Origin of the sequence: Psychroserpens sp. AS72 (assembly GCF_038900375.1) — a bacterium.
Lineage (GTDB): Bacteria > Bacteroidota > Bacteroidia > Flavobacteriales > Flavobacteriaceae > Psychroserpens.
Genome location: NZ_JBBMRC010000007.1, coordinates 1 through 57671 on the forward strand (window position 1 = coordinate 1; position 57671 = coordinate 57671).

The window sequence follows — 57671 nt, forward strand, 5'->3', positions numbered from 1 at the left end:
AAGTTAGCAAAGTCATAATTTGAAGTGACTTGACCAGTAAAATCAGTATCACATGAATCTACAGCACAAGCTTCAAGCGCAGCAATATTTGCAGTATTCCAAGCATCAGCAAGTGTTTCATTATTAGTATCTGTACATTCTAGAGTTGTGTTTTCTACAGTACATCCAGTTACATCTGGAGCGATGGTATCAACAACTGAAATTGCTTGAATTTCTGAAATTGTATTACCACAATCATCAGTAGCTGTCCAAGTTCTAGTAATAGTTTCAGTAGATCCACATGCTGCAACTGTTTCATCATTGAATGTTACAATAACATTTCCGCAGGTATCAGTAGCAGTAGCCGTTCCAGTAGCTGAAGGATCTGTACTTTCTGTACATTCAACATCAATATCTGAAGGGATACTTAGTGTAGGAGCTTCATCGTCTTCAACTGTAATTGTTTGAATTTCTGAAGTTGAGTTTCCACATTCATCGACAGCAGTCCAAGTTCTAGAAATGACTTGAGTATTTCCACAATCTGCAACAGTTGAATCTGAATAGCTTATAGTTGCATTTCCGCAGTTATCTGTAGCAGTAGCAACTCCAGTATTTGGTGGATTAGTATCTTCACCACACTCTCTAATTTTATTAGTAGGTATTGTAATTACTGGAGGAGTTGTGTCTTCAACAGTAATAATTTGTTCTTGAGACGTTGTGTTATCACAAGCATCAGTAGCAGTCCAAGTTCTAGTAATGGTCTCAGTATTTCCACATGCAGCCACAGAAGAATCGACAAAAGTTACTGTAACAGTTCCACATGTATCCGTTGCAGTTGCAGTTCCAGTTGCTGAAGGAACTGTACTAGTTGAACATTCAATTGTAGCATCAGCAGGAACTGTTAATGTTGGAGGAGTTGTGTCCACAACAGTTATTGTTTGTGTATCTGATGTTTGATTGCCACATTCATCTGTAGCAGTCCAAGTTCTAGTAATAGTTTCTGTGTTTCCGCAAGAATTTATTGAATTATCTTCAAAAGTAATAGTTACATTTCCGCAGTTATCAGTTCCTGTAGCATTACCAGTATCTGAAGGCGCAGTACTTTCGGTACATTGAATTGTAGTGTCAGCAGGAACATTTAAGGTTGGATTGGTTGTATCTATGACTGTAATAACTTGAGTATGTATTGTTTCATTATTACAATCATCTGTAGCAGTCCATGTACGTGTTAATGTATATTCATTATCACATTCTGTATTAGTTCTAGTTTGTTCATAGTTAACTGATATAGTTCCACAACTCACAGTAGCTGTAAGTGTTGGAGCATCAGGAACATCATCACATTGCACTGTTTCATTTTGTGGTAATGCTTCATTAAATTCAGGATTATTTGGGTTTCCAATTGTAATTACCTGAACGTAAGGTGGACTAGTTCTTCCACAAGAATCGGTAAAAGTCCATGAATTTGTATAAGTTCCAGAACTTGGGCAATTTGGATCAGATACAAAATTTCCAGTAGTTTTAGTATAAGTAAAGTCGCATTTATCTGTTTCAGGTTCTAATGATAAAGCATTATCAAGTGCACTTTGGTCATTACAATCAATATTTCTATCTAAATCATTTGGTGGATTAGACCAAGTTGCTTCAGCTGGCATATTTACCGTAATTACTGAAGGATCTTGTACACCAATATTACATTCGTCTAATGTAGCCGAACTAAATGTCGTTTGTTTAATAGGATTAAGAACTCCATTGTATGTTGCAGTAAACTGTAATTCGAATGTTCGATCACAATTTTCTTCCAAGAAATAACATTCATCTTTTACTACTATATTTAAACCGATATTTATTGATGGACTTCCAACATTAACTAAACCGTCTATAAAATTAAATTTTAGTTCTCGAGTGGTTGTATTAAAGTTATATGTAATTCCATTAAGTAATGAACTTGTACCTAAAAATTCTACTTGAGGAGGAAGAATGGTTGAAATTTCTAAATTAACAGCATTATCATTACCTAAATTTAGTATGTCGAAATCAAATCCTAAATTTTCACCAGCATCAGTTGGGTTAGCACCAGAATTTAAAACCATTTCAATTGGGTTAAGATCTGGAGCCCAAACGTCTACAGATAATCCTAATAAGTATAATCCGTAAGTTTCTTGATTAGACGTAAGTCTTATAGTTGCAGAAGTTTGGTTATTCCCAATAACTGTATTGAATGGATATCCATTATCTAATGAAAATACTGCAGCATCAAAACCTAATGTATTGGTACTTGCAGGATTTCTATCTGTAAAATTAGAATTACCTACCGTTATTCTACTATTGAAAAAATTATTAGAACCTCTTTCAGGTGCTGAAATGTCTACAAAATTGTTAATTACATTCTTTATTTGAAGTTTATCACCACTTAAATCTCTATCACCTTCTAAAGAACCGATCACAATTTTAGCGCTAACTGGTCCGATTGGTATTGTTTGAAAACCATTAAAGTTTATATCAAAATCATTATCGATACCTGAATCACCATCTCTTACGTGTGCATAACCATCAAAAATACTAACATTTTTTGAAGGTAATTTTGGACTTTCATAAATAAAAACAACTTGCCATCCGCCAGAAGTTCCAGTATTACCACTAGGATGTGAGGTAAGACTACCTATTTTAGCTTCTACATTGGCAACTTGATATTTTCCATATGGATTTGGTACACCTAAAACCGCATTGGTGATATCTTTAATACATATGTATGGATCATTACTAAAGTGTGTATCTCTTCCTCTAAAAATAACTTCATCTGCAGTTAGAGTGGTATAGTTAGTTTGTCCAGGCAACATTAGTTTTACATCATTGTAATTCCAGTTGGATTGATTTTCAGAATTGGCATCCGAAGTTGGTTCTTTATCAGCAGCAGCCCAATATAAATATGCTTTTTTAATACTTAAACATGTTAATGATGGCTCAGGATTAGAAAAATTAGCACTACTAGAGTTGAATGTACTGCTTCCTATACCAGTATTACCATCAATGTCAACATAGACATTGTCTGTAAAATCATGGTTTCCACTGCTACCTGTATAATTTTCAGTTGCTGTTCTAGAAAGCATGTTATTTGCTATAATAGTAACATCACCCTTAATTGTTTGGTTAAAACGTGGCGTAAAAATCTCTTTTACTTGAGCAAATGAAGCAAAGCTTAGAAGCAAGGCAAGCCCAAAAAAGACTTTGTAAAATATGGGGAATTGAGTAGCGTTTTTCATACACCCGAAAGTTTAGTTTTTTATAGTAGGATTAATTAAAATCTTTTGGATCTGGTATCAACGACTCAATAATAATAGCATTGCTCACGGCATTACCATTACTTGAAATAGCCTTAATTTCAGTGCAATTCCACGAATTAAGTTTTGCATTTAGTGGTCTAGAAATTTTGACATATACTTCAATTGATTCTCCAGGTTTAAGATTTAGTTGATCAGCTTGTGTAGCTTTATACTTATTCATAATTTGATGTGAAAGATCGATTTGACTAGATTTTTCATCAACACATTGTTTATTTATCGCCGAGATTGAAAACGACATTTTTATATTTCCTGTATTTGTAACTCCTAATAAATAGAGGTGTTCCTTTTCAGAATTCGGTTTATCTGTCCCTTTAAGAATTGATAGCTTTAAATCTTGCCCATAAGATGACAGGATAGTAAGCAGAACAAAAACTAGTGTTATAATTGCTTTCATAGTTAAAAATTGATTAACAAATTTTATGGTCGCTTTGCGATGTTGTATTTTTCTTTGGTTAAATAAATTGCTTATCAATTAAACATGTTTTGCCTAATTTTATAATCAAGATATTTTGAGGGAAGAACAATGGTAAACAATACCATTGAAATGGATTTATTAATATATTTTTGACTTGGGGTTATTATATAAATTAACTTTACAAATGAACTGATTACTAATAGGTTTGACAAATTTTAATGTTAAAGGGAGCAAAATACTCGTTAAAACGGAATTATACAACATTTTATCGATAAAAAATGCATTTAAACGAATAAAAAATGAAAACACTTGTACTAGTTAGGCATGCAAAATCTTCTTGGGAGCACAATGTTGGCGATAAAAAACGACCATTGAAAAAGAGAGGAAAGAACGATGCTACTTTGGTTTCTATTGCTTTTAAAAATAGAGAGTTAGTGCTAGATAAAGTATATTCTAGTCCTGCAAATCGAGCTTTGTCAACTTGTAAGATTTTTATAAATAATTTAAATTTTGATAACAGTAAATTGGCAATTGTAGATGAGTTATATGATTTTGGAGGAGAACAAGTCATTAATTTTTTAAAAACGATTGATGTAAATTATCAAAATATTATGATTTTTGGTCATAATCATGCATTCACATCTATTTGCAATATATTTGGCAATTCATTTATTGATAATCTTCCAACTAGTGGTTTAGTAGTTATAGATTTTGATATAAAAACATGGGAAGAAATCAATAAAGGAAACACAAGATTTACAATTTTTCCAAGAGATTTAAAATAATGACAAAAGATAAAAATAGTTATATAAATAGAGAGTTAAGCTGGCTTCAATTTAATGATAGAGTATTACAAGAGGCTGCAGATGAAAGTGTACCTTTAATTGAGCGTTTTCGTTTTTTAGGAATTTTTTCTAATAATTTAGATGAATTTTTTAAAGTGCGATATGCTACTGTAAAACGAATTGATGAAGCTGGAAAAGGAGGGAAGAGTGAATTAGGTATTAAGGCTTCAGAACTCTTAGAAATCATCACGCAAGTTGTTATTAAACAGCAGAGTACAAGTTTAGATATCTTAGCAAATATTGGTCAAAAGTTAGAAAATGAAGGTGTTTTCATTGTTAATGAAACAAATATTAATAAAGAGCATCACGATTTTATAAAAAACTATTTTATCCAGCACGTTAGTCCTGCTTTAGTAACTATAATACTAAATGATTCTTTGGAGTTACCAGTACTTAAAGATATTTCTGCGTATTTGGCAGTTAAGATGGAGCTTGAAAATGGTCATAAACAATATGCTCTAATTGAGATTCCAAAATCTATGGATCGTTTTATTGTACTTCCATCTATTGAAGGTAAAAGTTACATTATAATCTTAGATGATATACTTAGGTATTGTTTAGATGATATTTTTAACATTTTTAATTATACTAGTATCAGCGCTAATATGATTAAAATAACAAGAGATGGAGAGTTAGATTTTGATAGTGATTTGAGTAAGAGTTTTATAGAAAAACTATCAGATAGTGTAAAAGACAGACAAATAGGAGATCCTGTTCGCTTTGTATATGATAAAACTATAGAAGAAGAAACTTTAGCCTATCTCATGGCTAAAATGGGTATAGAAACTAAAGACAGTGTTATTCCAGGAGGTCGTTACCATAATCGTAGAGACTATATGGATTTTCCTAGTCTAGGAAGAACAGATTTACTGTACAAAAAAATAAAACCTCTTCAAATTAAAGGGCTAAGTATTCAAAACAGTATTTTTAGTTCTATAGCAAAAAAAGATTATTTGCTTAATACACCTTATCAAACGTTCTCTTATGTTGTAAAGTTTTTACGTGAAGCAGCTCTTGACCCTCAAGTGAATTCTATTAAAATTACTATTTATAGGCTAGCTCAAATTTCGCATATTGCGAGTTCATTAATTAATGCTGCTAAAAACGGTAAAAAAGTTACTGTAGTTATCGAGCTGAGAGCACGTTTTGATGAGCAAGCAAATATAGATTACGCTGAACAAATGCAAGATGAAGGTGTTAATCTATTATTTGGAGTTGCAGGCTTAAAAGTTCATAGTAAAATATGTGTCATTGAACGTGAGGAAGGAAATTCTACAAAACGTTACGGATTTATAAGCACAGGTAATTTCAATGAATCTACTGCAAAAGTATATACTGATTTTACATTATTTACTGCAAATCAAAAAGTTTTAAAAGATATTAATAAGGTTTTTAACTTCTTTGAAACTAATTATCGCATATATCGATATAAACATATAATAACATCTCCTCATTACACGAAGTCAAAATTATTTGCGCTTATTGATAATGAAATACAGAATGTAAAAAAAGGAAAACCTGCATATATTAAGCTGAAATTAAACAGTATCTCCAGTTACAAAATGGTAGATAAATTATATGAAGCTAGTAGAGCTGGTGTCAAAATTCAAATGATAGTACGAGGCATTTGTTGTTTAGTTCCTGGTGTTAAAGGAATGAGTGAAAATATAGAAGTTATTAGTATTATAGATAAATTTTTAGAACATACGAGACTGTATGTGTTTTGCAATGATAATGATACAAAGGTTTATATTTCTTCGGCAGATTGGATGACTCGTAATATTGAGAATAGAGTTGAAGTAAGTTGCCCTATTTATCAAGAAGATATTAAAAAAGAATTACTAGATGTTTTTGATATTTGCTGGAGCGATAATGTAAAGGCGAGAATTGTAGATAGTTCTCAAAGTAATCAATACCGTAGAAATAGTAAAGATAAAGTAAGGGCTCAATTTGCGCTCTATGATTATTTTAAAGAAAAATTAAATTCATAGTATGTTAAGCATTAAAAAATATGCGGCAATTGATATTGGGTCCAATGCTGTTAGACTTTTAATTTCAAGTATTATAGAGCAAAAAGGTCAGCCAGTAAAGTTTAAGAAAACATCTTTAGTACGTGTACCTATTAGACTTGGTGCAGATGTGTTTTTGACTGGAGAAATTTCCGAAGGAAATAAGAATCGGATGCTTGATACCATGTTTGCGTTTAAATTATTGATGAAATCTCATAAAGTGGTTACCTACAAAGCTTGTGCTACATCTGCAATGCGAGAAGCAGATAATGGCATTGAATTATCCAAACTTATTTCAAAAAAAGCGAAAATAGATATAGATATTATTGGAGGTGAAGAAGAAGCTGCAATTATTGCTGCAACAGATTTACACTCCTATATCAAACCAGATAAAACATATCTTTATGTAGATGTAGGTGGTGGTAGTACCGAGTTTACTGTGATTCATCTTGGTAAAACTGTTGCATCAAAATCGTTTAAAATAGGAACTGTTAGATTGCTTAACGATATCGTTAAAAAAGAAACGTGGCAAGAACTAGAAATTTGGATTAAAGCTAATACTAAAGGATATGATGTACTAGACTTAATAGGTTCTGGTGGTAACATTAATAAAATTTTTAAAATTTCTGGTAAAGCCATTGGTAAGCCATTGACATATTTCTATTTAACTTCGTATTATAATAAACTTCAAACGTATTCATATGAAGAACGTATTACTGAGCTTGAACTTAATCCAGATCGTGCAGATGTGATTATACCTGCAACTAGAATTTATTTATCGGCAATGAAATGGAGTGGAGCTAAAGATATTTATGTTCCTAAAATTGGTTTAGCAGACGGAATCATAAAAAGTGTTTACTTTAAAACAGTATCAAGTATAGATCTCTAAAGAATTGATTATTACATGTGTTTTAAGCCTTGAAAATCAATAATTATTTTTTATTTTTAAATTTCATCCTATATTAGCAGTCTCAAATCTTTGCTAATAGCTAGCATAATTTTGAATTCATTCTCTTAAAAAAGAGAAACCTAATTTAAATATTAAACTAATGAAATCAATTTTACTTACCCTATTATTTATCACTGTTACAACATTGTCATTCTCTCAAGAAGTGAGCTATGGTATTAGAGGTGGTTTAAATGTCTCAAATTTAGATTTTGATCCAGATGCAACATTTAATAACCAACACAGAAATGGTTTTGCCTTTGGAGGATTCGTTGATTATGGTGTTTCAGACAATTTTTCTGTTCAATTAGAAATTCAATATTCTGCTGAAGGTGGAAAAGCAGATGAGTTAAGAGCAGACTATATTCAAATGCCAATTATGGCACGTTTTGGATTAAGTGATAAATTTACTGTAGGTATAGGACCAATGGCAAGTTTAAAAACATGGAAAGATAATGATGGATTTGCTACATTCACTTTTTCTGGAGTTGGAGGAGTTGAATACATGATTAATGATGAATTATTCGTTGATGCACGTGTTCACTACGGTTTAAGTAATATTCTTGATGATGATTTAACAGATGTAGAAGCTCAAAACACGACGTTTCAATTTGGATTTGGTATTAGAATCTAATTACTTTATTATATAAAATATAAAAGCTTCAGTGTTATACTGAAGCTTTTTTTATGCATTTTATTTTTTTCAGCGGAAATATTATTCCTTGATAAATTTAACTGTTTCAAACACGTTCTCGTCTGTTGACACTTTTAAGACGTACAATCCAGACTGTAATTGATTAACATTAATTGAATTAGAGTCTAATACACCATTTGTAACCCGTTGACCAGTAATAGAAAATATCTCGTAGTTAGAGCCTAATACGTTTAGTGATGTTGATATATCTAAACGATTTGAAACAGGATTTTTAAACAAGGATATTTCCGAATTATAAAACTCGTTGTCGTCAATAGATAAAGCTTGTCTGCCATAGAAAGCTTGATTTCCATTTATTAGGTTAGTGACAACTAAAGTGGCATCATCACCAGTGCCTGTGATTTCGTAGTCTAACTCTGTAGATCCACTATTTACTGTACTTAGTACTTGAGTAAAATAATAATTCTCAAAGAGCTCCTCTTCTGTAGTATTGCACATTCCCAAGGTTGCTGAAATAAATTCAGCATTAAAGGTCTGTTGTGGATTAAAATAATAATCACTTTGAAACCCATTACATACGCCAGAACCAAATAATGTGAAACCTAACAAATCACCAGGCATTGTGCTAAAAAAAATATCTGGAGTACTTCCACTTGGATTATTAATTTGGTTTCCATCTACGACCATATTATATAAATACCATTGACCAATCATATTTGCAGGAGGCGATTGTTCACCAAATATTAGTACTTCTCCTATGGTATTGGTTAAAACTAGTGTATTACCGTCGTCTTGAAGTTCGTAGCTAAAAATCGCATCAATTTCATTGCTAAGAACAGAAAAATAAGTTGGCTCGTAAAAATTATCTTCACTACAATCTATAAAGGTTTGATTAAAAATGAAAATATTAAATTCATTTTCATTAGAGGAATACATATTATGATCTGCGAAAAAATCATTACAACCTCCCGATCCAAAAACACCCATGCTTATTGTCCCATTATCAAATGGAGATATCTCTAGGGTTGTATTATCAATTGGAGAAGGATAAATTACTCCATCTGCTGTTTCAGTACTGTAAGAATACCAAGTTTTAAAAATAGTTATAGTTGGAACCGTTTTGCCGTAAATGATGTAATCTCCATTTGGGTTTAAAATTGTTAGTATTTGATCATTCCCAGTTCCCTCAATAGTATAAGTAAAACCTATGGGAACTCCTTGTATATCTGGTGTAATGATAGAGCTATACTTGTAATAATATGCACCATAGGCATCAGAATTATTACACGAATCAGATTGACCCAATTCAAGAATATTTAAAGTTACAGAGTCAATGATTTCATATTGTCCAAAATAAAAATTACATGGCGAATCACCATTAAATTCATTATAATCTTCAAACCCAGTAGCTGTTTCAGAAAAATCTATAGATAATTCACCAATGTAATTGTCGTGCTGTACACCATCTGTGTTTATAGATTGAACGTACCATTCTCCTATGAGTAAATTACTTTGAGCAAACGTCAAATTAAAAGAAAACAATAAAACAAGAAGTAAGTAAAACTGTTTCACGAGTTAGTAGATTTTATACTAAGATAAAAAATCATCCATGAATAGTTTCACTTTTACTCAAATTTTTCATGATTTCTGCCTCAAAATCAAGAAGTTGTTGCCATTTCTCATCAACTTCTTCACGTTCTCCATATTGTCTAGCAAAACCTAAAAACATGGTATAATGATTGGCTTCACTAACCATTAAATTTCTATAAAACTCTGCGAGTTCTTTGTCTTTTAATTCTTCAGAGAGTAATCTAAAACGTTCGCAACTTCTTGCTTCAATAAGTGCAGCATAAAGCAATCTGTGTACGAGTTGCGTTGTTCTACTACCTCCTTTTGGGAAAAATTTAATGAGTTGAATCACATATTCATCTTTACGATCACGACCTAAAACCCAACCTTTGGCTATGATTCTATCATGTACCATTTTAAAATGACTTATTTCTTCTTTAACGAGTGCTGTCATTTCAGTCACTAATTCTGTATATTCTGGAAAGCTTACAATCAATGAAATGGCAGTACTCGTTGCTTTTTGCTCACAGTACGCATGATCTGTGAGAATCTCTTCAATATTTTTTTCTACGATATTAACCCATCGTGGATCTGTTGGTAATTTTAATCCTAACATAATTAACTACGGTCTTCAATCAATGTTAAACGCTCGTTTCCTGTTTTGTCAATGAGGATTTCGTATAATTTAAATCCATTATTCTTTGGATTGATAACAGAAATACCTAATGATAATGTTGACGTATTTGATGCTTCTTGGTTGACCCAAACGTGTTCTAATGTGGCATTATTCCAAAATTCAGAAGACTCAAAACCTCTAAATTTTTCTACGGAAATGTGCCTGTCATAAATAATCTTATCTTCTACAGCAACAACGATATCAGATTCAAAAACACGATGAAATTCAGACGTTTTATTTGAGTTTTTAACAGTCTGTTTTATGAGTATTTCCTGATCCATGATAGCATAATTTTTTATGCTCACTTTAAACGTTTTAGAAATTATAGAATCAGTTTTTATTTCAGTATAACTTTCAGGTTTGTAATCTCTTAAGTCTATTAATGTCTGGTTATTGTTGAACTCTAAAACAGCATCGTTTATGCGATCAATTTTACTTTTTCTACCTTCACAAGACGTTAAAACGAATAGTAGAATTATTGGAATAAAAAGAACTGTTTTTTTCATGTTAAATGGGTTTAGATATCTAAGCCAAAAGTTTGTCTTAGCAATTCAATATTTGGGTTTTTCTCTTTTAGTTTTTCGTATTTATCTTCTGCAGTAAACGCATATTTTTTTGCAATTTCTTCGTTGACAGTAATCACTAATTTTAAATCAAAATTTTTGAGTGATTTCTTAATAAATTCCATTAATGGATATTGTGCTCGCTCTAATTCGATTTTTAAAGTTTCATTTGGATAGGCGAGATGAATATCTATACCTTTAAGTTTTGGTGTATCCATTTCTAAAATGGAAGCCATGATTTTCTCTCCTTTTTTATGAAGTTGCTTGATGTAGGTATTCCATGCGTTGTGAAACTGCTCTTCGGTAAATGCTTCAGTAGGTAAATCATCAACATCAATGACAACTTCCATTTGTCTAATTTGATGTTCTTTTTTAGCTCTAATACTTTTTAATGATAAACCAGATGTGCGTTGATCTTTCTTTAAATCTAGTACAGGTCGAGGTTTTTCGGCTGTAACAGGATTATCAACAGTTTTTTTATCGTTTTCTGAATTGTTTTTTTCGCTCGTGCTGAGCGTAGTCGATGTATCAGAATCTTGAGTTGGTTTCTCTTTTTTAATTGTAACAGGAATAGGAGTAATTCCTTTAGCTTTGAAGTAAGATGCTGGAATTATGTAATATTTGCTATTTTTTTTTTCTCCATCAAAAGTGATAGAGGCAAGCTGCATGAGACAAAGTTCGACCAGAAGTCGCTGGTTTTTACTGCCTTTATATTTTAAATCACAATCATTTGCGAGTGCAATACCTTTTAAAAGAAAGTCTTGTGGAGCTATTTTAGACTGTTTTAGATATTTAGCTTTTGTGTCTTCTCCAACTTCAAGAAGCTCGATAGTTTTTTCATTTTTACAGACTAATAAATCTCTAAAATGAGATGCTAGTCCTGCGATGTAATGATGACCATCAAATCCTTTTGATAGTGTCGTATTAAATTGTACGAGTAATTCTGGAATTTTATTCTCCAATATATAATCTGTACTGGTAAAATAAGTTTCGTAATCGAGAACGTTTAAATTTTCGGTAACAGATTGCCTAGTCAGCTCTTTTCCGGAGAAACTTACCACACGATCAAATATAGAAAGTGCGTCACGCATAGCTCCATCTGCTTTTTGAGCAATAATGTGCAAAGCATCATCTTCGGCATTGACACCTTGTTCTTTAGCAATATATTTTAAATACTCTTTAGCATCTTTTACAGTGATACGTTTAAAATCAAAAATCTGGCAACGTGATAAAATGGTTGGGATGATTTTATGTTTCTCTGTAGTAGCTAATATGAAAATACAGTGTTTTGGTGGTTCTTCTAGGGTTTTAAGAAACGCATTAAAAGCTGCTGAAGATAACATATGTACCTCATCAATAATATAAACCTTGTATTTACCAACTTGTGGAGGAATACGAACTTGGTCTGTTAAACTTCTAATATCATCAACAGAGTTGTTAGATGCTGCATCTAATTCAAAAATGTTGAAAGCAAAATCTTCATCACCTGTTTCACTACCATCACTATTAATCATTTTTGCCAAAATACGAGCACAAGTTGTTTTACCAACACCACGTGGACCAGTAAATAAAAGGGCTTGGGCTAAATGATTGTTTTCAATAGCATTCAATAAAGTATTGGTAATAGCTTGCTGCCCAACAACATCCTTGAATGTTTCGGGTCTATATTTACGAGCTGATACTACGAAGTGTTCCAAATTTACTTTACTTTTTTGAGCGAATAACAAAGTTAAACATTCAGTATAAAAATAGGAATTATGTTGCTAAGATTTAAATGGAGTTATTAACAATTATTAGGTGTTGAGTTTTAGAATTTCCGATATTTCTACATCGCTCAATACTAGAAAAAAAATTAATGATTATTCATAAATTGAGAATTAGGATTTAGAAATTTGATTATCGTATTTTTGCCAGTAAGTAAATCGCCTTATCGCTGTTTCGATTTATCGAGATGGAGGAAAGTCCGAACACCATAGTGCAATCATAGTGGCTAACAGCCATCCATCGTAAGGTGAGGAAAAGTGCAACAGAAAGTATGTACAGGTTATGCTGTAGTGAAACCAGGTAAACTCTATGTGGTGCAATGTCATGTAAACTAGTGCTTGAGCGTACACGCGCGATACTAGAGGGTAGGCAGCTAAAGTTTGCTGGTAACAGTAAACGTAGATAAATGATAAGGGTCAAAACGTTATGTTTTGATACAGGATTCGGCTTATAGATTTACTTACTCATAAAAAACCCTTTACAATTTGTAAAGGGTTTTTGTTTAAATATACAATGTGTTTATTTTTTAGGAGGTGTTAGTGTGTAACCTTGAGATGTAGCAACATTAAGTATATCGTAATAATAACGTATAAATACAATTTTTCCACCTTCAACTATAGAGGCAGTGTGATAAGGAACTATTATTTGTTTTTTAGTTTTTTTATCTGTTATAGTATTAGTTCCCCAAGATAAAATCCATTCACCTTCATTCCAATTGTTTTCAACTTTTACAGGTAAATACAAGTCTGAACTAATAGAGTGGGTAAATTGATCTGTGCTTTGTTTAAAATAGGCTTTATGTTGTGTAGCATTTAAAGAGTCTAAACCACCTCCTAAGCCATAAATCATAGCCTTTTCATGTAGTTGCTCATTCATTGTGGCGACATCACCTTTTTGTAATGCTCTTGTATAATCTTGTAAAACTGCGATTGCAGTTTTTGCATTTGCAAATTCTAAAGTAACTACAACGTCACTGTCACTGTTTTGTGCGTTTAGGGTTAACCCTAATAAAAGCATAAATACTAATACTAATGATTTTTTTAATGTTCTCATAATTGTTTGATTTTGGTTAATATAATTGTTGTTTAATAGCCATTATTAACACATATCAAAAGTAGGAACTAGAAAGAAGCTTGTTTATAGGTACATTTATGAGTAAAAACTCAGAGTTGTAGTTATATAAATTTAGGTATAAATTTTAATTAGGATTTATACTACAAATAAAGGTGCTCTTACTTGTTTTTAATAGAGGAGATGTACGGTAAATTGAAATCAAGTAGATTTACTCGAAAAAACTAAACATGTTGCCACCATAACTTCTTGAGTGCGTGTAGTGGTCTAAGTGAGATAAATCGGTATGTTTTGAGTGTTCAACAATTAATATTCCGTCGGTTTCTAATAATGTATTCTGAAATACTAACTGCGGAATTTTAGCAAATTCTTTCGTAGGAAAATCGTAAGGAGGATCTGCAAAAATAATAGTATGTTGTTGTTGCGATCGTTCTAAAAATTTGAAGACATCACTTTTTATAGTTGTAATCGACATTTCAAAACTCTCTGCAGTTTCATTAATGAATTTGATGCAACCATAATTTTCGTCTACAGCTGTTATACTTTCTGTACCACGAGAGGCAAACTCGTAACTGATATTACCTGTTCCAGAAAACAAGTCTAAAACAGATATATCATCAAAATAATATTGATTGTTAAGAATATTAAACAGTGACTCCTTAGCCATATCTGTAGTTGGCCTGACTGGTAATTTTTTTGGTGCAGTTATTCTACGACCTTTATATTTGCCTGATACTATACGCATTAGCTAAAGCTGTTTAATAATATATAATCACTATGATTGTTATCTAACTCCGTTTTAAAATCAAAACCATAATTTGGTTTTAAGAACTCTACAAATCTAATATACTTATAAAGGATGTTGTAAAGTGGATCATCTAAGTTAATTTTCCCAGTTAGTACTATTTTAATTGTTTCTGGATTTAATTTTAATTGTTCCATAGTAAATAACACATAGTAAATGAAATCTTCTTTAGAAGAGTATTCAAATGTATTATAAAAAAGGAGTTGTTTGTTTTCTATACTTATGATTTCAAATGTGTTATCATTTACATTGATACAAAAGTTAGTTTCTGTGTTATGAGTTGATTGTTGCAATAAAGTTTCAATCATCACAGTAGAAGCGTGTTTGTAATCAAAGCTACCAAAGGTTTCAAAAATATAATTATTGATATTTATAAGTGGTACATAAACATTAGAGCTATCTACTGTTACTAAGTTGTCGAAGCTTATAAAATCTGTTTTTAAAATCTTTGCGTTGAATTTTAAATAGTCTGCCATATTATTTTCATCAAATAGATCATTAGGCACAAGACAAGATAATTCGTTTTGATAAATACAAGTTACAGAGTCGAATGATTGTTGAAATTCAGGATGAGAATTGATAGTGCTTTTGAGTTCATTAAGTAATTCATAAGGCGTTGCCTTCTTTTCTAAATGTACATGTTTAATGAACTCAACAACATTGCTAGAACGATTTAGGATACAAAAAGAAAGTCCACTCAAACGAATTTGAATGGACATTGCTTTTATACTATTTTGTGCCAATATTTTAGTTATTAGTACTTAAGTTTTTTGGCCAATTACCTTTAGTATCTGCTTCTTGCATTGAGCCTACTTGTAATTTAGAACCTCTAACACCATCTACAGACATAACTTCTTTCTCTTTAGCCACTAAGTTTTTATCTTGATCAAATAAAATCACTTCTTTATCAACAGATGCTTCAAAAACAGGGATGTTAGACTCAGATAAAACTCCAGCGTCTAATTGTACTTTAGAACCTTCTGGACCAATGCCTTTTGGTAGGTTCATCATCGTTTTGTAACGTGTGTCTGCACCAAATAAAGAATCTTTTACAGAAACGAAACCTAACGTGTCTATTAATACTAGAGACTTTGTCATAGTTACACCACCAAAACGTTTTGTTAATTCTTCATCAACAACAGTAGTGTCTCTTCGTTGTGTAATTGTAAATTTTCCTGTTTCAATAAAATTAACAAGTTTTCCAAAATCACTTGTAAATTGACCTTTTACAGTTTTATGAGCTAATTCTGCATCTCTAATGTCTTTAAGCTGAACAATAACTTTTTTATAGCGCTCATCTTTTAGTTTATTGAATTTTATTTCTCCATATACCGAGTCAAACGTTAAGTAACCTAGAAATATAATTAAAGCCCATAATATTATATTGAGTACTGGTTTTAATTTTTTAGGTACAAATTTATCGATTAGCCAAACGATACCAATTGTTAGTGCAATTAGGCCAACAACTACAAGAATTACTTTTAACATAGTTAGTGTTTTTTTATTTTGTTAAGGAGTTACACAAATCTACAATTTTTTTTTAATCGTTAAAACATTGTAGATATAAATTCAATCAAAGGTGAAAGATATAAAATAACTTTCATATTCTAAGAACTCATTTAAACTTTTTGAGTTTTAGCGAAAATTAGATATTCTGTACTGTATTCGCATCATTTTATGTTTCAATAGTATAGCTCTGCATAAGTGAATAATAGCGAATACTCAATACCATAATTTTTTTAGTAAATGATAAAAGCGTAAATGAGTTTTTACACAAAATATGTTTAAGTAGTAACTAAAACGTTTCGGCTTTATACCTTATATTGCATTTCAATTTGTACATCAAATCTTTAAATGACTGCATCAGAATTTTATAAACTATTAATACAAAAGTTTCCTTTTAAACCTACACTAAAGCAAACCATTGCCTTAGAGCAATTATCAAACTTTGTTTTTGATGATTCTTCTAATGCTTTATATCTTTTAAAAGGATTTGCAGGAACTGGAAAAACAAGTATTACAGGTACGTTAGTAACTAATTTATGGCACACTAAAAAAAGCGCAGTTTTATTGGCACCAACAGGTCGTGCTGCAAAAGTGATCTCAAATTACTCAAAAAAGGAAGCCTTTACTATTCATAAAAAGATTTATTTTCCGAAGAAAGATAGAGGAGGAGGTGTGAAATTTGTTTTGCAACCTAACAAGCATCGCAATACCATATTTATTGTTGATGAAGCATCTATGATACCAGATACACCTTCAGATCCTAAAAATTTTGAAAGCACATCCTTATTAGAAGATTTAATGAGCTATGTGTATTCTGGTCATAATTGTAAATTGCTTCTTATAGGTGATAAAGCACAGTTGCCTCCTGTGAAATCAGATTTATCTCCAGCTTTAGATCAAAGACAACTAGAACTAAATTATAATAAAAACGTCATCAGTATAGAGCTTGATGAAGTCGTAAGACAAAGTCAGGATTCCGGAATTTTAAGTAACGCAACCAGAATTAGAGAAGTCATAGAAAATGATTTTTATGAGTCTTTTACGTTTAACCTTAATGGTTTTAAAGACATCGTTAGACTAATAGATGGTCATGAAGTTATGGATGCGATCAATGATTCTTATGGAGCAAACGGTCACGAAGACACTGCCATTATCGTAAGAAGTAATAAACGTGCTAATCTTTATAATCAGCAAATACGAAACCGAATCCTATTTAATGAGAACGAACTGACAGTTGGCGACTTTTTAATGGTCGTTAAAAATAATTACTTCTGGATAAAGCCAACCACAGAAGCTGGTTTCATTGCAAATGGTGATATCATTCAAGTCTTAGAGATTTTCTCAATTACTACCTTGTATGATTTTCGCTTTGCGGAAGTCAAAGTTCAAATGGTTGATTATCCAAAAATGCAACCTTTTGAAACCGTTTTATTGTTAGATACGATAGAAGCAGAAACACCTTCACTTACTTATGAAGACAGTAATCGTTTGTATCAAGAAGTTCAAAAAGATTATGAAGATGAAACATCTAACTATAAAAAATTCTTGAAAATTAAGGGTAATAAGCATTTTAACGCCTTACAAGTTAAGTTTTCATATGCCATAACTTGTCATAAATCACAAGGTGGACAATGGAATACCATTTTTGTTGAACAACCGTATCTACCAAACGGAATAGATAAAGATTACATGAGATGGTTATATACTGCTGCTACGAGAGCTAAAGAAAAATTGTATCTTATTGGCTTTAAAGATGAGTTTTTTGAAGAAGATTGACAATGAGTTTTCAGTCATAGTCTCAGTTTCCAGTTGAAAATAAGATCATAATTATATTTTTTTATTCGGAAATATGACAACTTCAAAATGGCTCGTTTGAACTCTATTTTTAACCTGTTATAATCCCGAAAGCTATCGGGACCGAAGAACGTATTATATATGACAACAGAAACCATCATCAGTATATTTTTAGGCATAGGTTTATCAGCATCTGTTGGTTTTCGAGTTTTCGTACCATTATTTGCGCTTAGTCTTGCAGCATATTTTAATCTCTGGGAACTCAATGAGTCTTGGCAATGGATTGGAAGTTTAACAGCAGTAGTTACTCTAGGTGTTGCAACGCTTGTAGAAATATTTGGGTATTATATTCCATATGTAGATAATATGTTAGATTCTATTGCAATACCATTAGCAACCATAGCAGGAACTGCAGTTATGGTGTCTACCGTTGCCGACTTAAGTCCAGCAATAACTTGGGCATTAGCCATCATAGCAGGAGGAGGAACTGCAGCTGCAGTTGCAGGAAGTTCTGGTGTAACGCGTTTGGCTTCTACAGCAACCACAGGTGGTTTAGCAAATCCTGTAGTATCTACTTTAGAGACAGGTAGTTCTATCGTAATGACTATTGTGTCTCTGTTTATACCTGTTTTAGCATTTGTATTCGTTTTAGTCATTTTGTATATCGTTTTTAGAATGTATAAAAAGTTTAAGCGAAGTAAGACTTAAATGGTATTAAATTTCTATTTTTGATACTCCACAAATTTTAATCACATGAAAATAATTTCAATGATTCCTGCACGCTACAGTGCTTCTCGTTTTCCAGCTAAGCTTATGCAAGATTTAGAAGGGAAAACAGTTATTTTAAGAACTTATGAAGCGACTGTTGCAACACAATTATTTGATGAAGTTTATGTGGTAACAGATAGCAAAATTATTTTTGATGAGATTACCTCAAATGGAGGTAAAGCTATTATGAGTAAAAAAGAACATCAATCTGGTAGTGACCGTATTGCAGAAGCAGTTGCAGATTTAGATGTTGATATTGTCGTAAATGTGCAAGGTGATGAACCTTTTACAGAAAGAGAGAGTTTAGAAAAAGTATTAAAAGCTTTTAAAGAAGATCATAATAAAGAGATAGATTTAGCCTCTTTGATGGTAGAAATTCATGATTGGGATGAAATTAATAATCCAAATACAGTAAAAGTCATTGTTGATCAAAACAGTTTTGCGTTATATTTTTCTCGTAGTCCTATTCCGTTTCCAAGAGATAAGGAAGCTGGAGCTCGTTATTTTAAACATAAAGGTATTTATGCATTTAGAAAAGAAGCGTTGTTAGATTTTTATAAATTACCAATGCAATTTATTGAAGCTACTGAGAAAATTGAGTGTATTAGATATTTAGAATATGGTAAACGAATCAAAATGGTAGAAACGACCATAGAAGGCGTTGAAATTGATACACCTGAAGATTTAGAACGCGCTAAAAAACTCTGGAAATAATTGAATACAAACTATCAAAATATAAAAGTCATCGGTTTTGATGCAGACGATACACTTTGGGTGAACGAGACTTATTTTCGTGAAGCAGAATTGGAATTCGCTAAATTAATGGCACCATATGAAACTGCTAATAAAATAGATCAAGAACTGTTTAAAAAGGAAATCGAAAACTTACCTTTATATGGTTACGGAATTAAAGGTTTTGTTTTATCTATGGTTGAAATGGCTGTTGAGATTTCAAATCATCAAGTGTCTAATAAAACAATTACCAAAATTTTAAATATTGGTAAATATATGCTTGATGCTCCTGTAGAATTGCTAGATGATATTGAAATTACATTAAAAACACTATCTAAAGATTACCGATTAATCGTTTTAACAAAAGGCGACTTATTAGATCAAGAACGAAAACTAGAGAAGTCTAATTTAACATCATATTTTCATCATATTGAAGTAATGAGTGATAAGCAAGAAGCGAATTACTCTAAGGTATTAAATCATTTAGATATTGAGCCGTCTGAGTTTTTGATGATTGGAAATTCTTTAAAATCAGATATTTTGCCACTAGTCAATATTGGTGCAAAAGCAATTCACATCCCATTTCATACTACTTGGTTGCATGAGCAAGTAGGTGAGAAAGAGATAGGAAACAAAGCCTATAAAACGATAACGCGTTTATCAGAATTAAATGAGATTTTGAATTAGTGGAAGTTATCGATATAAATACATGGAAACGTAAGCAACATTACGATCATTTTAAAACATTAAAAGATCCGTATTTTGCTGTGACTTTTCCTGTTGACGTCAGTATAGCTTATAAAAAAGCAAAGGCAAAAAATGTGTCTTTCTTCGGAAAGTACTTGCACGATTGCATGAAAGCGATAAATGATGTAGATGAATTAAAATTAAGAATAAAAGATGATCAGGTTGTTAAATTTGATACCATTAATGCTTCAGCAACGTTAATGCGATCAAATCAAACATTTGGGTTTTCATATATAGAATTTGATGATGAATTAGACCAGTTTTTGAGTCATCTCATTTCAGAAAAAAATAGAATTGAAACCACAGGAGCACTATTTCCTTTGCGAAATGATTTGATGTGTATTCATTGTTCTGCAATGCCTTGGGTTAATTTCTCTGGTCATAAAGAACCTGTTTCTGGAGTATTAGATTCGGTGCCTAAATTAGCTTTTAGTAAAATTGTTAAAGAAAATGATGGAAAAATGATGATGAATGTATCTATAAACGTAAACCACGCATTAGTTGATGGTTACCATATTGGATTATTTGCTGAAAAATTCCAACATTATTTAAATAAATAAAGATAAATCCAACTATGTTTTTATTTTTGTTAAAGAAGACGAATAAATGAGTTATAAAAATTATCCAATGGTGTCCAGAGTCGTTTTTGGACGAGGCAGTTTTAATCAGCTAGGAGATATCATTGCACCTAAACGATTAAATAGAAAAGCTCCATTTATATTTTTGGTAGATGACGTGTTTAAAGGAAACCCTTTAATAACATCTAGACTATCATTAGCTTATGAAGATCAATTACTTTATGTGTCTTCTAAAGAAGAGCCAAAAACATCACAAGTTGATGAGCTTGTTGAGCAAATTATACTAAACCATAAAGATAGACCATCTGGTATTATTGGTATTGGAGGAGGTACAGTTATGGATCTCGCTAAAGCTGTTGCAATTATGATTACCAATGAAGGCGAAGCTAAAGATTATCAAGGTTGGGATTTGGTTAAAAATCCAGCGATTTATCATGTAGGTGTGCCAACAATCTCAGGTACAGGAGCCGAAGTTTCTAGAACTACAATATTAACAGGTCCAGAAAGAAAATTGGGTATCAACAGTGATTTTACACCTTTTGATCAAGTTATATTAGATCCAGAATTGACTGCTGGTGTACCAAAAGACCAATGGTTTTATACTGGTATGGATTGTTTTGTACATTGTATTGAATCTTTAAACGGCACATTTTTAAACGCATTTAGTCAAAGTTACGGAGAGAAAGCACTAGAACTTTGTAAAGAAATATTTCTAACAGATTCGCTTTCTACTGAAGATTCTCAAGATAAATTAATGATGGCTTCTTGGCATGGAGGCATGAGTATCGCATATTCTCAAGTTGGAGTTGCGCATGCTCTAAGTTACGGTTTAGGGTATTTACTTGGTGTTAAACACGGTATTGGAAACTGTATCGTTTTTGAACATTTAGAAGAGTATTATCCTGAAGGTGTTGCCATGTATAAAGCCATGAAAAAGAAACACAACATTACGATACCTCAAGGTATTTGCTCACATTTAGAAGATGATGAATTTGATACGATGATTGATGTGGCCTTAAGTTTGACGCCTTTGTGGGAAAATGCAATTGGAAAAAACTGGGAACAAATCATTACTAGAGATAAGCTAAAAGCGCTCTACCAAAAGATGTAATATGAGATGGCTAGCTCGTATTATTTACTTCAAAATATTAGGTTGGAAAATCACTGGCAATACTAATTTTTCTCAAGATACTGTTAAAAAAGCAGTGATTATAGCTGTTCCGCATACGAGTTGGCATGATTTTTTTATCGGACTTTTCCTTCGGAAAGTCACTGGTGTTAAAACAAATTTCGTAGCTAAAAAAGAATTGTTTGTTTGGCCTTTAAAATATTATTTTAAGGCAATTGGAGGTGCTGCTTTAGATAGAACCTCTGGTCAAAACAAGGTAGAAGCTATTGCCGAATTATTTAAAAATGAAGATGAGTTTAGATTAACACTTGCTCCAGAAGGAACTCGTAAAAAAGTTAAAGAATGGAGAACAGGTTTCTACTACATTGCAAAAACTGCTAATGTACCAATCATCATGTTTACCTTAGATTTTAAAAATAAGCAAAATCATATTTCAGAACCTTTTTATCCTACAGATGATGTCGAAGCAGATTTTGCATTTATGAAAGCATTTTATAAAGGTGTTGTTGGTAAAAAACCAAAGTACTCTTAATAAATTTTCAAAGTGAATTTACTGCCTAAAGCTTATGTCTCAATATGTATTATACTATGTTTAGTTTCATTAGGTTGTGAAGCGCAAATTGAAATTCCACAATTAATAAATTATTCTTCTTCGGAATGTGAAGAGATCTATTACCAAAATAGGCGTAAAGTTCAAAACCGTATTCTAAATTACACGATTACAGATTCTTCTCTGGTTTATAAAGTATTTATAGCAACTAATTGCAATAGCACAGATGTAGGTGAAATCGCATTTAAAAATGATACCCTTAAATTGATACATCATGGTGTTTTAGAGATTTCCGAAGAGATAATAAAAGTAAATGACTCAGTTACTATAGTTACTGAAGTAAGTATCGAAGAGGTCGTAGAATGTGATTGTGCTTATGAATTAATGTATGAAATTAAAGGATTAAAGAGTGTGCCCAAAGTAGTGACTTTAAACGATGAGTTGATTACAAAAACAAAACATAAATATAAAGTAAGACGAAAAGCTACCAAGTTTAATATTGTTAATAATGATACTATTAACCTCATAGATATTTATGGTTTAAAACAAAAAACTCATATTACTTTACGACCTGATGGCAAGTTGCTTTCTAGAATCTATTTTGTTGATAATCAACCAATATATGGATTGGTGAAAGTGCGGTATAATGCAAATGATTTTGATCGCATAGAGTTGCATATGGAGAATGGAATTTACACCAAACGTAAATATTATAAAAACGGAAAATTGTTTAAAATTTGTGATACAAAAGGTGTGTTTGATGATGATACTAATTGTATATTTGCCGAATAATATCTACTCTGATTTAAATTGTAAATTAGAGTACAATTAACACTTTGGCATACATTTTGAAATACATACAGTGTAATTAATACTGAAACATAAAGTAAACTCTTAGTCCCTAAAAAGAAACAGAATTAATTATTACAAAAGCTACTTGATCTATTCGGGTAGCTTTTTTGTTTTATAAGTTGTTTTCAAATGTAGTTAATAAGGTATTGGTTTGCTGTTTAAGCTTTTTCTTAAAAAACGAAGTGCCTCCAAGTAATAACCCTTTTAAACCAAATGCTTGTTTAGACCACGTATGTAGATTAAAAGTATCTGTATGCTTGATAATTTTACCATCTTTAAATTCAAAATGTGCAATAATTTTATTGTGAACAGGTCTGCCAGTTTTACTAAATTTATAAAAGGCTTCCCATTTTGCATTTCCCATATTGTTTTTAGAATTTATATCTGAGTATTCTACTCTAAACACTTTACCTTTTTGAGATGTAATTAACATGCGCCACATGTTTTTAGCATGTTCACCTTTTAAAACTCCAAAAGCTGGATCTTCAAAAACAATATCATCATGGTAGCACGCAACCATAACTTCTGCATCTTGATTTTTAAACGCGCTGTAAAAATTTTCTATAATTGAATTCATGTAATAAAGTTAGTGATTATTAGTTTAAAAAACCGGAAGTATAAAATTTACGTACATAGAGTAGTAGTGGTTATTTGCTTTTAAAATTGCTATGAAAAAGAGAAAAGACCATCAGTAACGATGGTCTTTTTGTATTTTTAAAAAATTAAGAATTTAATACATACTCTTAATCTTCCTCAATTTATCTTCCCAAATAGAAAGATTCTTTTTGTGTTTATCCACATTTTTAAAGACTTCTTTTACTAAAGGATTATTTTCATCAACATTTGAGAAAAACTGCATGTTGTTTTCTAGTTGGATAATTTCACCTTTAATCTCTCCAATCTTTTTTCTAATGAAGTTTTGTTCGTTGTCTAACGCTCTAGTGTCTCCAGGTTGTGCTAAATTTTCAAGCTTGTTTTCAAACTTGATCATTTCCAATTTAGCTCTATCCATATCCAACTTACCAAATAAGCCATCAAGTGCTTTGTTGAATTTACCATCAATATAACGTTTGTTAGAAGGCACATGACCTATAGCTTTCCAAGCAGCAATCTTTTCTTTTATGGTTACGATATCTTTTTTAGAATCACCAGACAATTCTAAGTCGTTAACTTCTTTAAGCAATATGTTTTTTTGCTCATAAGCTACCATTAATTCTTTGTTAGCTTCATCTCGTTGTGAGTTTAATCTATCAAAATAGGCATTACAAGCTCCTTTAAATTGCTTCCAGATTTTATCACTATCTTTTCTTGGAACATGACCAATTTTTTTCCAGTCACCTTGTATCTTTTTCATTAAAGGTGTTGTAGCAGCTAAATCTTCATTATCCTTATTATCTAGGGCAATTTGAATTAGTGCTTTCTTTTTCTCTAAATTATCGTATTGATCTTTTTTGAGATTCTTGTAGAAATTATTCTTTTGACGATTAAAGTTTCTAACAGCATCTTTAAATTTAGACCAAGTAGCTTCATTTACTTTTTGAGGCACTTTTCCTGCTTTAAAGAATTCTTCTCTTAATACTTCAATAGATTTGATCTTCTTTTGCCAAGCATTGTGAGCATTAGAAGTGTCGTTAGAAATGGCTATAATTCTAGAAATGATTTCTTCTTTTACTTCTAAGTTTTTCTCGCGACCTTTATCTAAATCTGCATAATAACCTTGACGTTTATCGTGTATGGTTTTAGTTGCATTGCTAAAACGCTCCCAAACTTCATCACGATGTTCTCTAGAAACAGGACCTAATTCCTCTTTCCACATTTTATGCAAGACTTGCAATTCTCTAAAAGAGCGATTAATATTATTATCTGCTGCTAACTCTTCAGCACGTTCTATGATTTTAAGTTTTTGCTCTAAATTATGTTTGAAATCTAAATCACGTAAATCTCTATTTAAATGCAATACATCATAAAACACTTCTACATTATGATGGTAAGAATTCCATGCGTTATTGTAACGGTCTCTTGGTATTGGACCAGCATTTCGCCATTGTTCTTGTAAGTCTTTAAAAGTTTTATATGTTGTATTGATGTTTTCTTCATCATTAACCAAACCTTTTATTTTCTCAATAATTTGTAATCTATTATCTAGATTATCTTTTAAATTATTTTCGCGTTGTTTGTAGTATGCACCTAAATTATTTCTATAGGTTTTGAAGACATTATTAAACTGTTTTTTCACAGGAGATGAATAGTAGAAATCTATTTCATTTCCACCTTCACTTAAAAATTCTTCCTTTTTCTCGTCTAATAACGCATCAAATTTTGAGTTGAATTCAGATTTAATCTCTTCAACTTGTGATTTAATATTTTGTACTTTATGATTTTCTATAAGTTGCTCTAATTCTATAGATAACTGCTCCATTGACATAGAATGGTAGTCTTTAGATTCTAGCGTATGACGTTCTGCGTTTTCTTCATCCTCAGCATCTTCAGCATTTGACTCATCAATTTCTTCAACGTGAGCATCAGTTTTTTTTGTGGATGCAACTTCAGGTTCTTTAGAGTCTTCAGTTAATTCAACCTCGTCTTTTATGTTTTCTGTAATTGGTTCAGCAGTTTCATTTACCTCTTCTGTGATTTCTTCAACAACTTCTGTTGCATCTTCAGTAACCGTTTCATCAACTGTTGTTTTTATATCTTCGGAAATGGGCTCACTCTCAGTAGTTGAACTTTCTGTAGTTTGAGGCGTTTCAGTAGATTTTAATTCTTTGTTTCCATCTGCTTCATGCAGGTTATCATTCTCAGACATTTTTCAATGTTTTTATATTAGAAGGCTAAGATACTAACAAGTGTCTGATTTACAAAAAAGAAGTCGTTGTTTAGACGGGTTATAAGGTCGAATTCCATATTCTCCAAGCTTTTTCGGCTTGATACTCTAGCATTTGAAGTCCGTTGCAGATTTCTGCACCTTTTGATTTACCTAGTTTTAAGAATTTAGTTTCACTCGGATTGTAGATCACATCAAATAAAAAGTGCTTATTCGTAATCCCATCATAAGGGATTTTTGGGCATTCATCAACATTTGGATGTGTACCAATTGGTGTGCTATTTATGATAATTGTATAATCATTTAAAATTTCCGAAGTTAGTGTTTCATAAGTGAATTTAACACCTGGCTTTTTTGTTCTAGAGACATATTCAAATTTAATGTCTTGCTTCTTGAGCGTGTAAGCAATTGCTTTTGAAGCGCCTCCTGTACCTAAGATTAATGCTTTTTTATGATGTGGTTTTAGGAATGGTTTTATGGATTTTTTAAATCCGTAGCAATCTGTATTATAGCCTTTTAATTTACCTTTTTTGTCAATTGTAATCGTGTTTACAGCACCTATTTTTCTAGCTTTTTTATTAAGGCTATCCAAGTAAGGGATAATCTCTTCTTTATACGGAATGGTCACATTAAAACCAACTATGTTATGATTTTTGGTAAATAGTTGTTTAAATTCGGAAATGTGCTGTAAATCAAAATTCTCATAGGTAAACGGAAGTTTTTGCTCCTCAAACTTTGTTGCAAAGTAACCTCTAGAAAACGAGTATGAAATATCTTTACCTATTAAACCTAATCTATTCATGTGCTTTTTTTGTGTATTCACCATAACGTTCTAAGGCAAGAACTACGATAATCCCTAAAATAATATAACCAATTGCGATATACGTTTGAGTGTCTAGTTGCGGCAGAAAACGCTCATAATTTGTAATGATTTTTTCTCCTCTAGAATCTAACAAGAAGTTGCCATTAATTTCAGTTTTATAAATTGTTTTCTTCCAAGGCCAAACAACACCTAAAGAACCTACTATAAAACCAATAATTGATGCAGTTGTTATGCTTTTGTAATGTTTAAGGACGTAGCTCAATACATGAGAAAATGACACTAATCCAACTACAGATCCAAGGGTGAACATACTAAGAACTTTAAGCAATCTAATTCTCACTTCATTTTGTAAGAAACTAAAATCTCCTGTAATAATTTCTGAAAATGTATCATATAACGCATTGACAGAATCCACAAGAAGTAAGATGTAATTACCTAAAAGAATAAGGATGAACGATCCTGAAAATCCAGGCAATGTCATACCAGAAACACTAATTATTCCGCAGAAAAAAACAAAAAACAGATTGTCATTTTCCATTGCTGGATCTAGAAAACTTATAGCTATACCTAAGCTAATTCCTATGATAAGTGATACTATGCTTTTAAAATTCCAGTCTTTAAAATCTTTATTTATGTAGTAGATTGAGCCTATGATCATTCCGAAGAATAAACTCCAAACATATAATTCGTAATGCTTGATAAAGTAGTCTAGAATTTTTGAGACACTAAAGTAGCTCACAATCATTCCTAGGAATAAAAGACTTAAAAACTTACCATTAATGTATCTATAAAAACTTTTAAATCTACCGTTTAATAACAGTTTGAGCGCCGTTTTATTAACACGTTGAAGCGAATAAATAAACTCTTCATAAAAACCAGCAACAAATGCAACCACACCTCCAGATACTCCAGGGACTTTGTTAGCAGCACCCATTCCTAATCCTTTAATGACTAAGAAAATACGATCTTTGAGAGTTCTTGTGCTTTGCATTTTATTGTTTTTTAGCGCCTACTTTTTCAAGAATAAAAATGGTTGAAAATCCAAAAATCATCAAAGCAATAGCTTGCCATAGTTGTGCGTCTCCTGAGTAAGAACTTGGTAAGATACTTTCTTCTAAAACGGTTTTATAGGTTTCAAAATCATTGGTTTGTTGTTGGTAAATAGATAAAGTACCAACATCTGAAATTTTAATAAACTCTTCAACGGCTCCAGTTTTATCATCTAAAACAGAGATCGTTTTTTTCCATGGCCAAACCTTATTAAGTGAGCCAATTATGAATCCAGTAAGTAGCGCTAAAGTGGTATTATAATAATTTTTGAATAACCATTTTAAAACGCGACTAAAAGTCAACAATCCAAGGACTGCACCAGTCATAAAAATGGCAATCTTTTTTATATCAAAATCATGAAGCGCATCACTTAAGGTTTTATATGCTCCTAGAATAACTAAAATAAATGAGCCTGAAATTCCAGGTAAAATCATTGCACAGATAGCAATAGCTCCAGCTAAAAACAGAAAATACGGATTATCATTTGCTCCTAACGATGGTAAAGTAGATATATAATATGCAGCAATAACACCTATGATGAGAGAAATAATATTAGCAATATTCCATTTTTTAATCTGCTTTCCAACAAACCAGATACTTGCAATGATTAATCCGAAGAAAAACGACCATATCAATATTGGGTGTTGCTCTAACAAATATTTTGCAATACGCATAAACACAACAAAACTAACACCAATACCTGTTAATAATGCTAATAAAAAATTCCCATTGATTTGTGTCCAGAACGCCTTGAAACCCTCTTTTCTTAGCGTTGTTACCAATGATAAATTGACATTAGCAATTGTAGAAATTAATTCTTCATAAATTCCAGATATAAGAGCTATTGTTCCTCCTGATACTCCAGGAACTGCATCTGCTGCTCCCATAGCAATTCCTTTAAGTGTGATGATGAAGTAATCTTTAAATTGTCTTTGCATAGTTAAATTTGATAACAAGCAGTAAAGGTATGAAATACCAAACGTTTTTTAAACTAATAAAACAAAAGGAAAATAGGAGGAGAGACTACTTTTTTGCTGCTAAGATAATTTCTCTAACAGTAGGCTTTTGCATCACTTTTGGGAATAGCTCTTCAATGATATACTCAAACTCACAATTTAAAAGCACTGCATTTTTTAGATGATAATGACCTTTACTATGCTCATGAAGTGTAAAATTTAATCCTGCCAAACGGAATTCAATCTCAGCAGTTTCTGGATGAAATTCTGATGCTTGTATTAAGTTTAAAATAGCAGCTTCATATTCGCCTAAAGCGATAAGAATATCAGCACGTGACAACCATGTTTGAAGTTCATAATTCCCTAAATCTAAGGTTTTCTTATAACCATGTTCTGCTTCTTCTAAAAAGTTGAGGCGAGAATTTATTTGGGCATAGAGTTTCCAATACACAGCATTTTCACTATCAATATTAATTGCTTTATTGATGTAGAATAAGGCTTTTTGATAATCTTTCTGTTTATTATAGAATTTAGTAATTGCAATCCAGCCCTTATCTAATAAAGGATCTTCATGTACTGTTTTATAATAATATTGTACAGCTAAATCATATTGCTCTAACTTGTCATAGCAATGACCTATTCTAAGCAAAGCGAAAGATGTTGGTTCATCTAAAGCTAAAGTGATTCTATAATTTTCAATAGCTTCAAGATATTGTTTTTTCTTTTCTAGAACTTTCCCCTTCTCAAGGTAAGCACCTACAAAACTATCATCAGATATTATGGCAAATTCAAAAGCAGCAAGAGCTTTGTCTAATTCATTTGTTGTCACATATTGACGACCAAGTTGATGCCAAGCGACTTCGCAATATGGGTTTTGATCCAAATATGTATTTAAAAATGAAATAGCATCATCATTTTCTTCTAAAAAATCATAGCAATAAATAATGTTGTATAATGCTGAATAATCTTCCAAATCAATATCTAAACACTTTTTGAAATATAGTTTAGCATTTTCAAACTGATCTAGAAACAAATATTCCATACCTATTAAGGCGTACAAATCACCAATGCCTTCATCATTTGCAGCTAAATCTAGAGCAATCAATAAAGTACTCACAGCTTTTTCGTGCTCATCTTGTTTAGATAACACATTTGCTTTTTGAATATAAACTTCTTCGTTATTAGGCTCTAAGATGTGTAGTGTTTCTAGAACTTTATTTGCTTCATCAAACTTATTTTCTAAAACAAGAATTTCAGTTTGAAACAATTTTAAATTGATAGATGAAGGATGCTGGTCAAGACCTAATTTAATCGCTTTTTTTGCTAACGCTATTTTCCCTATTTCTAAATAGTGGTGAATAATGTTTTCAAATTCATTAGAATCAAAGAACAAAACGTTATTCGTTTTGAGCATCGATTCAAATTTATTAAGCGAGATATTGTTATTGTCTTCAGGTAGACCAAACTCCATAAGCAAATAGCATTGTTTATTTAAATAAATGTACAGTTATCAAGTATGGGTTTTGTTTTTTTTGCTTCAATGTTTTTAACAAAGTAGTTAACAGTTGTAGTTAACATTAAAGTGGAGTAGTATAATGATCTTAAAATTAGATTTTTATCGATTACCGTATGTTAAAAGTTTTATCCTGAAATAGAATCCAAAACACGAGTTATGATCATACAACCTTTAATAATTTCATCATTTGAGATGGTTAAGGGAGGCGTAATTCGGATTGCTTTAGGTTCAAAAAGAAGCCAAAATAGAATTAAACCTTGATCTTGACATCTTAAAACGACCTCATTTGTGATGTCTGCAGAAGGTGTAATTGCGGCTAACATTAATCCTCTTCCGCGAATTTCAGAAATCAACGGATGTTTTAAATGTTGTCTAATTAATTGCTCTTTTTCTAAGGTTTGAGCTATTAAATCACTTTCTGTAATTTCTTTTAATGTTGCTAAAGCTGCAGCTGCAACTACTGGATGACCTCCAAATGTTGTGATGTGACCAAGCTTAGGATTATCCTGTAGTACATCCATATGTGTAGATGATGCAGTAAACGCTCCAATTGGCATTCCTCCACCCAAACCTTTTCCGGTTACCAAAATATCTGGTGTACAATTGTAGTGCTCAAATCCAAATAATGTTCCTGTACGTCCAATTCCAGGTTGAATTTCATCTAAAATTAATAATGCACCAACAGCATCACATTGTTTACGTACTTTTTCTAAATAACCATCTTTAGGTTCTATAAAACCAGCTCCACCTTGAATGGTTTCTAAAATAACAGCCGCTGTTTTTGTAGAAATTTGCGATAATTCTTCCGAAGCATTATACCTTATAAACTTTACATCTGGAATTAAAGGTCTAAACGGTTGCTTGCGTTCTTCAAAACCCATAACACTTAATGCTCCCATGGTATTCCCATGATAAGCGTGATGAGTTGAGATAATTTCACTTCTTCCCGTAACACGTCGTGCCAATTTTAAAGCACCATCAATTGCTTCTGCACCAGAATTGGTTAAATATGTTTTTTCTAAAGGCTTAGGAAGATGATCAGCCAATAATTTTGTCAATTCTACAGCAGGTTCTTGGATATATTCTCCATAAACCATCACGTGCATATACTTGTCTAGTTGATCTTTAATCGCGTTAACAACTTTAGGATGTCTATGACCTAAACTGCATGCAGATACTCCTGCAACAAAATCTAAATAGGCTTTTTTATTGGTGTCATAAATGTAAGACCCTTCGGCATGAGAAATTTTCATTGCCAAAGGATGAGGAGTCGTTTGCGCTTGATATTTGAAAAAATCTGAAGTCATCTAATTTCCTTTTTTTACCAAAGGTTTAATTAACTTTTGATTAGGTTTTGGCTTTGATGTCGTTGGTTTTGGCAATTGTCGTCCTGCTTTATTAACGTCATCTTTATCTTTTTCACCAGCTTTTTCAACACGTTTTAAAAGAGCTTCATTAATAAACTCTTCATCTTCTAAATAAGGATCTAAACCTTTTATTATAGGTAGATTCAAAGGTGGATCTTCGCTAAATAAATCTTCAACACTTGTGGGCTGTTCATCGCCTCGCCAATCAAAACCTCTAAATTTTCTGGCATTCTTCGGAAATTTGCTCTCCGGATATATCTCGCCATCTACTTGATTTAATAGCGTAATAATTTTATAAGGTCCATCAAACTTAAGATTGATGCTCCCAGATTTAGATTTGTTTATACCAACTAAAGTGTCCTTATCATCTCTACTGTAGAAAATGATTTCGGCATTTTTAATAATATCAACATTATAGAGCTCATTGTTTTCAAAAAGGCCTATTAACCGCTGACCTTTTATTTGATTAAAACCGTCACCTAAAGTGTCTTTACTTATTAGAAACGCATTATTGAATACTTTAAGAGAATCTAACTCTTCTTTTTCAACATTAGAAATGAGATGTATAGAATCTCCAGACATTTGGTTACCTAGATTCCAAATGAGAGGTTTTCTTTGTACAGAAAAGGCATCTCCTGTATTAAAACGTTTTAGATTGATAAGTTGTGTCAATCCAGTTTTGTGATCTGCATGGATAGAATCTGCTTTTCCACTCATATCACTTTTGTACATTTTGGCATTATAGAATGCTCTGGTAATACGGTTTTCTGGTTTACCTGTAACCATCAAAGTATCTGCATGGATATAAAGAGAATCTTTTTCTTGAACCGTTATTGCTAATGCACGTTTTGTAATAAACAAAGAATCTTTAGCTCTAAAGACTTCTCCATGATGACCTCTAATTATTGTCTTATTTACTGTATCTGTTACTGTAATATTATTATCTGCGGAAGCAAAACTTCGGTTGCGATCAAAATATAAACTGTCGCCTTCTATTTGAAGATTGTCATAATCAATTTTTGAGTTTTTTATAAAATAACCATAGTCATTGTTTGTATCATAAAATCCACGTTCAGAATATACTTTACTTACATCACCAGTAATTGTAGAAGGACCATACATATAGGCATGGCCTGTTTCAGAATAAAAATCGAGCTGATTTGTTTCTAGCGTATATTCCGGATTTACTAAAACCACATCTTTTAGAAAACGATATTTACTTTCGTTCATATAAAAACGTCCTATTTGGCTCGTAATTGTTCCAGAAGAATCTCTAACAACTTTTCCTTTACTTTTATAATAGGCTTGTTGACTTACTCGGTTAAAGTAGAGTGTATCTGTAGTTAGTGTAGATTGTGGTTCTGTTAACACAACGTCACCAGCAGCAAATGCTAATTGAGTGATGCCACTATACTCAACATATTTAGAGGTCATGTTAATCGTGTCACCTTGTTTCATTCTCACATTGCTGTAAGCTTCAATGAAATCTTCATTTTGGTAATACAAAGCTTTGTCACACCACATATCAATACCTTCATGAATGATGTGAATTTGTCCTTGATCGCTACGCACAAAAGTCGTCACGTTTTTCCCTTTTAAAGAGTCTCTAACAGTAAATCCAGAGTATTCTATATAGATTTTCTTTGGTTGTTGAGAATAGGAGAGTGCTGTTGTAAAACAACAAAGAAGAATGAGTATATATCTAAATGTTAGATTCAAGGTCAAATTAATTTGCTCCAAAAATAACTATTATCTCTTCGGAAATGTAACTGTTAACAGATTTTTAGTAGAGAAATTGAGATGGAGGAGTTGTGACAAAGAGTTGCGCTGAGATTTTGCGTAGATTCACAGCGTTTATTGATTAAATAAATAAGAGGCATCCAATATTGAATACCTCTTACTTATTATATATAATTTAAATCTTATCGATTAATCGTCTGTGTACGATCTGGTCCAACAGAAACTATCGTAATAGGAATTTCTAATTCTTTTTCTAGAAAGGCGATATACTCATTTAATTCCGAAGGAAACTCAGATACATTTCTCATTTTGGTTAAATCTTCTTTCCAACCTTTAAAATCTGTATAAATAGGAGTGACGTTCTCTTCTTCTATGTTAAAAGGCAAATGTGTAATCGTTTCACCTTTGTATTTATAAGCTGTACATACTTTTAAAGTTTTAAAACCTGAAAGTACATCTCCTTTCATCATACTTAATTGTGTGACACCATTAACTTGGCAAGCGTATTTAAGCGCAACAAGATCTAACCAACCACAACGTCTTGGTCGCCCTGTAACTGCTCCAAACTCTCTACCAATGCGTGCCATTTCTGCTCCAACCTCATCAAATAATTCGGTAGGGAATGGTCCTGATCCAACACGAGTTGTGTAGGCTTTGAAAATTCCGAAGACTTCTCCAATTTTATTTGGCGCAACACCTAAACCTGTACATGCTCCAGAAGCAGTAGTGTTTGATGATGTCACAAAAGGATATGTTCCAAAGTCAATATCTAAAAGAGACCCTTGAGCACCTTCTGCCAAAATTGGCTTTCCTGCTTTTAAGGCTTGATTTAAATATTCTTCGCTATCAATGAATTGTAATTCTTTTAAACGTTCTACAGCAGCAAAGAATTCATCTTCCATTTCTTTTAAATCATATTGGATATCTACATTATAGAAACCAATCATCGCTTCATGCTTGTTAGCTAAAGCTCTATATTTTTCTTTCCAGTTATCTTGTTCTAAATCTCCAATTCTAATTCCGTTACGACCAGTTTTGTCCATATATGTTGGACCAATACCTTTAAGTGTAGAACCAATTTTGGCTTTTCCTTTAGACGTTTCAGATGCAGCATCTAATAAACGATGTGTTGGAAGAATAACATGCGCTTTTCTAGAAATAATTAAATTTGATTTGTAGTCTAATTTAAATTGGTCAAGCCCATCTAATTCTTGTACAAATACAACAGGATCAATGACGACACCATTACCAATAACGTTCATAGATTCTGTATGGAAAATCCCAGATGGAATTGTTCTCAATACATGTTTGATTCCGTCAAATTCTAAAGTATGACCTGCATTTGGTCCTCCTTGAAAACGAGCAATAATGTTGTATTTGGAGGTGAGTACATCAACAATTTTTCCTTTGCCTTCGTCGCCCCATTGTAATCCTAGTAGTAAATCTACTGCCATTGTGTAATTAATTAGTTGGTTTATTTTTTGTTCCGTAGAAATAAAGAGAGTGGTTAGAGATAGAAATATCAAAAACCTCTTCTATTGTTTTTTTTATAGACTGAATACGTGGATCACAAAACTCGATAACTTCACCAGTATCTGTCATAATCACATGATCGTGTTGCTTATCAAAATAGGATTTCTCGTAGTGTGCTTGGTTTTGACCAAACTGATGCTTTCTTACTAAAGCACATTCCATTAAAATTTCAATGGTATTGTAAAGTGTAGCTCGACTAACTCGATAGTTTTTGTTTTTCATTTTGATATATAAAGATTCTATATCAAAGTGCTCTTCATTTTCATAAATTTCTTGAAGTATCGCGTAGCGTTCAGGTGTTTTTCTATGACCTTTATCTTCTAAAAACTTTGTAAAAACGTTTTTTACAATCTCTTGGTTAGTCTGTTCTGTTTTCTTACTCATTTTTAACTCGTGTGGAGTTTTCATTTCATCAAGCTTCAAATTTACACATTTTTATACCAAATAAATTATAAATTTTAGCTAAAAAATGGAAGCATTTGTTTTTGGTTTTAAACTCTAGTTACTTTATCAATTCCGTTAATTTTTTTAAGATTATCAATGAGTTTTTTTAGAATTGTACTATTGGTAACAACAACATTAATTTTTCCAGTGAAAATCCCATCATCCGACTCAAAACTGATGCTTTTCATATTCACATGCATATTTGAGGATATTTCTTGAGTGATATTATTTACTAATCCTAAATTATCAATACCAGACAGTTTTATTTGTGTTGCAAATTCTTGTTGTGAAGAATCTATCCATTTTGCTATCATCACACGGTATGCGTAATTAGACTGCATACTGAGTGCATTAGGGCAGTTTTTTTTATGAACTTTAATGCCGTCGTTAATAGTTAGAAACCCAAATACTGGATCACCAGGAATAGGATTACAACAGGTTGATAATTTATAATCTAATTTTTCTTCTTCTTTACCAAAAACAAGTTGATCAAATTTAGAAGTGATCTCGTCTTTGTCAATATCTGGTGCTACGGAAGGTCTACGAATTTTATTCTTAATATAACTCATAAACATATTGCTTCGAGATGAAGCATAGTCTTTGAGCATAGGATTATCAATCGTGCCAATGCCAACGCGATAAAATAAATCTAAACTTGTTTTCAATTTAAAATGAGTTACCATTTCATTAATTGATTTTTCGTCTAGTGCTATTTTGAGTTGTTTAAGTTTTCGTCTTAAGATTTCTTTGCCATCTTCAGCAAGCTCTTTTTTGTCTGCTTTGAGTGCAGATTTTATTTTGCTTAATGCTCTCGCAGTTGTTGCATAATCAAGCCAATTTCGGTTGGGTTTAATGTTTTCAGACGTTAGTATTTCTACCTGATCTCCACTGCTAAGCTCATGACTTAATGGGACGAGTTTCCCATTAACTTTTGCGCCTCTAGTTTTCATACCAACTTGTGTGTGAACGCTAAATGCGAAATCAAGAGGTGTAGCACCTTTTGGTAATGATTTTATATCTCCTTTTGGAGAGAATACAAATATTTCTTTTGAATACAGATTAAGTTTAAACTGCTCAACAAAATCAACAGCATTCGTTTCGTTACTTTCTAGAGCTTCTTGTAATTTATTAATCCAAGTGTCTAGAGCGTCTTCTGCGTTTCCTTCCTTATACTTATAATGTGCAGCATATCCTTTTTCAGCAATTTCGTTCATGCGCTCACTTCGAACTTGTACTTCTACCCATCTGTTTTTTGGACCCATAACCGTAATATGAAGCGCTTCGTATCCTGTAGATTTAGGTGATGAGATCCAATCGCGAAGACGGGTTGGGTTTGGAGTAAAATGATCTGTGACGATAGAATAAATTTTCCAAGCGAGAAACTTTTCGTTTTTAAAATCTGATTTATAGATGATACGAACGGCAAACTTATCATAGACTTCATCAAAATCAACACCTTGTTTTAACATCTTTTTTCTAATAGAATAAATAGATTTTGGTCGTCCTTTTATTTCATAGTTTAGTCCTTCTTTATCTAGAGAATCAACAATAACCTTAGAAAACGATTTTATATATTCATCTTGTTCTTGTTTACTCTCATGCATCTTTTCTAAGATGTCGTTGTAAACTTCAGGCTCTGTATATTTCATGCCGAGATCTTCGAGTTCGGTTTTGATATTATACAAACCTATTCTGTGAGCTAAAGGAGCGTAGATGTATAAGGTTTCCGAAGCAATCTTCTCTTGCTTATCAGGTCGCATCGAGTCCATAGTTTGCATGTTATGGAGACGATCTGCAATTTTAATAATGATCACACGTACATCATCATTAAGAGTCAATAACATTTTACGAAAATTCTCTGCCTGAGTAGAAACATCTGTCTCTTTACTAAGGGATGAGATTTTTGTTAACCCATCAACAATACGAGCAATTGTTTCTCCAAAGAGACGCGCAATATCATCTTTTGTGTAATCTGGACTATCTTCAACAACATCATGGAGTAGAGCAGCAGCAATACTTGTAGCATCTAATCCTATCTCACTTGCCACAATTCTTGCCACAGCAATTGGATGGAAAATATAAGCTTCTCCAGATTTACGACGTTGATCTTTATGAGCATCTAAAGCCACCTCAAACGCTTGGCGAATGAGTAATTTGTCTTCTTTGGTGAGCGTTTGATAACTTACTTTAAGGAGATTTTTGTAGGCTTTTGCAATCTCTGCATTTTCTTTTTCTATGGCTTCCTCTGTCATAGAACTAAAGTAAGCATAAGATATGTATTGTGCAACGGGTTTTTAGGGTTTTGTTTGGGAAGTTTACAAAACCCTATAACTTCTTTTTAAAGACTACAATTACCATCAAGAATATTCTGAATTGTAGGGTTGTAAGCATTGTTTGATATTACAAAATCGACACCTTGTTCTAGGGATGAACCATTACCATTGAGGAACAAGTTTTCTAAAGCACAGAAATCTGATAAATTAGGATTTGGAGCATTCTCATAAACGTCAGTTATAATACCATATCCAATTAATACGTTTGGAAAACCAGTACTAGGAGTCATCGAGGTTATATTTTCTAATCCGCTCAAATCAGATAAAATCGCATTATTTAAAATCCATAAGGAGTCTAAAGACGTCAGTTGTTCTAATCCTTCAAAATTGGTTAAAGAACTATTATTAAGTACAAATAGCCTAAACAGATTTGTTAAACTACTTAATCCACTAATGGAGTTGAGTTGTTCATTGTCTTTTAAATTTAAAGTTATAAAAGATGACACATTATTTAATCCATCTAATGTTGTCATATTATCATTATTTTCAATGTAAACTGATTCAGTAATCTCTGTAATAGAATTTAATCCAATAGACTCTAAATTTTGATTACTATATACGCTTAAGTTTCCTATACTATTTAAATTGTCAAAGCCTGAAATAGAAATTAATGAATTGTTATCACCTATATATAAACCTACATCAATAGTTTCAATATTATTGAGTCCAGTAAATGATTGTAAATCTGTATTAAATATACTTAATCGACCATTTATTGTTACTAAACTTTCTAAAGGAGTTAAATTTGTGATATCGCTTCCATCTAAGTTACCTATTCTAAGATTACCACTGATACCATTGTAATTAAATAATCCAAAATCATTAACTTCATCTTGAGTTGATAAAGTCACATCACCATTGTAGATGCCTCCAGAATCTTCACAAGTACTAAGCGAACCTAAATCAATAGTTTCACCATTTAATGTTATATCAGTTTGTAAAGTCCACTGACTAGAGTCAAAATCGAAAATTTGAAATGGTATTGTACTTGGTGAGCAGTGTTGCAAGGCAACATCTATTATTCCATTTGTAATACTGAAAGCGTTATATTGATCTATGTAGAGATATCCATTGGTTAATGGGTTTCCGTTACAATTGGTCACTGTCCCAGAAAGTGTAGTGGTTTGAAATTCTTCGGAAAAGGAAACGTTAACACTAGAATCTGAACTGAAAGAGCCTAATACTTGTTCATGAACTAGTTCATAATTACATTCTGGTCCTGTACTATAAATGGATATCGTGATGTCTTCATTTTGAGGAATGAAACCGCATTCTTCTCCGTCTTGTGACAACACATCTCCAGAAAATATAAGTTGATTACTATTATGCTTTATTTCAACAACGTAAGGAGTAGATGCATCTGTAGTGCCAGAATTAATAGTAAAACAAAGGTTCACATAATCATAAGGGAGATCACAATTCCACCATGAAAAGTGACTTACTAAACCAAAATATTTATTATTACTTTTTATGGCTTGGCCTTCTTCTTTCCAATAGCCAACAGTTTCATCAAAATACCAAAGTGGTATGGTATCTGGAGCACTATCTAACTGGTTTGAGTCTATTGGGAATGTTATTGAAGCAGATGAGTTCTCACTTATATTTAATTGTTCTCCACTAGGTGATAATAAGTTTACAGAAAACATGCCATAAGACTCTAATCCAACAGCTGCATTAGTTGTTGTTTGCGCAAATAAACTTCCAGGCATTTGTGCAAAATTTGAATTACTATTTGGTACTACTGAATGCAATACAACTTCAACTTGACCATTATAGGGACTTCCATCTGATGTCATAAAATCGCCATTAAAACCAACTTTAACACCATTAGGTAATGAAACAACTGAAGATTCACCAGAGTTTATTATTGCTGTAACCTCTTTTTCTAGTAAAACTATATTTATCCTATTAACACCATCTGTTTTTGGCACCACAACTCTAGATCCATTAACATAACCATCTTTGTATGCTTTTATATATGCGAAATTTTCAAAAACTTCTGCATCATTTATAATAAAAAAGCCGTTTTGATCAGTAAAAGCAATGGAGTTTCCAATTGTAATTTGAACATTTGAGAGTTTTTCGCCATCTTCATTTTTTATGAGACCTATGAATTTTCCTGTAGTTACATTTCCGAAGTTTTCATTTTGAAACATGATGTCGTTGGCATTTAAACCTGGATCGTCATTTTGTTGAGAAATATCATCGTCGTTATCACAATTTTGAAACGTAAATGCAATTAAAAAAAGTACGATTAATTTTATAATTGTTTTCATAGCAGTTGGCGTTTTTGCTTAGTTTATAGTTTCAAATAAGTCGTTGGTTAATGTTATATTGAATTCATTTTGATCAAAATTTAATGTTGGTGATAGTCCGTAAAAATATTCTTGATTAGTTCCGTCCTCCAAAGTTCTTTTAAAAACCATAGAGAATGTCCAAAGTGGATTTGCTCTCAAATATCTTGTATACACAAAATTAGATCCAAAAAGTGGCTCTATGTCATCGTTGTCAAAAGATACATTACTAAAAGTTATCGAACCGTCAATTAAGTTTTCTCCTGTAATATTGAAGGTAAATGGGTATAATTTTATGCCATTAAAATCAATTGTATTAAATTGACCAATATGATCTATTTCTTTGATTGTATTAGAAAGTATTAACGCAGAATCACTTGGGACAGTTTCAATGTAGTATCTAACACCTTCTCCAGAGGTGGTGAAATTTAGAGTATAATAACCATCAATATCAGTTAGTGTAGAATCAATATATCTTGATGGCATATTTTGTAGATTTTCGCGTAATCTTAATTTAATTCCTTCTAATGGAATGTCCATATATTCATCAACAATATTACCACTAACTGTAGTCTCAATGCCTGCAGGTAATGGGTCTTCGCATCTAGTCATCATTAGGAAAGGAAAACAAAAAAGTATAATAGTAATTTTGATCTGCATTGGCTGGTAATTATCTAATAGATACAAAAAATACGAAAAGGTTGCGTAAGAAATTACATTCTTTTATGCTTTAACATTTTTCAATACTAGAATCTTTAACTTAATCTAACGACGTGTAAGCATTAAATACAATATGTGATTAGCAGAATACGATGTTAATTAAAATTAATTGCACAATTTATTAATCTCTAATAAATTTTAAAACATGTGCTCTTGTAGTTGCACTAGTTATTTTAATATAATAAAGTCCAGTAGCTAAATTGCTAACATCAATACTATTTGTTTGAGACTTCTTTCCTTTTAGTACTTGTTGTCCGTTATAATTTAATATTTCAAAAGTATATGGTTCTTGAATTCCGAGAATGGTTATCACATTTTGTGACGGATTTGGAAACATTTTAACTGCTATAAATGGTTGAACTTCTTCAACACTTAACAGCATACTTAAGTCTTCAATTTTAAATATATTATTTGCAATACTTCCTGCAACATAAAGATCATCATTATAAATAGCAAAAGCTGCTGGACGTCCAGTTTCGGTATCCATAAAGTCTTCTAAAACTAGTGGGTCTTGGCTAAAATCTACCATAGATATTTTAAAAATTAAACTCATCCCAATTAAAAGTTTATCTTCATAACAAATCAACGAGTAAATATTAGATTCTAGATTTTCAATGACCATTTCTGGAACAGGATTCGTTTGAGTTGGGTCTATCTTGGCTACTTTTGTTCCATATCCAAAATATAAAAAACCGTCACGATATGTAAACGCTAAAGGTCTTACAGGTAAACTCACTACATTAATAAGACTTGGATTTGAGCTCGTTAAATCAATTTTAGAAATAGAATTATCGCCAGCAATATAAAGAAAGTCATCAATTTCAATCAAAGCATAAGTAGAACTCACATACATGATGTCTTCAACAACTGTGTTTGCATCTGTGATATCAAATTTTCTTAAAGAACCATTTGAAAAATAAAGATCATTACCATATAAACCTATTGCTCTTGGGTAAATTAAGTCTGTAACTAAATCAATCACTACAGGATTTTCTTCAGTTAGATCAATTTTTGAAATTGTACCTTGTCCTATATTATTGCCCGAATGATCACAAATGTAAAGTTCATCATTATGTACTGCAAGATTTAACGGATTTAAAAGTCCATCCACAACTTCTACCTCTTGAGCAGAACTTACAATTGTTAAACAGAGAATAAGAATTTTTGTAATTGTTTTAAACATAATGTACCATTTTTATGGTTTGTATTATTAATTGTTTTTCCTCAAATTCCTAACCCTTTCTAACAACGTAGGATGAGAATAATGCATCAACACATATGCAGGATGAGGCGTTAAATTACTTAAACTGTTTTTAGACAATTTTTTAAGTGATGTTATTAATGGTTCTGCTTTGTAAGTGTTTTTTGCATAATCATCTGCTTGATATTCAAATTTACGTGAGAGTTGATTCATAATTAAACCTGTTACTTCGGAAATTGGCGAATACAACAAACCAAAAGCAATCAATCCTACATGAAAACTCGCGATGTCAACACCAAGCGCATTTGATAATAACGGATTTGAAATAAACACAGACAATATAAACAACGTTAATCCTGTCAAAGCAATAGAAGCCACCAAATTGAAAATGATGTGTTTCTTTTTATAATGTCCAACCTCATGAGCTAAAACTGCGACTATTTCCTCTTCATCTAATTCGTTGACCAAAGTATCATAAAGTGTTACCCGTTTTTCACTACCAAAACCAGAGAAATACGCATTTGCTTTTGTGCTACGTTTTGAGCCATCAATGATGAAAATCTTATCTAGATTAAAGCCAACCGATTTAGCATACGCTGAAATTTTATCACGCAAAGTCCCATCTTCTAAAGGTGTTTGTTTATTAAATAAAGGAACAATCAATTTAGAATAAAACATATTCATGAATACTGTAAACACAGTTACAATTCCCCAAGCATATAACCAGAACAACTCTTGTGTTTGCTGATAAAACCAAATAATGAGTGCTAAGATTCCACCTCCAATAATTGCCATCATGAACAGACCTTTTATTTTATCGAGTATGAATGTTTTCTTGGTGGTTTTATTAAATCCAAAACGTTCTTCAATTACGAAGGTTTTATAATAACTAAAAGGTGTTGAAATTAAATCGCTTCCAAGCATAATGATTCCGAAGAACATTAAAGCAACCACAATTGAGTTATCACTATACTGTCTTGCGATATTGTCAACGTATTCAAATCCGTCAAAAAAAAGAAACCCTAAAGTAAGCGCCAAAGAAAATAGCGAACTCCAAATCCCAAATTTATAATTGGTCTTTTTATAGGCTTGCGATTTCTTATATTCTGTCTCGTCATAGACATCTTGTAATTCATTAGGAATGGGATTATCGTAATTTTTTGCATTGAGATAATCTAAAACTTTATCAATAATAAAGTTTATTAGGATTATAAAAATGATGATGTAGAATAAGTCTGTTGAAGTCATATAATATAAAAAAATGCCTATTTTTAAGCAGAAAACAAATTTACATTAAATATAATCGCTCAACAATTATGAAAAGAACTTTACTCATTCCATGCTTATTAGTTTTTAATATAATGTGGTCTCAAATGACGGTTACTCCAAATAGTGACGCAGAGGATTTAATTCTAAATAACCTTATTGGTAATCCAAATTTTCCTTCATCAAATTATATATCAGTTACTGGAAATAGTTTTGGTGACGTCAACGGACTAGGAACATTTAATTATGTAGGATCAGATTTTGACTTTGCTCAAGGATTAGTTTTATCTACAGGAGATGTAATTGATGTGCCAGGACCTAATACTATGAATTCATCTAGTGGTAGTTCCAACTGGTTTGGAGATCCAGATTTAGATTTTCTTTTTAACAATACACAAACTTATAATGCATCATTATTACAATTTGATTTTACTGCCGAAGTTGAAATGATAAGTTTAGATTTTTTAATGGCTTCAGAAGAATATGATGGTTCTGCGTTTGAATGCAATTTTGCAGACTCATTTGCATTTATTCTGACTAATAATAACACAGGTGTTTCTCAAAATTTAGCTTTGGTGCCTGGTACATCAACACCAATTGCAGTAACAACAGTTCATTATGAAGTACAAGGATCGTGTGTTGCCATCAATGAAGCGTATTTTGAGCGTTATAATTTTGAAAACACTAACAGTAGTGCTCCTTCAATTCCAACAGCCGATTCTCCAATAAACGCGAATGGACAAACAAAGGTATTTGTACTTATGGGTGATTTAGATATTGGGAGTTCTTATACTATTAAAATCGCTATTGCAGATGCATCAGATTCAGCGTTTGATAGTGTGCTATTTGTTAGAAACAGTTCATTTGGAGCGTTTCCTATAATAGACGACGAACCAGAAGATTTAGTTGTAGAAGATACAGATGAAAATGGTTTTGAAACTTTTGATTTAACGCTCAATGAAGCTCTTATGTTAGGTGCTGTGGATACAGCTACATATTCATTTTTGTTCTCATACTACTTAACCCAAGCCGATGCTGAAGCAGGTATAAATGCAATTAGTAATCCAGAAGCTTATACTAATATGTCAAATGTGCAAAACATCTATGTAAGTATGAGAAATGCCTATACAGGTAAGCAAGTAATTAGTGATTTTAGGATTGCAATTCACCCAAATTTATTGAGTCTTGAAGATTTAGAACGTAGCGAAATTGCACTATATCCAAATCCTGTTATAGATCAATTATTTATAGATACTAATGCATCGCAAATAGAAAATGTAGAAGTCTATGCTATGAATGGTCAACTTTTGTTATCTCAATTTACTATTGAAGATGAAAGAATCTCGGTTGATTTTTCTAATTTAAGTAACGGACTGTATTTGGTGAAATTAACTTCGCAAAATGGAAGTGTTTACAAACGCATCCTTAAATAACCAGAAAGAGAAAACTACTTAAAATCGCGTTGCCTCTTAACCTCAAAAATTAATATTCCTGCTGCGACAGATACATTCATGCTATCAATCTCGCCTTGCATTGGGATTTTAATATTTTGAGTAGACGCAAGTCGCCAAGCATCACTTAAACCAGTAGCTTCTGTGCCAACAACAATTGCAGTAGATTGTGTGTAATCTTGCTCATGATAATTAACTGCATCTTGCAAAATAGCACTGTAAATGTTTATATTATTTTCATTTAAAAATGTAATAATCTCTTCTGTGCTACCAATTGCTATTTGATTTGTAAATACGCAACCAACACTAGATCTCACAATATTTGGGTTGTATAAATCTCCTTTTGGATTGGCAATAATTACAGCATCTACATGGGCTGCATCTGCTGTTCGAAGAATAGCACCAATATTTCCAGGTTTCTCTGGAGCTTCAGCAACAAGTATTAATGGGTTGTTATTCGGAAATTTTAAATCTTCCAAACGATGCTGTTTCATTTCTGCAATTGCAATAATGCCTTCCGTAGAACTTCTGTGAGCTAATTTTTCAAAAACATCTTTCGAGATTTGAATGCGTTCAATTTCCGAAGAAATAAGTGTATTTAAATCTTCATCAGATACCAATTCTGGATAAAATAACACTGTTTTTATCTTGTAATTAGCTTTTGTGGCTAGCAATAATTCACGCTGACCTTCAATAATAAAAAGACCTGTTTTTTTACGCTCACGAGATTTTTCTTTTAAAACATGAATTTGCTTTATCAGTTGGTTTTGTGTGCTCGTAATTTCTTTGTGGTGCATTGTGTTAAAATTGAGTGCCATTAAAAATTAACAAATTTACATTTTATCAATCATATAGTACGTTATTCTATGTAGAGAATTAGAGGACTTTAATTAGAGGGTAGGAAAATTTAGACTTATACTGTTATAATAGTGATACAAATTTTTATCAATCGATATAGATTTGTAACTTGTAACAACCAATCAAACTCTTATCTATGAAAGCAAAATTACTCATTCCGCTAATTGCCCTCTTTTTTACATTTTTTACAAATGCTCAAGATCTTACCATGCAAAATGGTTCTTGGACTGAGTGTGATTTTATTTTAACAGATTCTGGAGGTTCAACGGCTAATTATGACAGCAATGAAGATCTTACTTTAACGTTATGTCCACCTACTGATGGAGGTTATGTAACTATAGATTTTTTAGAATTTTCTACACAGTTAAACGAAGATATTCTAACTATTTATAATGGTCCATCAAACACTAGTCCTTTAATTGGTTCATACTCTGGAACAAACAATCCTGGTTTTATACAAGCAGATAATCAATCTGGTTGTTTAACCTTAAGATTTACAAGTAATGATATAGGAACAACAACAGGATGGTCTGCAGAAGTATTTTGTGTTGAACAAGCATTTATAATCAATCAGCCAAGTGATTATCTGGTTTGTGATGAAAATGGTGATGGCTATTTTGATTTTGATCTATCACAAAAAGATCAAGAAATTTTAGGAGGATTAGATCCAAGTAGTTACGCTGTTTCATACTATGCTTCATTACAAGATGCAGATGCGCAAGTAAATCCGTTACCTATTATTTATACTAATGTTACCAATCCACAAACAATCTATGCCAATGTATTACAGATTTCAACAGGTAATTTAGAGCAAACTTCATTTGACCTTATTGTTAATTCGAGTCCAATGCCAAACTTATTAGATGTGTATGAAATTTGTAATGGTACATCAATTATTGTAGATTCTGGATTAAACGATCCTAACTATATTTACAATTGGTATTATGATGGGATTATACTTCCAGAAGAGAATGGGCCAACACTAGAAGTAACTCAAACAGGTTATTATCAATTTTATGTGTCCAGTGGAAATTTTTGTGAATCTTTTACAGATTTTGAAGTTGTTATTAATGATTTTAGTTTTATCTCTCAGCCTACACCTCTTGTAGTTTGTGATGATGACAACGATGGTTTTGCACTTTTTGATTTAGAAAGTAAAATATCTGAGATTACAAATGGAGTTGATAACGCAACATTAATTGTGACGTTTCATGAAACAGAAGCTGATGCATATAATAATGTTGATGCTTTAGTCTCTCCTTATGGTAATATCACTCAATCAAGTCAAATAGTTTATTTTAGAGTGTCTACTATATTTGGAGACTGCTCAACTGTAGGTTTTATGGAACTTATTGTTGATGTTAATTGTGTTTCTGCTTCATCTGCTATTTTAAATATATGTGCAGATAATCCTAATGATATTGTTGATGTTGATTTAACAACACAAGAAACAAATATGATTAATGGTCAAAATATAACAGACTATACATTTAGTTATTACAATTCAATTACAAATGCAGAAGTTCAAATAAACCCAATAACCAACCCTGAGAATTATAGTATGAGTTTTAACTCAACTACAATTTATGTTAGAATTGAAGAAAATTCATCTGGAAATGATACAATTGAAGAATTATATGTGAATTTTAATATAAATCCCGAAGTCTCATTTTTTAATGAACCAAATACTATTTGTACTGGACAAGAAGTTGTTTTAACTCCATTTGTAAATGGAGCTTCTGGAGGGAACTTAACTTATTTATGGAGTAATGGTTTAACAGATCCAGAAATTATAGTTTTTGAACCTGGATTATATGCTGTTACTGTCACAGATACAATTACTGGTTGTTCTGGTTATGGAGAAACTTTAGTTGAAGAAGGAGATACTCCAATTACATATCAACCAGAAGATTTGATTTCTTGTGGTTCAAATGGAGTTTTTGATTTAACATCTGTATATCAACAATTATTAAATGGAGAAGATTCAACTAATTTTAATATTAGTTTTCATGAGTCAATTAATGATGCTTATAATCAAATTAATGCCATTGCCATTCCAGAAGAATACACTGCAAACGCAAATCCTCAAACAATTTTTGTTAACGTACAAAATATAAGTAATACATGTTTCTCTGTTCAAGCTTTTAATATCATATCAGAAGATTGCCCTATAGAAGTAGATTGTGGAGAAGATCCAATAAATACAACCTATTGTTATGAACTTAATTCTGCAGATGAATATGTTTACGTAAGTACAGATGGTTCACCTGTGCAAGTCGTCTTTAATTCTGGACAAGTTGAAAACACTTGGGATGAATTAACTGTTATAGATTCTGACGGAACTGTTATATATAGTGGCTACGGAAATGATGGAGATCTTACAGGATTAACGTTTCAATCTTCAGGCGACCGACTTACAATTTACGTAGATTCTGATGAAGTTTTTGCATGTGCAGATCAAAATTATTTACCAATAGATTATGATGTCAGTTGCTTTGATGCTACAGCATTACCAAACTGTACTTCAGTGTTAACAACTCCTGTAAATGGTGATGATAATGTAAATGAAAATATAGATTTAACATGGACAATGTCTTCTGGTTTAGTATCAGGTTATAAGTTATCTGTTGGCATTACATCTGGCGGAACTGAAGTTTTTGATAACGAAGACGTAGGAAATGTTTTAACCTATGACATTGGTACTCTAGATTATGAAACAACATATTATGTATCAATCGTAGCTTATAATAATAATGGAGATGCTATTGATTGTACCGAAGAAAGTTTTACTATAAGACCAAACCCTAATCAAACAATAGTGTGTGATGATGGAGGTGTAAATACATTGTATTGCTATGATAATGATGATACAACAGAGTTTAACTTTCAAAGTGATGATGGAGAACCTTTAACAATTTTCTTTAATGCAGGAAGTACCGAATTTGATTATGATCAAGTTTCAATATTGGATTCAGATGGTTCTGTATTAAATTCAAATTTACCGTATGGAAATAATGGCGATTTTTCAGGATTAAGTTATACATCTACTGGAGGAACAATTACAGTTGCCTTTGATTCTGATGGGACAGTGAGTTGCTCAACAGGTAACGCATGCTGTACAGTGCAGTTTGACTTTGATGTGTTTTGCTCAACTTCCGTGGGAATAATAGATGTTAACGCATTTGTAGATGCTAATGCCAATTCAATTTTTGATACAGCAGAGCCTAACTTTTCTAACGGTTACTTTACTTATGAAACCAATAACGACGGAAATATCAATATTGTAAATTCTTCAACGGGTTCATTTCAAATTGTAACTACAAACGAAACAGATAGTTACGAAATCACGTTTAATTTATACGAAGAATCTGCAGGATGTTATGACATTACTACAAGTACATTTAGTAATATAACTGTTGCTAATGGTGCAACAGAAACTGTTGATTTCCCAGTTGTAGAAGAACAAAGTTGTGAAGACCTTGCTGTGTATCTTATTAATAATTGGACACCTCCAAGACCTGGTTTTAGTCATGAAAATGTCCTCGTGTTAGAAAACTTAGGGTTTACAACAATTATATCTGGTACAGTAGAATTTATAGTTGACCCATTACTAATTTATAATGGTGTTACAAATGTAAATCCTAACTATACAATTAATACAACTGCAACAGGATTTACAGTAGACTTTGTAAACTTACAACCTGGAACTACAGAATATATAGATATTTCATTAACCTGTCCTGCAACAGCAGAATTAGGTGATATTGTCACTAATACTGCAATTTATCTTACAGATAGTAATGATTTAGTGGCTGGTAATAATTACTCAATGTTGTCTGAGATGGTTGTTGGTTCTTGGGATCCAAACGATATGAGAGAATCTCATGGACCACGAGTAAATTATGATAATTTTGTAGTATCAGATGAATGGTTATATTACACAATACGCTTCCAGAATTTAGGAACAGCAGCTGCCGATTTTGTAAGGATTGATGATGCTTTAGATAGCCAATTAGATGAAACAACTTTCCAAATGTTGCGATCAAGTCATGATTATGTGGTGACAAGAACAGATTCAGATTTAGAATGGTTTTTTGAAGACATCAATTTAGTTGCAGAGCAAGATGATGTTGAAGCTAGTAAAGGTTTTGTGTATTTTAGGATTAAGCCAAAATCAGGATATGGTATTGGTGATATCATCCCAAATACAGCATCAATTTTCTTTGATTTTAATGCACCAGTTATCACAAATAGATTTGATACTGAGTTTGTAGAAGATGCACTTTCTGTTGATGATTCTAGCTTTATAACGTTTGAAATGTTTCCAAATCCAGCAAAAGATGTGGTGACGATTCGTTTGAATGCTAATAGCTTCGGAAATGTAACAGTGAATATTATTGATCTCCAAGGAAAGCTCATCTTAGAGCAGCACATTTCCGAAGGAAATAATCTTGAATTAGATATTGCAGATTTACAAAGCGGTTTATACTTTGTGAAACTGAATGTAAATAATAAGAGCTTAGTTAAAAAACTGATTATAGAATAGTTGAATTATATAAAGTAAAATAAGTTCGATGTTAAAAAAAGCCTTAGATAATTTCTAAGGCTTTTTTTGTAAGCAATTCTTAGTAACTTCGTCAGAAGTTGATTATTAGAATATATTTAACCAAAACAAAAATAACTAATGAAATTACCATCTTTATTACTAATTACTTTACTCGTTTTTACATCTTGTAAAGACAACAAAACGACCAATAATGTAGAGTCTATCAATTATTCCGAAGAAAAATTAGATGTTACTACGAGTGTCTATCCAGAAAACATCTCTAATATTTTTGATGCTCATGGAGGCATTGACGCTTGGCGTAAAATGAATACTCTAAAATTTACAATGGAAAAAGAATCTGGAACAGAAATTACAACTACAGATCTTCATAATAGATATTCTATAATTGAGACGCCAGCTTATAATTTAGGTTATGATGGTGAAGACGTCTGGTTACTCAAGAAAAAAGATGACATAGGTAATTTGAAGCCTAAATTTTACTACAATTTAATGTTCTATTTCTATGCAATGCCTTTTGTATTAGCAGATGATGGGATTATTTATGAAGATGTAGAACCTTTACGATTTGAAGGAACATCATATCCTGGAATTAAAATTTCTTACGAAAGTGGAGTAGGAGAATCACCAGAAGATGAATACATTTTATATTACGATTCTACAACAGGAGAAATGGCTTGGTTAGCTTATACTGTGACGTTTTTCACCAGTGAAAAAGCTAAAGAGTTTCATTTTATTAAGTATAGTGATTGGCAAACAATTAATGGATTAAAACTTCCTAAACGCTTATCTTGGTATAACTATGAAAACAATATGCCAACAACAAAACGTAACGATCTAGACTTTATAAACGTTGTTTTAACAGATGATTCTAAAGGAGCATCATCATTCGCAAAACCTGATAGAGCTGAGGTTGTAAAAGAGTAAGTAGAAACATAAATTTATTAAAAAACCTGTTAGTTTTAGAGCTAACAGGTTTTTTATTGAATAATTTCTAATATTAGTTTTGTGTCTCGTATTTATTAGAATAGCGTTGCCACAATTCGGTTTGATGTGTCTCTAAACTAATTAGTCTGCCATCAATAAATGCATGTGTTATGATATTTGTTCTCATATCTAAAGCATCTCCTTCGCTAATAAACAAAGTTGCACTCTTGCCAACTTCTAAAGTGCCATACATGTTATCTATACCTAGAATTTTTGCTGGATTTAAAGTTATTAATTGTAGTGCTTGTTCTTTTGTTAAACCATGTGCTACAGTTGTTCCTGCATAAAAAGGTAAGTTACGAGAATTCATGCGTTCCATTTGTCCGCTTGTTTCTAATGCCACAGTTACACCTTTATCTGTTAAGAGTTTTGCTAATTTAAAAGGCATATCATAATCATCATCAGTTTGATTAGGTCTAGAATGTACACGTTGTAATAAAACAGCAATGTTATTACGCTTGAGCATATCGGCAACTTTATGAGCTTCATAGCCACCTACAATGACCATTTTTGATACCTTGTTAGCTTTAGTGAAATTAATTGCATCTGTAATTCCTTTTTCGTCATCTACATGGATGTATAAGGTTTTTGATCCATCAAACAATCCATTTGTAGCTTCGTAAGGTAAATGTGTTGATGATTTATCACCAGCCATATATGACTTTGTCGCAGTTAAATAGTCTGTAATTTCAGTGACTTGATTGTCATAGTTTTTATTAAGTTTCATTGCAGGATCTTCTCCTAACCACCAACGACCTCTAGAAAAACTATTTGGCCAATTCATATGTATACCATCATCTTCTTTAATTACAGCATCTTCCCAATTCCAAGCATCAAATTGAACCACAGAGGATGTACCAGAAATTCGTCCACCACGAGGTGTGATTTGACCTAAAAGAACTCCGTTTGGTCGCATTGATTCTACAATTTTGGACTCAGCGTTATAAGCGATTAAACTTCTAATATGAGGATTCCATGATCCAAGTTCCGAATCATCATTTGTAGCTCTTACAGCACTGATTTCTACTAATCCTAATGTAGAATTTGGAACTATAAATCCAGGGTAAATATGCTTACCATTGGCATCAATGATTTCCATACCAGTCATATCTATTTTTATCGTCGTCATATCTGCAACAGAAGTCAGTTTACCATCTTCAAAAATGATAATACTGTTTTCAACGACTTTACCATTTCCAATATGAGCAGTAGCTCCTGTTATTGCAATTGTTTTGCTTTGTTTAGGAGCAGGTGTTTGCTGAGCCATACTTATAGAAAAACTGAGTACAGCAATTAGTAATAATTTTATATTATATGTTTTCATTTGTATTGATTTAGTGTTGTTCATGGTCTAAATAATCACAGTGCATCTGTACTTTTTCTTTCTTCTTTATTGGCTGTGTTTTTAGGCCTTTATTTTTTGCTTTCATCATCGCATTGATGAGTTCGCTTTTTTCCTTTTTGATTTGAGCACGCATCATTTCATCACGTTTTAAATCAAAATAAGTCACACCTTCAATAATTGTTTTTTCTGCTTTTGCATAAATAGACATTGGGTGATCTGACCACAATACAACATCTGCATCTTTACCAACTTTAATACTACCAACACGATTGTCTATGTGTAATAATTTAGCAGGATTTAAAGTCACAAACTTCCATGCATCTTCTTCACTAATACCTCCATATTTTACAGATTTTGCTGCTTCTTGATTTAAACGACGAGACATCTCTCCATCATCACTATTAATTGCTACAAGAACACCAGCATTATGCATAATTGCAGCATTATAAGGGATAGCATCATTAACTTCATATTTGTAAGCCCACCAATCACTAAAGGTAGAACCTCCAACACCATGTGCTTTCATTTTATCTGCTACTTTATAACCCTCAAGAATATGTGTGAATGTATTGATATTGAAATCAAATTTTTCAGCAACTTTCATTAGCATGTTGATTTCACTTTGTACATAAGAGTGACAAGAGATGAAACGTTCTTTGTTTAAAATTTCAGCAAGAACATCCATTTCAACATCTTTACGATAAGGTTTTCCACTTTTCTTTAAAGCATCATACGCTTTTGCTCTTGTGAAATAATCAATATATAATTGTTCAACACCCATTCGTGTTTGCGGAAATCTATTTCGTGCATTGTCTCCCCAATTAGATTGCTTTACGTTTTCTCCTAGTGCGAATTTTATAAATTTCGGACTATCATTATAAATCAAATTTTCAGCAGATTCTCCCCATTTTAATTTGATAATTGCAGAGCGTCCACCAATTGGATTCGCAGATCCATGTAAAATTTGAATAGACGTTACTCCACCTGCAAGGTTTCTATAGATATCAATATCTTCATCATCAATCACATCTTCAATAGTCACTTCGGCAGACGAATTATGACCACCTTCATTAATAGAAGCTGCAGCTATATGAGAGTGTTCATCAATAATACCAGACGTTAAATGTTTACCTGTTGCATCAATAACTGTTGCGTTACCATCTGATAAATCTTTACCAATTTTAGTAATTTTTCCGTTTTTGATAAGTACATCTGTGTTTTCTAGAATTCCATCTTTTTCATTGGTCCAAACTGTGGCATTCTTAAAAAGTAACGTTTCCTGTTTTGGAAGTTCTGCAAATCCATAAGCCATATTTGGGTAGGTGATAGGCATGATTTCTTTTGAAGTGGTTGTGTCTTCATTTTCTTTTTCATCATCGTCTTTGTCTTCACTTTCTACTTTTTTATCTTTTTCTTCGGAAGGTTTTTCAGCTTTCTCCTTTTTCTTAGCGTAAAAAGAGACTTCATTGCCTTCAGGAAAAACGGCTTTTCCGTTTAATGTATTTCCGTTGGAAGCATTTGCGACTATTCTAATAAATTTTTGTTCAGTAGAATCTTTTGTAGTCATTGTGATATTAATCCAATCATCAGTAAAAGATACTTTAGAACCTCTCTTTTTGTCGTCACTAGTAATTTCAGATTTTAATTTACTAGGCTTCCCTTTTAAACTCATTTTATAAGATTCTCCAGCCAATTTAAATTCATAATCACCAGTAAGATCTTGAGTGTTCATATCTTCAAGAACTGTTTTTTGACCTTGAACCCAGTTTTCATAAAGCGTGGTTTTCTTTTCAAAAATATCTCCAGATGTGATTAAGAAATTAGCATAAGACCCTTTTTTGAGTGAGCCAATTTCCGAAGATTTACCTAATAATTGTGCAGGTATAGTAGTTAAGGCTTGTAATGCTTTTTCTTTTGAAAGTCCGTATTCTACAGCCTTAATAAGATTGGGCATAAATGTTTTTGTTGCTTTTAGATCGTGAGTTGTAAACGCAAATTTAATTCCATTATCTGCTAAGATCTTAGCATTTGCAGGCTCTTGATTCCATGCTTTCATATCACTTAATGACAAAGAATTGCTCAAAAAGGCATTTTCTACGTCATATGCATCCTGAAAATTTAGAGGTATAATATAAGAAGCGTTCGTTGCTTTAACATCTGAGATGCGCTCATATTCGTCTCCTCCACCAAGAATCACATATTGAATCCCAAAGGCATCACCAACTTTATCTGCTCGCATTCCATTTGCTCTGCTACCAGCTCCAAAAATTTGAACTAGTTTTTTATTAGCATTTAAAGCTTCTAATGATAAGTCTTTAGTTTTACTGTTTCCGTTAGCATACCAGTTGGCATCAGAATACATTTGACGTAGTAAAGCCATACTTCCCATAATAGATCCTGGATACGACTGTCTGGAAGCAGCACTTTTATCAAATGAAAAGTATTGTGCAGAGTTTGGATCAATGATACGAATGTCGTTACCATCAGATGCGTTGAGTGCAACTAACGTTCCTGTTCCTCTTACGATTCCATCTTCCATGTGTGTGTTAACGACTCCAAAACCAGCATTCATTAATTCTTTTGCTGTTTTAGAATCAAAGTTAAACTTGTCAAAAGCTTTATTTTCTGGCATCACATGATCACTCCAATAGTATCCAGATCTACTTGGTCCATATTGCGGAGTTTGCCCACGACCAGAAGAACGTTTGGGTTTTTCAACACCAAACGTAGAGTACATATCAATAAAAGACGGATAAATACTTTTGCCTTTTAAATCTACTACAGTTGTATTTTTAGGAATACTCACTTGATTACCAGATGCCACAACTTTACCATCTTTTATTAAAAGTGTTCCATTCTCAACAATTTGAGTTGGAGTCACATAAATTTTGGCATTTGTGAAGGCTTGATAATTGGTGTTTTCGGTTTTTACACCATCGTTTTTGGGGAAATAGTCTTGTGCAAATAATGCAAAACTGCAAAAGCATAGCGCAATTGCAAACTTGATTTTAGTCATATAATTGGTTGATTAATTATTCCTTCTAAAGATAAAAATTAACATCATATGACGTAAGAAAATTTGGAGTTTTAACGTTTCCGAAGATGATAACTACTAATCTAAAGGATGCTCCTTGTGGTAGTTAACTAAAAGAGCAACAACATAGCTATAGCTTTCCATGCCTCCAGCTTGATTATTAGTTTTTAAAAAGTTATTGTAAGTAGCTTTAAATAAAGGCTCTGTTGGGTTTTGATAACCATCCCAAAAGTCTCTCACTTCTTGATAGTTTTTTAAAATGCCTTTGTGTAGTTGTGGCAATAATTCTTCATATATGGTCTTGTCCCTTTTGTATATTTCTCCTAGGCAATGACGTAAAGCAAACGCATGTCCAGAATAATTGAAATACACATCAGGATGATGCATTGCTGCCATACTACCAATAAAATTAGCTTCATTTTCGGCTGCATAACCTAATTGATGCGCAACTTCATGACTTCCTGTAGTTGGGAATTTATACGACGGAATCAATCCGTCAACTTGTGCTTCATTTGTAAACGGATTTAAATATCCAGAAAAACCCATATAAGTTAAAGGCACGCTGTACAACGACTTTTTGATGCTTCTAGGTTTATATTCTAAATATGGAAACACTTTTGATAATTTATCATATCCATCTGGAATCATTTTTAAAATCTCAGATTTGGAATAAGGCATAATCACTTTAAGAGAATCAACTCTAGCTAATTCTAGTTGCAATGCATTTGTTTTAATAATGAGCTGTTGGGTTAGATCTACCAATTCTTCGGTTGTGTAATCGTGATCAATTTTTAAAGATTGGTGAAGTGGTAATCGGTAATAATTAAAAGCCCAAAGCATATGAAATGCGAAATAACCTACTGAAACTGCAGCCAATACATCCAAAAACCAATGTTTGGTGTCCTTAATAATGCGTTTTCTATTGAGATATAACCACCTCAATATATATAAACTCAACAACGTATATAACACATCACCAACCGAAAATGGTAACCAGCCAAATACATAACGCATTGCTTTAGAAATCCAAATATAAATACCATGACTATATACAGACTCTACAAAAGCAGGGTAGTGCGCTAAAATTTTCAGAAGTATAATCTGAGGAATAATAGATAAAGCAATGATGAGTTTTTTGTGTTTGAGCATGATTCAAAAATAGGTTTTTTTTAGAACCTTTTCAATGTTGTTTTTAGTGAATTTGGTTTCCTGCTTTTCGTTATAGCTTTTGTTCCAAAAGGCTATCACTACAATCAGGAGTAGCGAGAGTGGTTGTTTTGTTTAGTTAGTTATTAATGTTCATTTTTTTTCTTGATAAAAAAACGAACCAAAAAAATCAAAACTGAACCGTATATTTCTAAAAATTTCTTTTGCTTCGGCACAATAATAAGGAGTAGTAATACTTAGATTCATCTAGTAAGTATTTAAGTTTTTTGAATTTTAAAATCAATTAATCTTACTACGATTTTTGTTTAAGCCTTCACTGCAATTCATTTTTTACGGAATTTACGCTTTGGTAAACTGACTCAAATAGTTTACTCCTCATAAATACCATACCATTCAAAATCTGATAACCAATCTGTTTTTGAGTAATCTATATCATCATTATTATAGATTCTAAACATACTAGTTATTCCTGTTGTTTTCAGAATGGTTTTAATAGAATCTATTTGAACTTGATTAACATTGTTATCTATGATTAAATTGAATTGACAATCAGAAATATCTTGATCCATATCAAATTCCTTCCTTCTTTTCGAAGGGAGGACAATTCAGCTATGCTGAATTAGGAGGGTTTTTAGTCAAACAATGAGAACGATAAATACATACAGACCAAACTCGTCTAATTATCCTACAATTTGTAACTTTGCAAAATAGAAGATTGAGTTGATATTTCCGAAGTGGAAAATCTCAAAATTTTAAATTATTAAAATCATTAACAATATATGAGTGCAGAAATAAGACAACTAGAACCAAAAGCCCTTTGGAATAAATTCGCAGACCTAAACGCAGTACCAAGACCTTCTAAAAAAGAAGAGCGTGTAATTAAATTCATGAAAGACTTTGG

The 57671-nt window shown here is 32.0% G+C and carries 45 protein-coding genes, 1 other RNA gene and 1 pseudogene (1 of these 47 running past the window's edge); 17 read left to right on the top strand and 30 right to left on the bottom strand.

Features of this window, described 5'->3' with window-relative positions; all coding sequences use genetic code 11:
* Together WNY78_RS13005 and WNY78_RS13010 are read right to left on the bottom strand one after the other, a co-directional pair.
* Positions 1-3242, bottom strand: a pseudogene (locus WNY78_RS13005) (hypothetical protein); the annotation flags it as partial.
* A 31-nt stretch (positions 3243-3273) separates the two neighbouring features.
* Positions 3274-3717: a hypothetical protein gene (locus WNY78_RS13010; protein ID WP_342873642.1), complete on the bottom strand. Its 444-nt coding sequence runs from the start codon at positions 3715-3717 to the stop codon at positions 3274-3276.
* Positions 3718-4037: 320 nt separating this feature from the next.
* On the opposite strand from WNY78_RS13010, the gene WNY78_RS13015 reads away from it, so the two are divergent.
* The 4 genes from WNY78_RS13015 (at position 4038) to WNY78_RS13030 (ending at position 8172) form a co-directional block, all read left to right on the top strand.
* Positions 4038-4523, top strand: a complete 486-nt coding sequence (locus tag WNY78_RS13015; protein WP_342873643.1) for a histidine phosphatase family protein — start codon at positions 4038-4040, stop codon at positions 4521-4523.
* Positions 4523-6574, top strand: a complete 2052-nt coding sequence (ppk1, locus tag WNY78_RS13020; RefSeq protein ID WP_342873644.1) for a polyphosphate kinase 1 — start codon at positions 4523-4525, stop codon at positions 6572-6574. Before WNY78_RS13015 ends, ppk1 begins: the two co-directional genes overlap by 1 nt.
* A gap of 1 nt (position 6575) precedes the next feature.
* Positions 6576-7481, top strand: coding sequence for an exopolyphosphatase (locus tag WNY78_RS13025; protein WP_342873645.1), 906 nt, complete (start codon positions 6576-6578; stop codon positions 7479-7481).
* Between the two features lie 160 nt (positions 7482-7641).
* The gene (locus tag WNY78_RS13030; protein ID WP_342873646.1) at positions 7642-8172 is read left to right on the top strand and encodes a porin family protein; all 531 of its coding nucleotides are present in this window, start codon (positions 7642-7644) and stop codon (positions 8170-8172) included.
* Positions 8173-8253: 81 nt separating this feature from the next.
* Here the strand turns inward: WNY78_RS13030 and WNY78_RS13035 are convergent, their stop codons facing one another.
* Genes WNY78_RS13035 through dnaX form a run of 4 tightly spaced genes read right to left on the bottom strand, consistent with a single transcriptional unit; the run spans position 8254 to position 12698 of the window.
* Positions 8254-9765: a T9SS type A sorting domain-containing protein gene (locus WNY78_RS13035; RefSeq protein ID WP_342873647.1), complete on the bottom strand. Its 1512-nt coding sequence runs from the start codon at positions 9763-9765 to the stop codon at positions 8254-8256.
* A gap of 31 nt (positions 9766-9796) precedes the next feature.
* Positions 9797-10378, bottom strand: a complete 582-nt coding sequence (locus tag WNY78_RS13040; protein ID WP_342873648.1) for a tRNA-(ms[2]io[6]A)-hydroxylase — start codon at positions 10376-10378, stop codon at positions 9797-9799.
* 2 nt (positions 10379-10380) lie between these two features.
* The gene (locus tag WNY78_RS13045; protein ID WP_342873649.1) at positions 10381-10944 is read right to left on the bottom strand and encodes a hypothetical protein; all 564 of its coding nucleotides are present in this window, start codon (positions 10942-10944) and stop codon (positions 10381-10383) included.
* An 11-nt stretch (positions 10945-10955) separates the two neighbouring features.
* Positions 10956-12698: a DNA polymerase III subunit gamma/tau gene (dnaX, locus tag WNY78_RS13050; protein WP_342873650.1), complete on the bottom strand. Its 1743-nt coding sequence runs from the start codon at positions 12696-12698 to the stop codon at positions 10956-10958.
* Between the two features lie 217 nt (positions 12699-12915).
* Between dnaX and rnpB the strand changes: the two genes are divergently transcribed.
* Positions 12916-13232, top strand: an RNA gene (rnpB, locus tag WNY78_RS13055) — RNase P RNA component class A.
* A 52-nt stretch (positions 13233-13284) separates the two neighbouring features.
* On the opposite strand, the gene WNY78_RS13060 is transcribed toward rnpB, so the two are convergent.
* The 4 genes from WNY78_RS13060 to WNY78_RS13075 form a co-directional block, all read right to left on the bottom strand.
* Positions 13285-13818, bottom strand: coding sequence for a hypothetical protein (locus WNY78_RS13060; protein WP_342873651.1), 534 nt, complete (start codon positions 13816-13818; stop codon positions 13285-13287).
* A gap of 229 nt (positions 13819-14047) precedes the next feature.
* Positions 14048-14581: an RsmD family RNA methyltransferase gene (locus WNY78_RS13065; protein WP_342873652.1), complete on the bottom strand. Its 534-nt coding sequence runs from the start codon at positions 14579-14581 to the stop codon at positions 14048-14050.
* On the bottom strand, positions 14581-15360 hold the full coding sequence (locus WNY78_RS13070) for a DUF3822 family protein (protein WP_342873653.1): 780 nt from the start codon (positions 15358-15360) through the stop codon (positions 14581-14583). Before WNY78_RS13070 ends, WNY78_RS13065 begins: the two co-directional genes overlap by 1 nt.
* 28 nt (positions 15361-15388) lie before the next feature.
* Entirely contained in the window at positions 15389-16129 is a 741-nt protein-coding gene (locus WNY78_RS13075) for a hypothetical protein (RefSeq protein WP_342873654.1), read from the bottom strand.
* 366 nt (positions 16130-16495) lie between these two features.
* Here WNY78_RS13075 and WNY78_RS13080 point away from each other — a divergent pair, with 366 nt between their 5' ends.
* From WNY78_RS13080 to WNY78_RS13115, 8 genes are all read left to right on the top strand, one after another.
* The gene (locus WNY78_RS13080; protein WP_342873655.1) at positions 16496-17923 is read left to right on the top strand and encodes an ATP-binding domain-containing protein; all 1428 of its coding nucleotides are present in this window, start codon (positions 16496-16498) and stop codon (positions 17921-17923) included.
* A gap of 159 nt (positions 17924-18082) precedes the next feature.
* Positions 18083-18649: a DUF4126 domain-containing protein gene (locus WNY78_RS13085; protein WP_342873656.1), complete on the top strand. Its 567-nt coding sequence runs from the start codon at positions 18083-18085 to the stop codon at positions 18647-18649.
* Between the two features lie 45 nt (positions 18650-18694).
* Positions 18695-19423, top strand: a complete 729-nt coding sequence (gene kdsB / locus WNY78_RS13090) for a 3-deoxy-manno-octulosonate cytidylyltransferase (RefSeq protein ID WP_342873657.1) — start codon at positions 18695-18697, stop codon at positions 19421-19423.
* Positions 19424-20128, top strand: a complete 705-nt coding sequence (locus WNY78_RS13095) for an HAD family hydrolase (protein WP_342873658.1) — start codon at positions 19424-19426, stop codon at positions 20126-20128.
* Entirely contained in the window at positions 20128-20748 is a 621-nt protein-coding gene (locus tag WNY78_RS13100) for a CatA-like O-acetyltransferase (protein ID WP_342873659.1), read from the top strand. Before WNY78_RS13095 ends, WNY78_RS13100 begins: the two co-directional genes overlap by 1 nt.
* Before the next feature lie 46 nt (positions 20749-20794).
* Complete coding sequence (locus WNY78_RS13105) at positions 20795-21877, top strand: iron-containing alcohol dehydrogenase family protein (RefSeq protein WP_342873660.1); 1083 nt, start codon at positions 20795-20797, stop codon at positions 21875-21877.
* 1 nt (position 21878) lies between these two features.
* The gene (locus tag WNY78_RS13110; RefSeq protein WP_342873661.1) at positions 21879-22427 is read left to right on the top strand and encodes a 1-acyl-sn-glycerol-3-phosphate acyltransferase; all 549 of its coding nucleotides are present in this window, start codon (positions 21879-21881) and stop codon (positions 22425-22427) included.
* Between the two features lie 12 nt (positions 22428-22439).
* Positions 22440-23237 carry a hypothetical protein gene (locus tag WNY78_RS13115; RefSeq protein WP_342873662.1) on the top strand — a complete coding sequence of 266 codons (798 nt, stop codon included), beginning with the start codon at positions 22440-22442 and terminating at the stop codon, positions 23235-23237.
* Between the two features lie 172 nt (positions 23238-23409).
* Here the strand turns inward: WNY78_RS13115 and WNY78_RS13120 are convergent, their stop codons facing one another.
* From WNY78_RS13120 to WNY78_RS13190, 15 genes are all read right to left on the bottom strand, one after another.
* Positions 23410-23874 carry a nuclear transport factor 2 family protein gene (locus tag WNY78_RS13120; RefSeq protein ID WP_342873663.1) on the bottom strand — a complete coding sequence of 155 codons (465 nt, stop codon included), beginning with the start codon at positions 23872-23874 and terminating at the stop codon, positions 23410-23412.
* A gap of 153 nt (positions 23875-24027) precedes the next feature.
* A complete protein-coding gene (locus WNY78_RS13125) occupies positions 24028-26103 on the bottom strand; it encodes a DUF349 domain-containing protein (RefSeq protein ID WP_342873664.1) in 2076 nt (691 codons plus the stop codon).
* 79 nt (positions 26104-26182) lie between these two features.
* Positions 26183-26923, bottom strand: coding sequence for a shikimate dehydrogenase (locus tag WNY78_RS13130; protein WP_342873665.1), 741 nt, complete (start codon positions 26921-26923; stop codon positions 26183-26185).
* A complete protein-coding gene (locus WNY78_RS13135) occupies positions 26916-27935 on the bottom strand; it encodes a DUF368 domain-containing protein (protein ID WP_342873666.1) in 1020 nt (339 codons plus the stop codon). The genes WNY78_RS13130 and WNY78_RS13135 overlap by 8 nt, the downstream gene beginning before the upstream one ends.
* Before the next feature lies 1 nt (position 27936).
* Positions 27937-28932: a DUF368 domain-containing protein gene (locus WNY78_RS13140; RefSeq protein WP_342873667.1), complete on the bottom strand. Its 996-nt coding sequence runs from the start codon at positions 28930-28932 to the stop codon at positions 27937-27939.
* Between the two features lie 85 nt (positions 28933-29017).
* On the bottom strand, positions 29018-30421 hold the full coding sequence (locus tag WNY78_RS13145; RefSeq protein ID WP_342873668.1) for a tetratricopeptide repeat protein: 1404 nt from the start codon (positions 30419-30421) through the stop codon (positions 29018-29020).
* Between the two features lie 170 nt (positions 30422-30591).
* The gene (locus WNY78_RS13150) at positions 30592-31773 is read right to left on the bottom strand and encodes an aminotransferase class III-fold pyridoxal phosphate-dependent enzyme (RefSeq protein ID WP_342873669.1); all 1182 of its coding nucleotides are present in this window, start codon (positions 31771-31773) and stop codon (positions 30592-30594) included.
* Entirely contained in the window at positions 31774-33552 is a 1779-nt protein-coding gene (locus tag WNY78_RS13155) for an OstA-like protein (RefSeq protein WP_342873670.1), read from the bottom strand. It lies immediately after the preceding gene.
* Between the two features lie 203 nt (positions 33553-33755).
* Positions 33756-35027: an adenylosuccinate synthase gene (locus WNY78_RS13160; protein ID WP_342873671.1), complete on the bottom strand. Its 1272-nt coding sequence runs from the start codon at positions 35025-35027 to the stop codon at positions 33756-33758.
* Positions 35028-35034: 7 nt separating this feature from the next.
* Complete coding sequence (locus tag WNY78_RS13165) at positions 35035-35490, bottom strand: transcriptional repressor (RefSeq protein ID WP_342873785.1); 456 nt, start codon at positions 35488-35490, stop codon at positions 35035-35037.
* 107 nt (positions 35491-35597) lie between these two features.
* A complete protein-coding gene (locus WNY78_RS13170; protein ID WP_342873672.1) occupies positions 35598-37802 on the bottom strand; it encodes a RelA/SpoT family protein in 2205 nt (734 codons plus the stop codon).
* A gap of 86 nt (positions 37803-37888) precedes the next feature.
* Complete coding sequence (locus tag WNY78_RS13175; RefSeq protein WP_342873673.1) at positions 37889-40159, bottom strand: hypothetical protein; 2271 nt, start codon at positions 40157-40159, stop codon at positions 37889-37891.
* Positions 40160-40177: 18 nt separating this feature from the next.
* The gene (locus WNY78_RS13180) at positions 40178-40792 is read right to left on the bottom strand and encodes a hypothetical protein (protein ID WP_342873674.1); all 615 of its coding nucleotides are present in this window, start codon (positions 40790-40792) and stop codon (positions 40178-40180) included.
* Between the two features lie 226 nt (positions 40793-41018).
* On the bottom strand, positions 41019-42080 hold the full coding sequence (locus WNY78_RS13185; protein WP_342873675.1) for a T9SS type A sorting domain-containing protein: 1062 nt from the start codon (positions 42078-42080) through the stop codon (positions 41019-41021).
* 27 nt (positions 42081-42107) lie between these two features.
* Positions 42108-43346: a M48 family metallopeptidase gene (locus WNY78_RS13190; protein WP_342873676.1), complete on the bottom strand. Its 1239-nt coding sequence runs from the start codon at positions 43344-43346 to the stop codon at positions 42108-42110.
* Between the two features lie 68 nt (positions 43347-43414).
* Here WNY78_RS13190 and WNY78_RS13195 point away from each other — a divergent pair, with 68 nt between their 5' ends.
* Complete coding sequence (locus tag WNY78_RS13195) at positions 43415-44797, top strand: choice-of-anchor L domain-containing protein (protein ID WP_342873677.1); 1383 nt, start codon at positions 43415-43417, stop codon at positions 44795-44797.
* Positions 44798-44811: 14 nt separating this feature from the next.
* On the opposite strand, the gene WNY78_RS13200 is transcribed toward WNY78_RS13195, so the two are convergent.
* Positions 44812-45633, bottom strand: coding sequence for an RNA methyltransferase (locus WNY78_RS13200; protein ID WP_342873678.1), 822 nt, complete (start codon positions 45631-45633; stop codon positions 44812-44814).
* 176 nt (positions 45634-45809) lie between these two features.
* Here WNY78_RS13200 and WNY78_RS13205 point away from each other — a divergent pair, with 176 nt between their 5' ends.
* Together WNY78_RS13205 and WNY78_RS13210 are read left to right on the top strand one after the other, a co-directional pair.
* The gene (locus WNY78_RS13205) at positions 45810-50219 is read left to right on the top strand and encodes a T9SS type A sorting domain-containing protein (RefSeq protein WP_342873679.1); all 4410 of its coding nucleotides are present in this window, start codon (positions 45810-45812) and stop codon (positions 50217-50219) included.
* Positions 50220-50357: 138 nt separating this feature from the next.
* Positions 50358-51164, top strand: coding sequence for a DUF6503 family protein (locus WNY78_RS13210; RefSeq protein ID WP_342873680.1), 807 nt, complete (start codon positions 50358-50360; stop codon positions 51162-51164).
* 73 nt (positions 51165-51237) lie between these two features.
* On the opposite strand, the gene WNY78_RS13215 is transcribed toward WNY78_RS13210, so the two are convergent.
* From WNY78_RS13215 to WNY78_RS13230, 4 genes are all read right to left on the bottom strand, one after another.
* On the bottom strand, positions 51238-52548 hold the full coding sequence (locus WNY78_RS13215; protein WP_342873681.1) for an amidohydrolase family protein: 1311 nt from the start codon (positions 52546-52548) through the stop codon (positions 51238-51240).
* A 10-nt stretch (positions 52549-52558) separates the two neighbouring features.
* Positions 52559-55585, bottom strand: coding sequence for an amidohydrolase family protein (locus tag WNY78_RS13220; RefSeq protein WP_342873682.1), 3027 nt, complete (start codon positions 55583-55585; stop codon positions 52559-52561).
* Positions 55586-55681: 96 nt separating this feature from the next.
* The gene (locus WNY78_RS13225) at positions 55682-56752 is read right to left on the bottom strand and encodes a DUF3810 domain-containing protein (RefSeq protein WP_342873683.1); all 1071 of its coding nucleotides are present in this window, start codon (positions 56750-56752) and stop codon (positions 55682-55684) included.
* A 386-nt stretch (positions 56753-57138) separates the two neighbouring features.
* Positions 57139-57339 (bottom strand): hypothetical protein, encoded by a 201-nt coding sequence (locus tag WNY78_RS13230; RefSeq protein ID WP_342873684.1) that lies wholly within the window; start codon positions 57337-57339, stop codon positions 57139-57141.
* Positions 57340-57549: 210 nt separating this feature from the next.
* Between WNY78_RS13230 and WNY78_RS13235 the strand changes: the two genes are divergently transcribed.
* On the top strand, positions 57550-57671 hold the 5' end (the start) of the coding sequence (locus tag WNY78_RS13235; protein WP_342873685.1) for an aminoacyl-histidine dipeptidase. 1342 nt of this gene lie beyond the right edge of the window; only the first 122 of its 1464 coding nucleotides appear in the window; it begins with the start codon at positions 57550-57552; the stop codon falls past the right edge of the window.

Coding starts and splice junctions, on each gene's coding strand:
- WNY78_RS13015 (WP_342873643.1), top strand. CDS start 4,038: ATGAAAACACTTGTACTAGTTAGGCATGCAAAATCTTCTTGGGAGCAC.
- WNY78_RS13045 (WP_342873649.1), bottom strand. CDS start 10,944: ATGAAAAAAACAGTTCTTTTTATTCCAATAATTCTACTATTCGTTTTA.
- WNY78_RS13190 (WP_342873676.1), bottom strand. CDS start 43,346: ATGACTTCAACAGACTTATTCTACATCATCATTTTTATAATCCTAATA.
- WNY78_RS13110 (WP_342873661.1), top strand. CDS start 21,879: ATGAGATGGCTAGCTCGTATTATTTACTTCAAAATATTAGGTTGGAAA.
- WNY78_RS13185 (WP_342873675.1), bottom strand. CDS start 42,080: ATGTTTAAAACAATTACAAAAATTCTTATTCTCTGTTTAACAATTGTA.
- WNY78_RS13120 (WP_342873663.1), bottom strand. CDS start 23,874: ATGAATTCAATTATAGAAAATTTTTACAGCGCGTTTAAAAATCAAGAT.
- WNY78_RS13140 (WP_342873667.1), bottom strand. CDS start 28,932: ATGCAAAGACAATTTAAAGATTACTTCATCATCACACTTAAAGGAATT.
- WNY78_RS13215 (WP_342873681.1), bottom strand. CDS start 52,548: ATGAAAACATATAATATAAAATTATTACTAATTGCTGTACTCAGTTTT.
- WNY78_RS13010 (WP_342873642.1), bottom strand. CDS start 3,717: ATGAAAGCAATTATAACACTAGTTTTTGTTCTGCTTACTATCCTGTCA.
- WNY78_RS13230 (WP_342873684.1), bottom strand. CDS start 57,339: ATGGATCAAGATATTTCTGATTGTCAATTCAATTTAATCATAGATAAC.
- WNY78_RS13085 (WP_342873656.1), top strand. CDS start 18,083: ATGACAACAGAAACCATCATCAGTATATTTTTAGGCATAGGTTTATCA.
- WNY78_RS13225 (WP_342873683.1), bottom strand. CDS start 56,752: ATGCTCAAACACAAAAAACTCATCATTGCTTTATCTATTATTCCTCAG.
- WNY78_RS13170 (WP_342873672.1), bottom strand. CDS start 37,802: ATGACAGAGGAAGCCATAGAAAAAGAAAATGCAGAGATTGCAAAAGCC.
- WNY78_RS13145 (WP_342873668.1), bottom strand. CDS start 30,421: ATGGAGTTTGGTCTACCTGAAGACAATAACAATATCTCGCTTAATAAA.
- WNY78_RS13180 (WP_342873674.1), bottom strand. CDS start 40,792: ATGATGACTAGATGCGAAGACCCATTACCTGCAGGCATTGAGACTACA.
- WNY78_RS13125 (WP_342873664.1), bottom strand. CDS start 26,103: ATGTCTGAGAATGATAACCTGCATGAAGCAGATGGAAACAAAGAATTA.
- WNY78_RS13075 (WP_342873654.1), bottom strand. CDS start 16,129: ATGTTAAAAGTAATTCTTGTAGTTGTTGGCCTAATTGCACTAACAATT.
- WNY78_RS13030 (WP_342873646.1), top strand. CDS start 7,642: ATGAAATCAATTTTACTTACCCTATTATTTATCACTGTTACAACATTG.
- WNY78_RS13130 (WP_342873665.1), bottom strand. CDS start 26,923: ATGAATAGATTAGGTTTAATAGGTAAAGATATTTCATACTCGTTTTCT.
- WNY78_RS13025 (WP_342873645.1), top strand. CDS start 6,576: ATGTTAAGCATTAAAAAATATGCGGCAATTGATATTGGGTCCAATGCT.
- WNY78_RS13165 (WP_342873785.1), bottom strand. CDS start 35,490: ATGAGTAAGAAAACAGAACAGACTAACCAAGAGATTGTAAAAAACGTT.
- WNY78_RS13175 (WP_342873673.1), bottom strand. CDS start 40,159: ATGAAAACAATTATAAAATTAATCGTACTTTTTTTAATTGCATTTACG.
- WNY78_RS13065 (WP_342873652.1), bottom strand. CDS start 14,581: ATGCGTATAGTATCAGGCAAATATAAAGGTCGTAGAATAACTGCACCA.
- WNY78_RS13220 (WP_342873682.1), bottom strand. CDS start 55,585: ATGACTAAAATCAAGTTTGCAATTGCGCTATGCTTTTGCAGTTTTGCA.
- WNY78_RS13205 (WP_342873679.1), top strand. CDS start 45,810: ATGAAAGCAAAATTACTCATTCCGCTAATTGCCCTCTTTTTTACATTT.
- WNY78_RS13040 (WP_342873648.1), bottom strand. CDS start 10,378: ATGTTAGGATTAAAATTACCAACAGATCCACGATGGGTTAATATCGTA.
- WNY78_RS13105 (WP_342873660.1), top strand. CDS start 20,795: ATGAGTTATAAAAATTATCCAATGGTGTCCAGAGTCGTTTTTGGACGA.
- WNY78_RS13080 (WP_342873655.1), top strand. CDS start 16,496: ATGACTGCATCAGAATTTTATAAACTATTAATACAAAAGTTTCCTTTT.
- WNY78_RS13160 (WP_342873671.1), bottom strand. CDS start 35,027: ATGGCAGTAGATTTACTACTAGGATTACAATGGGGCGACGAAGGCAAA.
- ppk1 (WP_342873644.1), top strand. CDS start 4,523: ATGACAAAAGATAAAAATAGTTATATAAATAGAGAGTTAAGCTGGCTT.
- WNY78_RS13150 (WP_342873669.1), bottom strand. CDS start 31,773: ATGACTTCAGATTTTTTCAAATATCAAGCGCAAACGACTCCTCATCCT.
- WNY78_RS13070 (WP_342873653.1), bottom strand. CDS start 15,360: ATGTCCATTCAAATTCGTTTGAGTGGACTTTCTTTTTGTATCCTAAAT.
- WNY78_RS13210 (WP_342873680.1), top strand. CDS start 50,358: ATGAAATTACCATCTTTATTACTAATTACTTTACTCGTTTTTACATCT.
- WNY78_RS13135 (WP_342873666.1), bottom strand. CDS start 27,935: ATGCAAAGCACAAGAACTCTCAAAGATCGTATTTTCTTAGTCATTAAA.
- WNY78_RS13195 (WP_342873677.1), top strand. CDS start 43,415: ATGAAAAGAACTTTACTCATTCCATGCTTATTAGTTTTTAATATAATG.
- kdsB (WP_342873657.1), top strand. CDS start 18,695: ATGAAAATAATTTCAATGATTCCTGCACGCTACAGTGCTTCTCGTTTT.
- WNY78_RS13200 (WP_342873678.1), bottom strand. CDS start 45,633: ATGGCACTCAATTTTAACACAATGCACCACAAAGAAATTACGAGCACA.
- WNY78_RS13060 (WP_342873651.1), bottom strand. CDS start 13,818: ATGAGAACATTAAAAAAATCATTAGTATTAGTATTTATGCTTTTATTA.